The organism is Sulfitobacter sp. (genome assembly GCF_036960155.1).
In the GTDB taxonomy this organism is placed as follows: domain Bacteria; phylum Pseudomonadota; class Alphaproteobacteria; order Rhodobacterales; family Rhodobacteraceae; genus Sulfitobacter.
This window is the reverse complement of sequence record NZ_JBALWB010000002.1, coordinates 455,593-513,263: the sequence shown is the minus strand read 5'-3', so window position 1 is coordinate 513,263 and position 57,671 is coordinate 455,593. Positions and strand designations below refer to the sequence as shown.

Below are 57,671 nucleotides of genomic sequence, written 5' to 3'. Positions count from 1 at the left end.
CCATCGGGCACCGACTTTCTCGGTAACCCAAAGTTCGATGATATCCTGTATGTGAACCAGTTTTTTGGTGAATCGACAGGTGCTTGGATGATTGACTGGGCCGTGCCGCTGGCAATCTTGTTCTCTATCCCCGTAATGATCGCCATCGGCTTCATCATGGAGCGTGGCCTGATCAAGCACTTCTATAGCCGCCCCCATGCGGATCAGATCCTTGTGACCTTTGGCCTTGCCATCGTTCTGGGTGAATTGATCAAGTATTTTTACGGTGCCAACCCTTACCCAACGCCAGCCCCTGCGGCCTTTGCAGGCTCGTTTGATTTTGGCGCGATGCTTGGGTTTGATCCAAATACAATCATCTACCCCTACTGGCGTCTCATCTACTTCTGCTTTGCTGCGGTTGTGATTGGTGCAATCTTTGCCTTCTTGCAATTCACCACATTCGGCATGGTTGTGCGTGCAGGTATGGCAGATCGCGAAACGGTTGGCCTGCTGGGCATCAACATCGACAAACGCTTTACCATTATGTTCGGCATTGCTGCGGCGGTGACGGGAATGGCTGGTGTAATGTATGCCCCTATCAACTCCCCCAACTATAACATGGGCATGGATTTTCTGGTTCTCAGCTTTGTTGTTGTTGTTGTCGGCGGCATGGGTTCATTGCCCGGCGCGGTTCTGGCGGGTTTCCTACTGGGTGTCGTTGAGAGCTTTGCCTCGATGGCTGTGGTTCTGGAAGTCATTCCAGGCATCAACCAAATCATCATCTACCTTGTTGCGATCATCATTTTGCTGACACGTCCCCGTGGCCTACTAGGCCGTGCCGGCGTGATGGAGGACTAACCCAATGCTTGGACTCACAAAACGCGATACAGGTCTGCTGATCATCGTAGCCATCCTGTGCATCTTTGCACCGTTCATCCTCAACCCCTTCCCTGAAGGCTCTGCTATGGCGCAGTTCAACGCGGGCTATCCCGATTTGATGCAACGTCTGGCGATCTTTGGCATCTTCGCCATTGGCTTTAACATCTTGTTTGGCCTCACAGGCTATCTCAGCTTTGGTCACGCCGCATTCTTGGGTGTGGGATCGTATGCTGCCATCTGGATGATGAAGTTGCTCACCATGAATGTGGTGCCAGCGATCATCATCTCGGTCATTGTCGCGGGCTTGTTCTCGCTGCTGGTCGGGTGGATTTCACTGCGCCGCTCAGGGATTTACTTTTCGATCCTGACGCTGGCCTTTGCCCAGATGTCTTATGCGCTGGCCTATTCGGTTCTGACACCAATCACGGGCGGCGAAACGGGCCTTCAGCCCAAAGTTTCTGATCCACGCATCCTTGATAGTGCGCTGGAACTGGGCCAATCACCGCGTGCCAACTTGTTTGGTCTGGATATGAAAGCCAGCGCAGAGTTGGTACTGGGCAACTGGGTCTTTACCTTCAACGCAGGTTATTACATCGCGGCCGCCGTTATGCTGCTTGCCTTTTACCTGTCCATCCGCATCTTCCGCTCCCCGTTTGGCATGATGCTGCGTGCGGTTAAATCCAACCAGCAGCGGATGAACTACACTGGCCTGAACTCCAAGCCCTACACACTGGCGGCATTTGTCATCTCTGGCATGTATGCGGGTCTTGCGGGTGGTTTGCTGGTTGCGATGGACACACAAGTGGGTGCGGAACGCATGTTCTGGACCGCTTCGGGTGAAATTGTTGTGATGACGATACTTGGTGGTGCGGGTACTTTGATTGGTCCCGTACTGGGTGCCGGTCTCATTAAATACATGGAAAACATTGTCTCCAAGATCAACAAAACCGTTCTGGAACAGTGGTTCGCATTCCTACCTGACGGCCTCGAAGACCTGCTGATCACCCTGATCTATCCTTTCGTAGGCAAAGGCTGGCACCTTACCCTTGGACTTATGTTCATGCTGGTTGTGATCTTCCTGCCCGGTGGTTTGGTTGAAGGTGGTCAACGCATTAGCAAACTGTTCCGCCGCAAAAAGACTGATCCAAACACGCCATCCGGCAAAACCACACCTGCTGAATAAGGAGCGCATGACATGGGTATTCTCGAAGTCAAAAACGTAAACAAGCGCTTCGGCGGTCTGCAAGCACTGGGGGATGTGAACCTCAGCATTGCAGAAAACACAGTCCACGCAATTATCGGCCCAAACGGGGCCGGTAAATCTACCCTTCTTAACTGCCTAGTGGGTAAGCTGATTCCTGATACGGGTTCTGTCATGTTTGACGGGCAATCTGTTTTGGGTCGCAAACCATTTGAGATCAACCAAATGGGCATTTCGCGCGTTTTCCAAACGCCTGAGATTTTTGGTGATCTGAACGTGATGGAAAACATGTTGATCCCCTGCTTTGCCAAACGTGACGGCGGGTTCAGCATGCATGCCATCGGCAGCGTCGACAGTGAGACAGACGTTGTCGAAAAGGCAAAGAAGATGCTGAACGACATGAACCTCTATGATAAACGTGAGATGCACGCATCCTCGATGTCACGTGGTGACAAGCGTCGCCTTGAGATCGCCATGTGCCTGTCCCAAGAACCTCGCCTGCTGCTGCTGGACGAACCAACAGCAGGTATGGCGCGTGCAGATACCAACAACACTATCGACCTGCTCAAGCAGATCAAAGAAGAACGCGACATCACAATCGCCATCATCGAGCATGACATGCACGTTGTATTCTCTTTGGCTGAGCGGATCACAGTGTTGGCACAAGGTTCACCGCTGGTTGAGGACACGCCTGACAACATCAAGGGCCATCCAAAAGTTAAAGAAGCCTATCTGGGCGAGACACAGACCGTTTAACGCGGTCCTCCCCTCTCCCATCTAAAGGACATAGTTATGACAACCCAAACACAAAACAATAACGCGAACCGCGCGGCTTCGGCTCCGGCCTTTCTATCGGTCTGGGACATCCACGCGTCCTACGGCGAAAGCTACATCGTTCAAGGCGTCAGCTTTAACGTACACGAGGGCGAGATCCTCGCGCTTTTGGGACGTAACGGCGCGGGCAAAACATCGACACTGCGCACCATCGCGCAAATCGGTGATCCGCAGCTGACACACGGCGAAGTTTGGCTAGACCATCAGCCACTCCACAAGATGAAAAGCTATGAGGCATCTGCCGCTGGCCTTGCACTGGTCCCCGAAGACCGCCGCATCATTGCAGGCCTCACAGTTGAGGAAAACCTCAAGCTTGCTCAGATCGCCCCGCCTGTTGGCTGGTCGCTTGAGCGCGTCTACGAGCTGTTCCCACGTCTGGGTGAGCGCAAGAAGCAAGAAGGCATTACGCTTTCCGGTGGTGAGCAACAGATGCTGGCAATCGCCCGCGCCCTGTGCCGCGACATCAAGGTGTTGCTGTTGGATGAACCATACGAGGGTCTGGCCCCTGTTATTGTCGACGAAATCGAAAAAACACTGCGCATCATTAAGGCGCAAGGCATCACAACCATTCTGGTTGAGCAGAACGCAGTACGCGCCCTGCAACTGGCTGACCGCGCGGTGATCCTTGATACAGGTGGTGTGGTGTTTGATGGCAGCGCCCAAGAGGTTCTAGAGAACGAAGCGCTGCGCGCCGAGTATCTCGCAATTTGATTCGAAATATCCGAATTTATGAGACTGAATTGCCCCGCTTCTGCGGGGCTTTTCATGTGCATACCCTCTAGGATAGTCAATTACCTCCTATTGTTCCTAACTTAGAAACAACAACAGTTTTAACTATGTGAACGGTCAAATGTGGCGTAAATGTGTCAGAGCTTTTCTGGGGATACATATGCCAATTACATTTGACGATGACAGCGATTCATTTGAGGGTGCCAACCTCGCGGGGGAAACCCTTGCGGGGTTCGATTTTTCCGTATTTGGCGGGATTATCACTAACAATGGAACCATTGAGGGTCCTGTATCCGCAATCGCCGATGTCGGCATTGAAATCACCAACACCATCGGAGGTGTCATTACCAAAGCCACCGGTAGCCCTTATGCAGTTGATCTGCTTGGCAATGGCGGGCGTAACTTTTTCAATGACGGTTCAATCGTCGGCGTTGTTCGTTTTGGCAATGGCTGGGATAGCATGCAAAACAGCGGCCTAATCCAAGGCCAAATAGACATGGGCAATGGCAATGATCGTCTGGTGAACCAGATTATCCCCGGCATTGATGGTGGCGAAACTGTTGGTACAATTACTGGCAGGGTCAATATGGGCCAAGGCGACGATACCATTCTCAACTTAGGCACTATGAATGATGTCAATCTAGGCAGTGGGAATGACAGTTATTCTGTAACCGATCTATTCAGCGGTGATCTGTCCACCCCCTCCGGCTCCGCAGGCAATGTCAACGGCGCTTCGGGAAACGATGAGCTGACGGGCGGCACGCATGCCGACAAATTCTACGGCGCCAACGGCGATGACACGCTCACTGGCAATGGCGGCAAGGACCAGCTGTTTGGAAACAACGGCGATGATGTGATCTCTGGCGGTGACGGTAACGACAAAATCAATGGCGGCTCAGGTTCCGATACCATTGACGGCGGCAACAACAATGATCAAATCACTGGCGGTGGCGATGACGATTTTATTCTTGCAGGTCGTGGCAATGACAAAGTGACCGGAGGCCGAGGTGACGACTATATCAGCGGCGGGCAAGGCAATGATCGGCTTGCTGGAAATGACGGCGATGATACAATTGATGGCGGTATTGGTCATGACCTCCTGATCGGCAGATCTGGAGCAGATGTGTTCGTATTTTCGGGAAATTCGGGCTATGATAGGATCGTTGATTTCAGTGGCGATGATCAGATTGAACTGATCTTGGCGTCTGATAACTCTGTCACCTACAGCGACATAATCGCCAACACCGTGTTTGAAAGTGGCAACGCCATCATCAATCTCAGCGGTGCAATTAATGCCGGCGGCCCAGGTGGCATCATCGACCGCGGCTCGGTTTTGACCCTCAACAATGTCGCCCTTGAAGATCTTGATGCATCCGCATTCATTCTTCACAACGATATTTTGATCGCGACTTGATCCTACTGCCACCTGCCCATTTTGTGGCGGGTGGCACGTCTTTCCCTGCAGTTAAATCGCGCAGTGTACAGCTCTTGGCAGCTGCCAAACGAATCACGTTATGGTTGTACCGCCTCCACTCATGCCTGCATTGTGGCGCTCAAGTTGCACGGATGTGGCAGCCATGTGGCGCATTGTACTCCGATCCTCCAACAGTCGTAGATGAAGTTCCTGATTGCACTCCTTTTTCGAAACGAAAAAATTTTTACTTAGTTAAATCAAATGTCTAGGCGTAGATATTGCATCAAATTTTGATGGAGCTAAATCGATGCCAATTATTTTCAACACCGAGACTAATTCATTTGAGGGTGAAAACCTTATTGGGACCTACCTACCCGGTTTCGATTTTTCGGTCTTCGGCGGGCTGATCACCAACAACGGAAACATTGTCGGACCTTTAGCCGCAAACTCCGAACACAATATCGAAATCGCCAACGGCGAAAACGGCACAATCACACGCGTTGCAGGCAACCCGTTTGCGGTAGATCTGCTGGGCAGTGATGCGCGGATATTCACCAACGAAGGCGTCATTACTGGCAATGCCCGCTTTGGCAGCGGAGCTGACAGCTTTCATAACGATGGGGCGCTAAACGGTCGTCTCGCCATGGGCGCGGGCAACGATGTTTTGATCAACCGAATTGTTGCAGGCGGTGGTGCAGACGGTGTTGATACGACAGGCACAATCACAGGCACCGTAGATATGGGTGATGGCGATGACTTGGTCGGAAATACCGGCCTGCTCGGTAATGTCCTTTTAGGGGACGGAAACGACGTCTATTACGGGGTGGGGTTTACTGCGGTCGAAGGTACTTTACACGGCCAATCCGGCGACGTTCGCGGTGGTAGCGGAAATGATACCATCGAAGGCAGCGCTGCTGATGACAAGTTCTATGGCGGCGATGATAATGACCAGATGTTAGGTTTTGCAGGTCGGGATCAACTGTTTGGTGACAATGGCGATGACTTTATCTCGGGCGGCGACGGCAACGACAAAATCTGGGGTGGTGCTGGAAAAGATACGATCCGGGGAGACGCCAACAACGACAAGATTTACGGCGGCAATGGTGACGACTTGATCTATGCTGGCACAGGCAATGACATCATCGAAGGTGGAGATGGCTTTGACCGCCTTGCAGGTGTCGCAGGCAATAACCGCATCTCTGGTGGAGCCGGCCGTGACTGGATCGATTCAGGATCAGGGCGCGACACCATGACAGGGGGCGATGGCGCAGATTCTTTCCAATTCAGGGGCGATAAGGGGCGGGATGTGATCACCGATTTCAGTGCCGAAGACGAAATCCTGTTATTGTTGCCCGTTTATGAACTCTTTGGGTTTGATGATATCCTAGCACATACTGAATTTACGGGTGGGAATGCAGTTATCGATCTTAGCGGCTTGTTGGACGCATTCAGTGTCTACGGCCCCAACCCCGAAAGCGGCTCAGTGTTGACTATAAATAACGTATCTGAGGGTGACCTAACGCAAGCAAGCTTTAGCATGATCGACGATGTGATAACGTTTAAGGACGACATTCTCACATCACTCTGAATGACTACGCCACCGCCCGTCCCATTTGGAACGGGCGGATAGCGTTCCTTTTTACCGCAAAACATGTGTGGTCACAGGATGGCGCATAAGCTGCATCAATTGGCTGGCAGCCTTCTTCATTTAGCGCAATGTTCAAGCCAAGTGGGAACTCGGTACCCGTGAGAAATCCTCACAGAAAGCGCCGACTATGTAGCGCGCACCCGTTTCACCTGTTTGTTACGTAAGGCCTAAAAGAGAAAGCAATACCTATGCTGTGCATGGGCCCCACTTTGGCTAGGCGACGCCTTGCTTAGCATTTCTCCCTCCAAAGAGCGGGCATGAGAAAGGCGAGACTAAGCAATATTGAGATGCTCAAACAGGGCCTTGTGGCACAAATGATTAAATTCCACCTGCCGACCGACAAGTGTGCCACCACTTCGCAGCTTCGTGAACTGCTGACCAATGGTAAAGTCGCATCTTTCCATGCTCCTATCCATACCATATAAGCGCTGTCAAAGGGCTGGATGGTACCGCCCCCTTCGCAACGGTCGAGGAACCTTATGACAAAGAACACACATGACGGCGATGTCGCATTTATCCGCGCTTTGGCTGAACTTCTGAATGAAAATGATCTGACAGAGCTGCAGGTAAAACGCGAATACGCTGAGGACGACAGCCTAAACGTGCGCGTTTCTCGCAAGCCGCCACAGCAGATTATGGCCCAACAGCCTATGCAGGCCGCACCCGCAGCAATGCCCGTTACCGCAACAGCCACCGCGGCACCAGAAGCGGCCGCCGGTACAGACCCCTCATCTGATCCAGGCGCTGTCAGCTCTCCTATGGTTGGCACTGTCTATACCTCACCCGAGCCGGGCGCGCCTGCGTTCATCACAGTTGGTGCACAAATCGCTGAAGGCGATACCCTGTTGATCGTGGAAGCCATGAAAACCATGAACCACATCCCTGCCCCGCGCTCTGGCACAATCAAACGTATTTTGGTCGAAGACGGGGCCGCCGTCGAGTTTGGCGCTCCGCTTGTGATCCTCGAATAAGGAGGTTCACCCATGTTCAAAAAAATCCTTGTTGCCAATCGGGGTGAGATTGCGCTGCGCGTCATCCGCGCCGCGCGCGAAATGGGCATTGCGTCCGTTGCCGTCCACTCGACCGCTGATAGCGATGCGATGCACGTGCGCATGGCTGATGAGAGCGTCTGCATCGGGCCGCCATCCTCACAGCAGTCCTATCTGTCGATCCCCGCGATCATTGCAGCCTGCGAAATCACAGGCGCCGAGGCCATCCACCCCGGCTATGGCTTTCTGTCTGAAAACGCAGGCTTTGTTCAAATCATCGAAGACCATGGCCTGACCTTCATTGGCCCTACAGCCGAACACATCCGCATCATGGGGGATAAGATCTCCGCAAAAGACACGATGAAGGCGCTTGGCGTTCCTTGTGTGCCCGGTTCTGCTGGCGGCGTTCCAACGCTGGAAGATGCACAGCGCATCGGCGAAGAAGTCGGCTATCCTGTGATCATCAAAGCCACTGCAGGCGGCGGCGGTAAGGGCATGAAAGTTGCCCAAACAGCCAAGGACATGGAAAAAGCCTATCAGACAGCGCGTGCTGAGGGTAAATCCAACTTTGGCAACGACGAAGTCTACATCGAGAAATACCTCACCACGCCGCGCCACATCGAAATTCAGGTGTTTGGCGATGGTAAAGGCAAAGCTGTGCATTTGGGCGAACGCGACTGCTCGCTTCAGCGCCGCCACCAGAAGGTTTTTGAAGAGGCCCCCGGCCCGACGATTACTCCAGAAGAACGTGCCCGCATCGGTAAGGTCTGTGCGGATGCCTGCGCCAACATCAACTACATCGGTGCTGGCACAATCGAGTTCCTCTATGAGAATGGTGACTTCTATTTCATCGAGATGAACACCCGTTTGCAGGTGGAACACCCTGTAACTGAAGCGATCTTCGGTGTTGATCTGGTGCGTGAGCAAATCCGCGTGGCGGATGGACTGCCGATGTCATTCTCTCAGGATGATCTGCAAATCAACGGCCACTCCATTGAGGTTCGTATTAACGCAGAAAAACTACCAAACTTTTCGCCCTGCCCCGGCAAAATCACGCAATACCATGCCCCTGGTGGCTTGGGTGTGCGGATGGATAGTGCCCTGTATGACGGGTATTCAATTCCACCCTATTACGACAGCTTGATCGGTAAGTTGATTGTGCATGGCCGCGACCGCCCTGAGGCGCTTGCGCGTCTTAACCGCGCGTTGGGTGAGCTGATCGTCGACGGCGTTGAAACAACTATACCGTTGTTTCATGCGCTACTGCAGGAAGAAGACATCCATTCAGGTGGTTACAACATCCACTGGCTGGAACATTGGCTGGAAACGAACTTTGGGACTGCCTGAAGGCCATGAGCGTGCTCACACCGGAGCTATTGTTACACGGCTATAGTGTCGGCATCTTTCCGATGAGTGAATCTAGGGACGACCCGGAAATTTTCTGGGTCGACCCCCGCAAGCGGGGCATCCTGCCACTGGATGGCTTTCACATTTCGCGCTCGCTGGCGCGTACCATGCGGCGCAGCACGTGGACCATCACCATTGATCAAGACTTTGAAGCTGTTCTAGAGGGCTGTGCAGACCGCGACGACACGTGGATTAACGCTGAAATACATGCGCTTTATTGTGCACTGCATCAACGTTCACAAGCGCATTCCTTGGAGGTTTGGGAGGGTGATACGCTGGTCGGCGGTGTTTATGGCGTTGTCTTGGGCGCTGCATTCTTTGGTGAAAGCATGTTCTCACGACGTACAAACGCATCAAAAGTCGCACTCGCCTGCCTTGTCGATCGCCTAAATCAGGGTGGATTTACCTTGTTTGATACACAGTTCATCACAAGCCATCTCGCATCATTAGGCGGATTTGAGATCAGCCGTGCAAAATATCATGCAAGATTAGCCGACGCCAAAGACACGCGTGCGTCTTTTACTGCGGCAGGGCCAGCAAGCCCTCAGGATGTGATACAGCGCATAACCCAGACGTCATAACGCGAGTGCTCCATCGCATTCAACGCGGGCGATGATGCAATCATCCAACCGGAAAAAACCGTACCGACACGTCCGGTTTCAGAGACTTCCATCGAAACATAGCCGTTCCCAGATGGGTTACCCACCGGATAGCGGCATTCATTCACAACAATCTTCAATCGGCCAATCTCGGCGATCTGCCCATTTGGAACATTCAGATCGATTGTGGTGCCTGATGTTTTATCCAGTGCGCGCAGGATTGCTCCCTGCCCGTTACTGGTTTGCTCCGCCCCTACAGAGGAAGCGCAGAGCGCCATCATCAAAGCAAGTTTGCGTATCACTCGGGGCTCCACGCCTCGTAGTCACCACGGTCCGCAGGCTGTTCGCGGCGGATGGATCCCGCTGGTGCATACGCCAACATGGTGCCTGTCAGGTTTTCCTGATGTGGCTTTTCCCATTCTTTGTGAACCAAAGGTTTGTCTGTTGGCGGCTCATCATATGTGCGGTGCATCCAGCCATGCCAATCCGGATCGATCCGGGTTGCCTCGATCTCGCCATTGAAAATGACCCAGCGTTTGCTGTCATCAGCATTGCGGTAATAGATATTCCCTTGTGGGTCCTCGCCTACTTTTTCACCCTTACGCCATGTGAATAGCTGGGTGTTGAGCGTTTGACCGTTCCACCATGTAAAGGCCTTGAGCAAGCTGTTGATGAGTCCCATGGAAGCGTTCCTTGTTCAGTTGTCCCTGATATGGCGTATTAGCGCGCTCAGGTCCAGTGACCAGAGGCGCAAATTGAGGGGTATCTTGCCTAGTTGCACGGCCTAGATGCACCGTTTGGACGCTGAGCCTGACGGTTTCTGTCCATCCATCGCGCCAACCGCAGCAACATATCAAGCAGATCAAGACCTTGTTAGGTTTTATGCAACCGCGGTGACTTCAATCTCGATCCGAAATTTGGGGTCAATCAAACCGCATTCAATCATTGTGGCTGCGGGTGGGTGATCGCCAAATGTTTCGGCAAGGATAGCGTGGCAGGGTTCAAACTCCATGCGGTCGGGCAGCATATAGGTGACACGCACAACTTTCTCCATGCTGCTACCTGCAGTCGTCAGCGCCTCTTTGATGATACGCAGCGCATCATGGCATTGGGCTACAACATCGTCGCCCTGCCCTACAGTACCAGCCACATGTACAAAGCCACCTGCAACAACAGCGCGGCAATAACCGATTTTCTTTTCAAACTCACCACCAGATGAAATGCGTTTCATGTCGTCTCCTAAATTGAAAAAGGGAAAACCCAAAAAAAAGGGCAGACCCGTAAGGCCTGCCCAATGTATTACTAAACTAGCTCACAGGTTACCCTGCAGTAGCTGGTTCTTTTTCCGTTTCGGCGTGAATCATCAACGGATTAGCATCAGAATTCACCGCTTCTTCGTTCACGACAACTTCGGTTACGGTGTCCATTCCGGGCAGATCAAACATTGTATCCAGCAGAATTTCTTCAAGGATAGAACGAAGGCCACGTGCACCCGTTTTGCGCGTGATCGCACGTTTTGCAATCGCGCTCAGCGCATCCTCGGTAAAGGAAAGCTGCGTATCCTCTAGCTCAAACAAGCGTTGGTATTGCTTCACAAGCGCATTCTTGGGCTGCGTCAGAATCGTAACCAACGCGTCTTCGTCTAGGTCCTCAAGCGTCGCAAGAACAGGCAAACGGCCAACAAATTCCGGAATGAGGCCAAACTTCAGCAAATCTTCTGGCTCAAGCTCGGTAAGGATTTCACCAATACCGCGTGCATCATCATCCCGTACATCCGCACCAAAGCCCATTGCAGAGCCTTTGCCGCGTGCTGCGATGATCTTGTCCAGGCCAGCAAACGCGCCGCCACAGATGAACAAGATGTTCGTCGTGTCCACCTGCAGGAATTCCTGCTGTGGGTGCTTGCGCCCGCCTTGCGGTGGAACAGAAGCAACTGTGCCCTCCATCAGCTTCAGCAATGCCTGCTGAACGCCCTCACCCGAAACGTCGCGGGTGATGGATGGGTTTTCAGATTTACGCGTAATTTTATCTACTTCGTCGATGTAAACGATACCACGCTGCGCGCGTTCAACGTTGTATTCAGATGACTGAAGCAGCTTGAGGATGATGTTTTCAACATCTTCGCCCACGTAACCTGCTTCGGTCAGCGTGGTTGCATCAGCCATCGTAAACGGCACATCAAGAATCCGCGCCAGCGTTTGAGCAAGCAACGTCTTACCACAGCCAGTCGGCCCCATCAGCAAGATGTTAGATTTCGCCAGTTCGATATCACCGCCTTTTTGGGCGTGATTAAGACGTTTGTAGTGATTGTGCACAGCAACAGACAGGACACGTTTGGCCATTGCCTGTCCGATCACATAGTCATCCAGCACGTCACAGATGTCTTTTGGCGTTGGCACGCCATCCGTGGCTTTTAGGCCGGATGCCTTTGTTTCTTCACGGATAATATCCATGCACAACTCGACACACTCGTCACAAATAAACACGGTTGGTCCCGCGATCAGCTTACGCACCTCGTGCTGGCTCTTTCCACAAAAGCTGCAGTAGAGGGTGTTTTTGCTGTCGCCGGTTGTTGAATTGGCCATGTGAGCCCTTTCAGGTCTAAAGCTTGGTAATGTGCCCTAAATTACAGGCGACACCATTTGATTTGGCCTTAAGTCTAAGTCACGCTCCCCGCTCCTGCAATCGAGAAAACGGGGGCGCGTGACGTTGTGACTTACTTACCCTTTTTGCCCTTAGGCGCGTCTTTGTCATCTTGCTTGCCGCGGCTTTCGACGATTTCGTCGATGTGACCCCAGTCTTTTGCCTCTTCAGGCGTCATCCATGTGTCACGATCCATAGATTTTTGGACCGTTTCATATTCCTGCCCTGAGTGTTTGACATACAGCTGGTACATCCGCTCGCGGGTTTTTTCGATGTGACGTGCCGAAATCAAGATATCAGAGGCCATCCCCTGCGATCCACCTGAAGGCTGGTGCACCATGATTTCAGAGTTTGGCAACGCAAACCGCATACCTTTTTCGCCGCCAATCGCAATAACAGACCCCATTGATGCCGCCATACCGCAGATCAATGTGGACACTTTCGGACGGATATATTGCATCGTGTCATAGATCGACAGGCCAGCAGACACTTCACCACCGGGTGAGTTGATGTACATGCTGATTTCTTTTGACGGGTTTTCCGCCTCGAGGTGCAACAGCTGCGCAACAATAAGGTGGCTCATCCCACTATGGATTGGGCCGTTGATGAAAATAATGCGTTCTTTCAGCAGGCGTGAGAAAATATCATATGCGCGTTCACCGCGGCTTGTCTGCTCAACAACCATGGGAACGAGATTCATGTATGTTGCGACTGGATCTTGCATGTGCGTCTGCCTTCAATGGGGGTTGCGCGGGACCATACCCGAACAAGCGTTTACACAAGATTAGTCGCGGCGTTGGGGAGCTTCAAGGGGGCTAGCACAGATCATCCGCTCAGATGAGGTGCGACAGCTCTCAGCTATGCTATCGGATCAAAAACTTTGTGATCATACTTGACGTCACTGAGTGCGTCGGTAAGTTCCGACTGCAACTCAGGGTAGTCATATGTCACTAGAAATTTTTCCCGCTGATACAACTGCCCCAGATGTCCGCCACTTGATTGAAGCACATCTGGAATTTGGCCATACGTCCTATCCAAATGAAAGCTGCCATCACCTGACACTTGAGCAGTACCAAACAGACGATCTTTTGCTTTTTGCCGCGCGTGAGGGCGAGGTTTGCCTTGGGATATTGGGATTGATGAGGCTCGATGCAACCTCAGCTGAAGTAAAGTCCATGCATGTGCACGACCGCGCGCGGGGCCGTGGCATTGGGATGGCTTTGGTGGCTTATATTATCAAACATGCAGAACAAACAGAAATTGAAACGCTGTATTTAGGAACAGGAAGCCGTGACGCGTCTGCTCCTGCCCGCAGATTGTATGAGCGCGCAGGCTTTTCCAGATGCGCGCCATTTGGCACGCATGCTTCAAGCCCAGAAAGCGTATTTATGTCACTGGAAATTCGGATAACTGAGTAACTCCATTTCGCCGCAATTCTTATCGATCTCAGTCTTTTCCAAGTAAAACTGTTACAGAATCGATCTAAACAAAGCGCAAACCTCAAACACGCCGGAGCCCGCATGACACGCAAAAACATCCTGCAAGATCAATCCATCGGTAATAAAGCTGAAGCATATGAAGCATTTGACGACATCCCAACGAACCCCAACCTAAGCCGCACAATTGGCGAAGTCGTCGCGGCCCGTTATTCACGTCGGGATATGTTTAGGGGCGCGCTTGCGGTCACGGCCACCACTGCTATTTTTGGAACATCCGCAATGGTTGCACCCAAGCAAGCTGCCGCCAAAGGCACATCGCGCTATAACTTTACGGAATTGCAGTGGGGCAATGACACGCAGCACCACGTTGCAGAAGGATATGACGCGAACATCCTTCTGCGGTGGGGCGATCCGATCACGGCAGATGCTCCTGAATTTGACGTGATGAACCAGACCGCAGAGGCTCAGCTGCAGCAGTTTGGCTATAACAACGACTATGTAGGCTTCACGGCCCTGAACGCCGCTGGCACGCGCGGCTTGCTCTGTGTGAATCACGAGTACACCAACGAAGAGATGATGTTCCCCCGCCTTGGCCGACAGGACCGTGCGGCGTTTTCCGGCATGACACCCGAGCTCATCGACATCGAGATGGCAGCACATGGTGGATCGGTGGTTGAGATCGAAAAGGAAACCACGGGGGAATGGCGCGTTGATCGTAACGGCAAATACAACCGCCGCATCACGCCCCTGAATACTAGGATGGCCATCGACGGACCTGCCGCGGGTCATGAACGCATGAAAACCAACGCCGACCCTGACGGCATGACCATCATTGGCACGCTCAACAACTGCGCGGGCGGCATGACACCTTGGGGCACCTACCTGATGTCCGAAGAGAATTTTCATGGGTATTTCTGGACCAACAGGTTGGACAGCGACAATAAACCCGACCTGAGCGCCCTGCCCGAAAAAGATGCAAAACGCCACAAACGCTATGGTGTGCCCGGCATGTGGTATGCTTGGGGCAACAGCCACGACCGCTTTGACATCGACAAAGAACCCAACGAGCCGAACCGATTTGGCTGGATTGTTGAGGTTGATCCCCGCGCGCCTGACGCTATGCCCGTCAAACACACGGCCCTTGGGCGTTTTCGCCATGAAGGGTGTGAAACAACGCAAGCGGCAGATGGCCGTCTTGTTGTTTACTCGGGCGACGACAACCGTTTTGACTACCAATATAAATACGTTTCAATGGGTGTTGTCGGTGAAGACAAAGCTGCAAATTCCAAGCTTTTGTCAGACGGCACGTTATATGTCGCCCGATTTGACGAAGATGGCACGGTCACATGGTTGCCTTTGGTGCATGGCACGGGCCCGCTCACCGCTGAAAACGGGTTTGAAGACCAAGGTGATGTGATGATAGACACCCGCCTTGCCGCTGACCTGCAGGGGGCAACTCCGATGGACCGCCCCGAAGATGCACAGCCGCGCGGTGACGGCACGGTATATTTGATGCTCACCAACAACTCCAAGCGCAAGCCAGATGCCGTTGATGCCGCCAACCCGCGTGCAAAAAGTTCCTTTGGTCATATCATCGAGATCAAAGAAGACGGCGGAGATCACGGCGCGGTCAAGGGCAATTGGTCGATCCTTGTGCAATGCGGTGATCCCGCGATCGCCGAAGTGGGCGCTGTGTGGAACCCTGAGACATCCCAAAGCGGTTGGTTTGGTTCCCCAGACAATGCTGCCATTGATTCAGATGGTCGTCTGTGGGTTTCGACTGACCAAGGCAAAAAATGGGGAAAAACGGGCAAGTCCGACGGGCTTTACGGTGTTGAAACCGAAGGCGAAGCGCGCGGCACCTCAAAGCTGTTTTTCCGCTGCCCCGTGGGCGGCGAGATGTGCGGCCCCTATTTTACCGACGATCAGGAAACGCTGTTTGTGGCGGTGCAGCACCCCGGAACGGATGGCACAAAAGAGCTTGCCGGATTTGAGCGGGACTCAACATTTGAAGACCCTGCCACCCGCTGGCCCGACTTTGATCCGGCTATGCCTCCGCGCCCCTCCGTGGTGGTGATCACCAAACAAGGTGGTGGTAAGATCGCAGTGTAACCCTGAATTTGAAAAAGACATTTTTAGAAACATCTAAGGCTCCACCTCAAAAAAGGTGGAGCCTTATTTTCTATCACAATACGGGTAATAGATCCGCAATCAACCTCATCCAATGAATACGCGTTGTGCGGCAAGTAACTGATAAATCAAGTTACTTTTGATTTCACCTTATACTTCTCTTCATCCCACAAATTATTGTTCATCACATCCGCAATGATCGCAGCTGCGGCGCTGACATCACCGCTATCCAGATACATCGGTGTAAAACCAAAACGCATGATGTCTGGCGCGCGGAAATCACCAATCACACCGCGATCAATCACAGCCTGCATTGCCGCGTAACCCTCATGGAAACGGAAAGACACCTGAGAGCCACGCACCGCGCTATCTCGCGGGCTGGCCAATGTCAGGCTTGGCACGTCACGTTCGATCTCAAAGATGAACTGTTCTTGCAACGCAATGGAGGCCGCACGCAGTTCTGCCATGTCCACATCCGCCCAAAGGTCCATCGCGACCTCAAGTGCTGTCAGCTGGATCACAGGCGGCGTGCCAACGCGCATCCGTTCGATCCCTGCCCCTGCCTTATAGTTCAGATCAAAGGCAAACGGCTGGCGGTGCCCCAACCAGCCGCTCAGCGCGGGCTGGATCGTATCTGTTAGGTCAGGACGCACATAGATGAAAGCAGGCGCGCCAGGGCCGCCGTTGAGGTATTTATAGGTGCAGCCAATTGCGAATTCGCAATTTGATCCAGCCAGATCAACTTCAACCGCGCCAGCAGAGTGCGCCAGATCCCACAGCATTACAGCGCCATGTTCATGTGCCGCTTTGGTCATTGTATTCATGTCGTGCATGCGACCCGTGCGGTAATCAACCTGCGTCAGCATGACAACTGCGATGCTGTCATCCACTGCATCCGCGACTTCTTCGGGAGCTACAGCGCGCAGCTCGTATCCCTGCTCTAGCAACCCCACGAGGCCTTCAGCCATATAAAGATCGGAGGGGAAATTGCCTGTGTCGCTTAGGATCACGCGCCGCTCAGGGTTCATCTTGATAGCGGCTGCCAACGCTTGGAACACTTTCAACGACAGCGTATCGCCCATCACAACTGACCCCGCTTGCGCGCCAATAATGCGGGCAACCTGTTCGCCCACGCGGGAGGGTTGATCCATCCAGCCAGCTGTATTCCAGCCGCGGATCAACATCTCACCCCATTCATCCTGCAACATGCTCTGCACACGGGCGGCAACGGCCTTTGGCATCGGACCAAGGGAGTTCCCATCAAGGTAAATCACCCCTTCGGGCAGGATAAACGCGTCTTTCTTCAGGATATTGGACACTACAGTGCTCCTCTAACATTCCACAATTCGGGAAACAGCTCTACTTCAAGCATTTTGCGCAAGTAAGAGACCCCAGCCGTACCGCCAGTTCCCCGTTTGAAACCAATGATCCGCTCAACTGTTGTTACATGGTTAAAGCGCCAGCGGCGAAAATAATCTTCGAGATCAACCAGTTTTTCGGCCAGCTCATACAGATCCCAATGCGCACGCGGATCTTCATAGACGCGCTGCCACAGATCTTGAATTGCGTCTTTGGCCTTCCAATCTGTTGTACCGGGTTCTCCGGCCAAATCAGGTTGGTCAAAACGCGTGCACAGCAGCGAGATCGCAACCTGATAGATGCTGTGTTGGGCCAGCTCCCCTTCCAATCGCGCGTAGGCGTCTGAATGGTGCTTGTGCAGCTTCATCAAGGCACTGTTGCGGTTACCTAGAATAAATTCGACCAATCGGTATTGGTGCGATTGAAACCCCGATGAGTTCCCCAAACTGGGCCGGAACGCTGTGTATTCGCTGGGCGTCATTGTGCGCAACACGTCCCATGCGGAGTTAAGTTGTTCGAAAATACGCGAAACCCGAGCCAACATTTTGAAGGCAGTTTGTTGCTCCCCGCTCAACAGCGCCGCACGTGCGGCCTCCAGTTCATGGATTGCCAATCGCATCCACAACTCAGAAGTCTGGTGCTGGACGATGAACAACATCTCATCATGTGCTTCAGATAACGGATGCTGGGCATTCAGGATCGGCTCAAGCCCAAGGTAGTCCCCGTAGGACATGTCCTCTGAGAAATCCATTTTTGCGCCTTTAGACGCTTTGTCAAATTCGCTCACTTATCGACCCTCCTAACTGCGGTCAGGAGAGCCGTATCATATTGGCGAATGTCAAAACAACAACTATATTGCACGCATACAACATTTTGAAATATTGTCGCGCCTCAAGCCATCAAGACACGCACGCCCTGCATCTCAGTGATCGCTGCAACATCCGCATCATAAATGTCGCTCATCTCATCCACCAACCCGTCGGTCCAGCCGGGCATGTCCAACTCTTCCTCAACTTCGTCATCAAGCGCGTATTTGTCTAAAAATGCTGCAATGGCGCGGCGCTTTTGATGTTCGGTCATAACGGGATGGTCTTTGAGATAGGACCGAAAGCGCTTCATTCCTTCGCCGCTCATGATCGAGCTCAACAGGTCAAAGCCGCCGATAATCCTCTCATCATCCGCCAGCCCCGCCATTTGACGAATGATATGCGCCCACAACAGCGGCGTGTCCTCATTACACCATACGGTAATCGGCACGTTTGGAACAGATTGGCGCAAAAGATCGATTGTATCCGACCATACAACATCACGCGGGTCACGCCCGCCCCAGAATGCAGCCGGATCCTTATTATCAGATTTGCCGTACAGAATCGGTAACAATGTCGCTGGGTTTCGGATGCCGATGAATATCTCAACATCGTCGCGTTCAAAGATTTGCGCCATCCGCATCATTCGCACAGGAGCCGCAGGATAAAACATCCCCTCTTGGACCGCCGTTTTGGGAGTACGGAAGAAATTGGCGTCCGAAAGGATCACCCGCTCCGCATCCCCCTCATCCAGAATCGCATCCATTAAGACGTCACGCGCCATATCTGAAGGCGGTGCACTCGCCATCGCATTCAGAGTTTCCCGCAAGATCCCCCGATACTTACTGTGACCGGGCACAACGACCCCCCGTGACGCAAAGTCATCAGCGTTGCGCAGCAGACACTTCATCAGCCGATCTTCTTCTGTAAAATGCACGCCTGCATGTAGGACCAGTTTCATTCGGTATCGCCCATTTGTTTCTTTTTTCTCTACCAGTACCTATCAGAGAGATAAAACCTGCAAAAGGATGTTAAAAGGCTCTTGCACGCCCTGAAAATTGACTTTAAACGACCGCCAAGTGCCCCTATAGCTCAGCTGGTAGAGCAATTGATTTGTAATCAATAGGTCCGCGGTTCGAGTCCGTGTGGGGGCACCATTTTTCCTTAAATATGAATAAGTTAAACGGAACCTATCGGTGCAATAGATTGCAGGGTATTGCTAGGACGTGTATAGGACGCCCAAGCTTTTTAAGCGGGAAATCCTAAAATTTGATGCGCTAGACCTACAGAGACCTCTTACTTACCCTTCAATGGTGTACTTTTAACTAGATGCTCTCTTAAGTTGATTCTACAAAAATCATGTCACTTCTAAGGAGCCCGCCCGCATTGCTTTCACCGATAGATACCTCCGCGCTTACTGATCGAGGTTACCAAGTCGACTTTCACTTCCACGCAGCTGCGATTCTGTTCATCGACTTCCCAGAAGCATGGGATGAAATTTGCTGCAGCCTCCTCAGCTTTGACATCCCCATGAGCGAACTAATTGGTTCCAGCGGAGGCGAAGCAAAGGGAACTCAGCGACTTAGAAGATCACTCTAATCAGCTTGGCTGGGTCAAAACAAACTTTACCATTGAAAAGACAATAAATGGGGTAAAGCGTGAGTCAGTATCCCATGAGGTGGATCACGTTAAGAGCTTCGGCGAATCTGGTTTGGTTGCCCTTGAGATTGAATGGAACAACAAGGACCCATTTTTTGACAGGGACTTAGAAAACTACAAGCGATTGCACGCTGAAGGCGCTATCGATGTAGGGATCATAATCACCCGTGGGAGTAGCTTGCAGGCTGGCTTGCCAAATATGGTAACTCGCTACTTAGTCGAAAACAGCATTGATAGCTTTGATGATCTTATTGAGCATGGCTATATCCCTACGCGTAAATGCCACGAGGCGATTGCCGCCAGTGATGCCCATGCGGTAATCCCACCACGCAAGAATGCAAAGCCTTGGAGGCCTACGAGCGCCGGAGCAATTGCCCGCAACGATGCAGTCAATGCGCAACGATATCTGGGCCGCACCCTGTGGCGGCGGTGGAGCGGATATCACCGCCGAAGCCGCGTCGAAACGAAACCTCTAGGGATCATGCTGCGCATAACCCTGACGGTCAGTGGATGCATTGTATGAAACTGCTTGGCCAATCGTTGATGGCGCGGGACTTCGATCGCCAGGTTGCCGAGATCCAAATCCGTATTGCTGTCCTCAACCGTTACACCGCTCTTGTCATACCTGTCACAGTGCCAGTAGCCTAAGCCCGTCTGGGGAAAGGGGGAGAACGCCCTTCATCCGATTTGTGCAACAAAGCCAGGCATTTCTCCGTGGAACCCCACTCATCTACCAGATCGAAAAGCAGCACATCGAAACCGCAGGGCGTAATACCCAAATCAAACCTCAGATTCGACATTTATCTCGTGCCAAACGGTACGTCGCCATCAATAAATTGCTCAATGAAAATTGCCATGTTCTCTGCTATGCCTGTGGAGAGTTTCGCGCTTCCTAGAGAGCCTCAGTATCCTCGTGGGTCAGCAAATGCACAAATCATGATGGTTGCTTGCCCACCTGCCTGCGCGTGGGCAGCCGTTTCATTCCCGCTTCTGCAATGGTCGAGGTGAATGGCGCCGATTAAGCCTTAGAGGCTGCCAAGGCTGTCGTACGCGCGGCGGCTGCAATCTTGTCCGCGATCGCAGGGTCTGCAACGGCACGCGACAACGTCAAACCACCGATCAGCGTGCTCAACATCGCCCACGCCCGAGCGTGCCGCGCCTCTTTTGCGTCCCCTTCCAACCCATCCGCAATCAGATCCACAATACGGTTCATTTTCGCTTCATAGGCCATGTGCACTTCGGGGTCTGCCCGCGCCACTTCGGGGGACAGGGTTGTCATCGCGCATCCGCACGCAAGATCATTGCGGTGCGCTTCGCCCAGATAATAGTCGGCAAAGGCGCTCACCCAATCAGAGCCAAAATCTGTTCGAAACTTTGGAATGCTCACAATCACCTCGTCCATCCCTGTCGCGAGTGCCGCTTCGAATGCGCCATCCTTTGAACCGAAATGAGCGTAAAACGCGCCCGAGGTCACGCCCGCAGCCTTTGCAATACCATCAACGCCAGTCCCTGCATAACCGCTGCTTCTGAAGCTCTTGCTTGCAGCATCCAAGATCCGCGTGCGCGTCTGTTCTTTCTTTGTGGGTGATTGGGCCATCTCATGTCCTTTCAATATTTATATAGCGATCGCTATTTTTATGTTGACGATATAACGATCACTATATAAACAAATTATAGTGATCGTTATATATCGAAACACACCGCCCCGCAACCATAGAGGCGGATGTCGCTGCACCTCAGGAGAATCCAATGAAACGTCCCTCGACGCTGCAAATTGAAAACATGGTCAGTCGCCGCAAAATCCTAGCGGGCGCGGTTGCCGCTGTAACGACAACAAACCTCATACTTGGCGGCAAATTGGCGATCGCCGATACGGCCCTAAACACCGGAGAACAACACATGACCCCCAAAGCTTTCGTTTACACCGAATTGCAAATTTCCACGCCCTTCGACACCGTGCCGTGGCAGGAATTGAATGACCAAATCGCCAATGAACCCGGTTTCCTGAACAAAACGTGGTTCTCGGGTGCTGGTAACAACTCTGTTGGTGGCATCTATAGCTTCGACAGTGTCGAAACTGCGCAGCACTATTGCACCCGTTTTTTCCCCGCAGTTGCCAAGGAATTTGGCGTCGCCCAGACAACCCGCGTATTTGATGCAACCATCGTTTCAGATGCCAGTCGCGACATCGGTTCACCCCATTTCGGGGCCACCCCGACGCAGACCCCCGGCGCGTTTGTCTATACCGAAGTCCAAATCAACGTCCCCTTTGAAAAAGCCCCATGGCAGGCGCGTAATCCTGTCTTGAAACAACAAAAAGGGTTGATTTCCAAGCTATGGTTAAGCGGCCTGAACACCAACACACTTGGCGGCGTTGATGCCTTCGACACGATCGAAAACGCGCGTGCCTTTGCGGTTGATGATTTCCCGAAAACCGCCGCGAACCTGAACGCAGCATTTTACACCCGAGTGTTTGACGCAACCGTCACTGAGGCGGCCAGCCGAGGCCTCTCTTCACCCTACTATTCCTAACCAAACCTAAGAAAGGAAAAATCCTGTGCCACTCTTGTCCCTGAATTTGGCCGTATCGTTGACGACATCGTCGGCTCATGCGTCAACCAGCTGAACCACAGCGGCATGTCGCACAGAGTAACGGATCGCGGCTGGGCAGGCTCGGAACGAATTTTTCGCCCTAGTTACATCCCAAAAATCATAGATATCGCGGCCATCTAAGGCACAAATTTTCTACAATACCTAAGTTAAAACAAACCGTTGACCAAAAATACCTGGTCAGCGAACGGGTGCTTGCACCCAAACGAAACCATCGCATCTAAACCCAACTTTTCTGAAGGAAATAACATGATTAAACTATCTCTCGTCGCACTGGCGCTTGCCTCAGGTCTCTCTCTTTCTGGCGTGTCCGGCGCATCAGCAGCCCCTGCCGTATGTGCACCGATCGGTGGCGTCGCAATTCCCCATTTCTTCGCAGAAGGTGAAGGCAATCCCATCATCATCTCAGCTGCATTGACGGGCACAGTGCAAAACGCCGCAGGCAAAATCACTGGTCAACGTGAAACAGCCACAGGCCTCGAAATGGATATGGAGCACTACTTTGGCCGTGACGATGGCGGCGCGTTCCAAACCAAAGATCTAGGCATTTTGACTGCTGTTCCCGGCAAACCCGGTCGCTTCATGATCGAAATTACCTATGACATCCAAGACGGCACCGCACGCGGCACGATGGAAGGCGCGCACGGAACATTCAACAGCTACGGCCTTGTCGATTTGCGCGATCCAAACAACATGCAAGGCTTGGTCCGTTATAACGGCGAAGTTTGCCAATAAGCGTCAACTGACGCCTTCCGCCGACAAGCCTCGCGATTTGGCTTGTCGGCCCCTTCCCTCCTCTCGCAAGGATCCTTCGAATGACCGACCGCACCAGTTTTCCCACTCGCATTCTTTATACGATGATCCGCGTCGGTGACCTTGACCGATCCACCGCATTTTACGCCGATGCGTTGGGCATGCACGAGATACGCCGCGAAACATTTCCCGAAGGCCGCTTTACGCTTGTGTTTATGGGATACGGCAACGACCCATCGACCCCTACCGTGGAACTGACCTGGAACTGGGACGAAACCGCCTATGAACATGGCACAAGTTTCGGCCATATCGCGCTTGGCGTTACAGATATCTATGCGGCCTGCGATCACCTGACAAAGATTGGTGTCGAAATAAAACGACCCGCTGGCCCGATGCAGTTTGCGCCCACCGAGACAGGCAAAAAAGAAGTCATCGCATTTCTGAACGATCCCGACGGATACAGCATTGAGTTGATTGAAGTGAAAAACAGCACACAAAACAGGCGATTTAACGCAGGATGAAAGGCGAAACTAATGACTTCTCCAGACAAATCATCACATGAGAAAATCAAAGGCGGATGCCTGTGCGGCGCCGTTTCATTCGAGGTCAATAACACGTTTGAAAAGTTGTTTTTGTGCAGCTGTGCTCAGTGCCGCCAAATCACTGGATCAGCGTTTGCATCTAACCTTTTTGTGGGCATTGGCGGGTTCGAATGGAAGTCTGGCGCGGCGGAAATCGTCAACTATCAAATGCCGGAACGCGATATTTCCAAGGCGTTCTGCCGAACCTGCGGGTCTGGTGTGCCGTGGAGAAATGGCGCCGGAACCCTCATGATAGTCCCCGCCGGTTCCATAAACGCACCAATAAATGTTGCAGAACGGTTCAGAATATTCACGGCAGAACAACCCGGATGGGCGTCTGATTTGGAACAAATTGCTTCACATGCGGCGTTCCCCTAGGTTCGGGGTTTATGGATAAGACCGCCCTCCTGCTGCCCCCAATCTCGACTGGAAAGACGATGATAACCTGCCACCTGACTTACAAAATTGACCCTGCCAAAATCGCAAATTTCGAGGCCTATGCAAAGGCATGGATTCCTCTGGTTGCGCGATTTGGTGGAACGCATCACGGATATTTTTTGCCGCACGAGGGTCCAAATGACCTTGCGTTTGCGGCATTTTCATTCTCGTCTTTGGCCGATTACGAGGTTTACCGGACAAAAAGTGCGACCGATCCTGATTGCATCGCGGCGTATGATTTTGCCGTAAAAACCAAGTGTATCCTGCGCTACGATAGATATTTCCTACGACCTGTTCTGGATGGGGATCTGTCGGGCATCCGCGATCAGCAGCCTTAATGCGGCGCCTGCCCCAACAAGCAGTGGTGCTGATCCTCTCAATCGCCTCAGGAAAATTCGACAACCCATCAATGGAATAACTAACTTGTTGAACGCCAAAGCCTTCTCTCAACGGTAGATTGTCACTGCAACACTTTCGCTGCTCGGGGTGGTCTCAGTTTCCAACGCCGAAACGCCAGTTTTGCTCGACTGACAACAATCTGTCCTAGAATTTTCCGACTGGTAAAACGAACGGATATGCTACGCTATCTTCGCCAGTTGTTCCCAGATTGAGTGCGCAACAATACCTGCATCTTTGTCGCGTTTTCGCATTTGAAATAGATCCGATTGGCGTTTTTGATAACCTTCGACATTTAGAGCAACGAGCTCGCCTCGCGCCAATTCATCCTCAATCATATGTGTCGGGATGCCGCCCCACCCCAGCTTCGCCAGCAAAATTTCCTTTTTCGCTGCAAAGTCCGAAACGGTCCAACGCAAGCCGCCTGGCAGCAGATCCCTGCTTTGAGCAAACGCGCCACTACTGCTGTCGGCAACGACAACTTGCGTATAGCTTTGCATCTCGCTGATGGTCTTCATGTGTGAACTTCGCGCGGGCTCAAAATCTGGATGCGCGACTGGTACAATTGTGACCTGCGCAAAGGCCAGTGCCTCTACCTGATCCACTGGAACGCCATCCATAGTTGCAATGATGATGTCAGCGTCATTGCGTAACAGTCGCTCGATGGGTCCTCCCATGCTTTCGCGTGACAAACGTATATGAGTGGCTGGATATTTATCCCGGATCGTTCCGATGATTTCGAGAACTGGCTTCAATGGGAACGTGGCGGTCACAGCCAAAAATACTTCTGGTTCCTGCTTGGCGTTCAGGTTTTTTGCAACAATACTCAGCTCTTTCATCTGCTGCATGACGCGTGTTGCTTGTCGGTAAAACACCTCTCCCGCTGGGGTGAGTGTTGGCCTGTATTCTTCACGCGATAGCAGAACGATATCGATCTGGGTCTCTAGTTTTTTGAGCATGTGGCTAATGGTAGATTGGGATTTGTTTAGCCGCTCGGCTGCGCCTCGAAAAGTTCCTTCTGTGACGATGGCGTGCAGCACGACCAATTGTTCGTATGTTATCACGCAACCCGACCCTCCACTATAATGATCGTATATTTAAATCATTATGATGATTATTAAATGTTATTATCGAAACATGTCTCTTGGTACCTTTTCTTCAGTCACGTAGCCAAACCTCTGAAAGGGAACTTCATTATAAACCCGGTGCATGCTCAATGGCATTGCACATCATCCTGAATGAACTTGGCATGTCCTTCGAACTGGACAAGACAGATACCGATGCGGGCAAGACCGAAGCTGGCGACAATTTTCTCAAAATCAGCCCGAATGGGTATGTTCCGGCTCTGATCACCGACGAAGGTGAGATCATCACAGAAAATCCCGCCGTTCTGCAGTATTTGGCCGATCAGTCACCTGAAGCCGGACTTGCGCCCCCAAATGATACGCCGGCGCGCACGCGGCTTCAGGAAACCCTCAACTTCGTATCGTCTGAGCTGCATAAATCCTTCAGCCCATTTTTTTCAGGTAAGGACCTCGTTGGCGCGGAAAGACAAAAAGCCGAAGCTGGCGTTAGACGTCGCGCTGCGTATATCGAACAACGGCTCGATGACGGTCGCTCTTTCCTTCTTGGTGAGACTTTCTCCGTCGCGGACGCCTATGCGTTTGTGGTGCTTAACTGGGCAGGTTTTGTCGGCATAAGTCTTGCCGCGTATCCAAAAACTCAAAACTACGTGGCGCGTGTTGCGGCACGTCCAGCTTCTATCAAAGCGATGGTTGCTGAGGGTCTTATGGAGCAAGCAACATGACTGAATTTGCTGCAATAACTGGTGTGGTGGAGGCCTATTTCGATGGTCTCTATCACGCCGACATTGAATTACTGGGAAGCGTGTTTCACCCAAAAGCGATCTATGCAACCGCGGACGAAACGCCGCTTCTTTATCGAACGATGGATGAGTATTTTCCGGTGGTGGCAAAGCGCGTTTCACCAGCATCGCGCGATGAACCTCGCCGTGACGTGATTGAGGGGATACAATTTGCGGGCGAGAACACCGCCGTTGCCCGTCTGCGGTGTTCCATCGGCACAAAGGATTTCATCGACTTCCTGACGATTGTGCGAACCGATGGCGAATGGAAGATCATGGCGAAGATTTTCCATATGAAAGAACGCGAAAGCTGAGAGGAACTGATATGCCCTTTGTAAACATCAAGGTAACCCGTGAAGGCGTCACCTCGGATCAGAAAGCCGAGGTGATCAGCGGTGTTACCGACCTGTTGGTCCGGATTCTCGACAAATCCCCTGCGACCACTTTCGTCGTTATCGACGAAGTTGAACTTGAAGATTGGGGAGTCGGCGGACTGCCAGTTGAACAGTACAGGCGCAACGCGGCGCGTTGACATAGATGGCTATTTGCACATCTCAGAGCGATTTTTTGGACTTTGAACATCCTGTTCTCTTGGCTCCGACGGAGGGTCAGATCCTTGATTGGGTACTTGCCCCAGAAAATCGTTCTGGTTCAGCGTTCTGCCATGGTCGGCCATCAATTTATTCATGGAAATAATCGCGTTCGAGGGCAACATAGTCAGAACGCAGCGTTCCGTCGCCTAGATGATATGTTGGTGCTGTCAAATCCTGTATGCGAATGATCGAGTGAATTGCGCACAGATGATACCCGTCCAAGAAAACAGGTGTACGGTTTGGCCTTGGGTATGAGATGACTTGAGTGGACTTTGACGTTGAGGGCGCGTAACGGAAAACAATCCCAGCACGAGATCGACATGACACAATCAAACTATCCAAGCCCAGTATTACCACACCGCCGCGCGGATCAGGCCGTTCACCTTTTTGGCCTAATCATGATCCTGACAGCAGGAACAATTGTCGTCTCAAAGGCCGTCGGGCTTCTTGATGCCCGCCTGGTTATTGCTTTAGTCGCCTATGTTTTGGCTGCACTAGCCTCTAATCTGGCATCCATCGCCTACCATTTTTCACCCTGGCACGCACACCGCAAGCTTTTGCGCCGTATTGATCACGCCGCAATTTATCCAAGTATTTCAGGAACATTCACACCATTCTTTGTGGTGGCTGATACGCCATGGACAGTATTTTTATTGTGTGTTTGCTGGGCGCTCACGGTGCTTGCCATCTGGAACAAGATCACCAATGAGACTGTAAAATCAAAATGGTCTACCGCGTCTTATCTAGCATTGGGTGCCATTGGCCTTCTTGCCTTGCCCGACCTTACCCACGTACCTATCGCAACGCTCTGGTTCATTATCGCGGGGTCAGTCAGCTATGTCATTGGAACTGCGTTTTATGCGCGCAAGACAATGCCCTTTCGGTATTCGATTTGGCACACCTGTGTGAACATCGGCGGCATGCTCATGTTTGCTGGCATCTGGGTTGCCCTGTTCTGATCCAAGCCTAAGCCCTCCAGTGCACCATAAAAAATGGCGTCCCCACATATGTAGGGACGCCATCTTAGATTTGTATTCCCTGCGTATTAGGCAGAGTGGTCTAGATCAAAGCGGTCAAGCTCCATCACTTTGACCCAAGCATTGACGAACTGATTGATGAACAATGCCTCGCCATCATCAGAAGCATAAACTTCGGCCAATGCACGCAACTGGCTGTTGGAGCCAAACACCAGATCAACACGTGTCCCTGTGCGTTTCACATCACCAGTATTGGCGTCACGCGCCTCATACACATCTGCGGTGTCTGTTGCGGATTTCCATGTCACGCCCATATCCATAAGCGTGCGGAAGAAATCACTGCTCAGCGTGCCGGGCTTATCCGTCCAAACGCCGTGTGATGTGCCGCCATAGTTGGCCCCCAACACACGCAGACCGCCAACCAGTACAGTCATTTCTGGCGCTGTCAGCGTCAACAGTTGCGCGCGATCTACCAGCAGCTCTTCGGCGGAGATGCTGAAATCACGGGACTGGTAGTTGCGGAAACCGTCAACTGACGGCTGGAGCATATCCACACTTTCTACATCGGTCTGATCTTGCGTCGCGTCACCACGACCAGGCGTAAACGCAACCGACACATCATGACCGCCAGCTTTTGCCGCTGCTTCAACAGCTGCAGACCCTGCCAGAACAATCGTATCCGCCATCGAGATGTTTGTGCCAGATGCCGCACGGATTTCCTCCAGCTTACCCAATACTTTGGACAGCTGTGCAGGCTGGTTCACTTCCCAATCTTTCATCGGAGCCAAACGGATACGCGCACCGTTAGCGCCGCCGCGTTTGTCAGACCCGCGGAACGTGGACGCAGACGCCCAAGCCGTTGAGACCAACTCGGAGGTGCTGAGACCGGAAGACAAGATCTTCGCCTTTAGGTCCGCAATAGCTGCATCACTAATTGTCGACGCATCTGCCGCAGGGATCGGATCCTGCCAGACCAACACTTCGCTTGGGACTTCTTTGCCCAGATAACGGGATGTTGGTCCCATATCGCGGTGTGTCAGCTTGAACCACGCACGTGCAAAGGCATCTGCGAATTCCTCAGGATTGGCATGGAAACGCTTGGAGATTGCCAAATAGGCCGGATCTTCGCGCATCGCCATGTCAGCGGTTGTCATCATAGGCGCATGTTTACGCTCATCATGCGCATCAGGAACCGCATCCGCCATGGCGCCGCCTGCGGGTTGCCACTGCTGTGCGCCCGCTGGGGATTTCGTCAGCTCCCATTCATTGCCGAGCAGAGTGTCAAAAAAGGACATGTCCCAAGTTGTTGGTGTTGGGGTCCAAGCGCCTTCAATACCCGAACTGATGGCATCAACGCCTTTGCCGCTTTTGTAAGTTGATACCCAGCCAAAGCCTTGCGCTTCAAGTGGCGCAGCTTCGGGTTCCGGGCCTACCAATGCGGCATCGCCTGCCCCGTGCGCTTTACCAAAGGTGTGTCCACCTGCGGTCAATGCAACGGTTTCTTCGTCATTCATTGCCATGCGGGCAAATGTATCGCGGATGTCACGACCTGAGGCAAGCGGATCAGGGTTCCCGTCTGGGCCTTCGGGGTTCACATAGATCAGGCCCATCTGAACAGCAGCCAACGGGTTTTCCAGATCACGTTCGCCGGAATAGCGGCTGTTCTTGCCGCCAGCTTCTTCCAGCCAGATTTCTTCGGACCCCCAATAAATGTCTTCCTCGGGTTCCCAGATGTCTTCACGACCACCAGCAAAGCCAAATGTCTTAAAGCCCATATCCTCAAGCGCACAGTTGCCTGTCAGGATCATCAAATCAGCCCAAGAAATCTTGTTGCCGTACTTCATCTTGATAGGCGTCAACAAGCGGCGGGCCTTATCAAGGTTGACGTTGTCAGGCCATGAGTTCAGAGGCGCAAAACGTTGGGAACCAGAGCTGGAGCCACCGCGACCGTCGGCCGTGCGGTAAGTACCCGCAGAGTGCCACGCCATGCGGACAAAGAACGGGCCATAGTGACCATAATCAGCAGGCCACCAGTCTTGGCTGTCTGTCATCAACGCATAAAGGTCGGCCTTTAGCGCATCCAGATCAAGCGATTTGAAAGCCTCTGCATAGTTAAACGCTTCACCCGTTGGGGCAATTGCTGGTTGGTTCTGATGCAGCATTTTGAGATTGAGCTGGTTTGGCCACCAATCGCTGTTCGAGCGACCGCTGTTATTGGTCTGCTTGTTTGCGCCAAAACCCATGGGGCAGCCGCCCTTATCGCCGTTATCTGATCCGTCCATTGCTCTCTCCAATAGCTGTGTATCTTGCGGGGATTCGCATCCCTCTGGAATGGTTCTAACAAACCTAATCAATATCTTTAAGTTGGATTTTCTAATGAGTGTGATAGGTTTCTCTTATGATCAACTTTACACTCAAACAACTTAGATATTTTGAGGCTCTTGCCCAACATGGGCACTTTGGCCGTGCAGCGGAAACTTGCGCAATCTCGCAACCAGCCCTGTCCGCGCAAATCGCCACACTGGAATCCGCACTTGGATTGCAACTGTTTGAACGCAGCGCGCGGCAAGTTCGCCTGACGACGTTTGGGGAACAGTTTGAAGAACGCGCCCGCGAAATATTGCGCAGCGCCGAGGCCCTCGCCGATATGGCCCGCAGTGCAGGAAAAACTGCACTGACACGGCTGCGCATCGGCGTGATCCCCACAATCGCCCCCTACCTGCTACCATCCGTCATTGGCCACATCACTGCAGCCCACCCCGAGATCGATCTGCTGGTCCGTGAAACAATGACCCATAAACTGATCGATGAATTGGGAGCAGGTAAGCTAGATTGTGCCATCGTCGCCCTGCCCGTCTCTGAACCCACCCTCACCGAAGTGGCCCTGTTTGACGAGGCTATGGTGTTGGTGCGCCCCGAGAAAGACGCAGACCGTCCTGTGCCAGACATGGAAACATTGGGCCAGATGAAGCTGTTGTTGCTGGAAGAAGGCCATTGTTTTCGCGACCAGGCGTTGTCGTTTTGCGCCATGCGAAATTCTTTGCCCCGTGAAGGGCTGGATGGATCGTCCCTGACGACGTTGGTGCAAATGGTAGGTGCAGGGATTGGTGTCACGCTTATTCCCGAAATGGCCGTTCCGGTTGAGACACGTTCTGCCGCTGTATGCGTAGCGTCCTTGGGGGCACCGCACCCTAAACGCACTGTCGGTATGGTTTGGCGTCGGACATCTGCCCTTGCGCATCAGTTAGAAGAAATCGCCGGACTGGTGCGCGACGCCGCTGCCGCGCACCCTGCTATTGGATCATTCAAACAGCCTAAATTGTGATCATCTCAAACTCGGCTTTAGCTGTCAGCAATTACCATGGAAACGGCCTAGTTTCTCTTCATAAAGCTGTTGTTCACCTCACCTTTGAAACAGCGGGGGTAAAATGGGTAAGTATCTGTTGCAAAATAAGTGTACGTGCCGTTCACCACCCCGCCATTGCATTCATCAAGCGTCCCGCTTCGGGCGCGGTATTCAAAATCTTCTTCATAGGTGCCATCATACACCTCCCCCGGAGGTGTCGGGCGCACGCCTGATTTTAACTGCCATGATGACGTAGCTGCTGATGGGCTATACTTTATCTCAAACCCATCCGGTGCGTATCCAATCAGCGTGCTGTCCTGTGATGCCAATAAATCGCCCGACACGCCGTGGTAGTGATACAATCCTGATTTATCTACATGGGCATTTTGATCGTCCATGCCCAATTTACGAGGGTTGTGCATGGCCTGCTGGCGCCAACCGCTTGATGGATCGCGGCTGATCCCCCGCCGTCCGTTTGGATCATAATATCCAGCAGTGTAGGGCCGAATTGGAACGCCTGTGACTGATACTCCAACCGTCATCAACCCTTGCGTAACATTCTTGGCTAAGCGAGGATTTGTTGGAAAACAAAAGGTCAAATTTTGCTCCCGAAATGCGTTGGGGTTGGCCTTGTTGGGAAACCGCCCCATATCATGATTGGGTGCGCCGTTTGATGAAATACACGTCATATCGCCTTTGCGGTTTATGCTGACCTCGTTGTCATGGGCAAATGCCCCTGTTGCAGTGAACATAATCAGCAAAGCTGCGATTTTATGGTGAGACATGGTCTTCTTCCGGTGAACGTTTCGTATTTCAAACGAGCTCCCCATTGGTTTCCGTCGAAAAAATGCGCTGCATTTTCTGAGGAAACGCGCGCCACTCACATTTCCAGGTCATCGAGAACCAAACACGCCCGATTTCCTTAAGGCTCACACAAAATAGCGCCACGTGTTGCCACGCGGCGCTATTTTTTTTAAACGCGATTATGCGCTTAGCAAGATTTTGCCATGGGCATCGCGCAGCTTGTTTTTCTGAACTTTGCCTGTTGAGCCGATAGGCAGCTCATCCACAAAAATCGCACGGTCCGGGATCTGCCAGCTTTCGACTTTGCCCTTGTAGAACGCCAACAGCTCCGCCTCGGTTATGTCACCAGATTTGATCGCTACCAGAACAGGGCGTTCATCCCATTTCTCATGCAAGGCCGCGATCGCCGCCGCGTTTGCGATAGCTGGGTGCGAAATTGCGATGTTCTCTAGGGTCACGGTTGAAATCCATTCACCGCCCGATTTGATGATATCTTTGGAGCGGTCACGGATGATCATGAAACCTTCTTCATCAATTGTGGCCACATCACCTGTGTCAAACCAGCCGTCCGCCGTAAGTGCGGGGGCGTCTTTGCCAAAGTATGTATCTACAATCCAAGGACCGCGAATTTGCAGATCGCCCTGCGCAACGCCGTCATGGGGCATCTCATTGCCTTCTTCATCCAGTACACGCAGATCAACGCCAAACGGAGGACGCCCCTGCCCCAGACGAATTTCCGCCTGCTCTTCTGGTGACAGCTTGGTGTGGCGCTGCAAGATTTGGTTTATCGATCCAAGTGGAGAAGTTTCTGTCATGCCCCATGCGTGCACCAGATCAACGCCGTATTTTGCGAATTTCGGGATCATGGAGGGCGGAAGCGCCGAACCACCAACAACAGTACGTGTCAGGCTAGGAATCTTTGAGCCAGTCTCATCCAATGCCGCCAGCAAGCCCATCCAGATCGTAGGCACGCCCAGCGCCAAGGTGGTTTCGGTGCTGTCGATCAGGTTCACAAGGCTCACACCATCAAGGTTTGGACCCGGAAGCACCAATTTACAGCCTGTTATCGCCGCAATATAGGGCACCCCCCATGCGTTAACGTGGAACATCGGGACAACAGGTAAAACCGTATCTTTTGCAGAAATATTCAAACCATCCGGCTGGTTGCCCGCAAGCGTGTGCAGCACGGTGGAGCGGTGGGAATACAGCACGCCCTTTGGATCGCCTGTGGTGCCAGATGTGTAGCACAGGCTTGAGGCTGCGTTCTCGTCCAATTCCGGCCATGGCTCGGATGCGTCACCTGTTTCCAGCAATTCGTCAAAGAACAACAAGCCGGGCACAACCTTTGCAGCGTCTTCGTCGCGAGGGCCCAGCATAACGATGTGTTTGGTGTGCTTTAGCGCTGGGGCCAATTGACCTGCAGCAGGAACAAATGTGGCGTCTACAAACAGCACCTGATCTTCGGCGTGGTTGATCACATAAACCATCTGCTCTGGGCCCATACGCGGGTTGATCGTATGGCAGACAAATCCGCCCCCAGCGACACCAAAATAGATTTCCAAATGACGGCGGTTGTTCCATGCAATGGTGCCACAGCGCGCGCCCTCAGGCAGGCCCAATTTACGCAATGCCGAGGCAAGGCGATGCGCGTTGGCGCCAACCTCACCCCATGTTGTGTTCTCAACCCCACCAGTTGTTTTAACAGATACGATTTCGCCTTTGGTATGGAACCGTGCGGCGTGGTCGATCAAGCTGCCAACAGTCAGTGGCATTTGCATCATTTGTCCGAGCATTAAGTTTATCTCCTCATTCACTTGCTATTATTACGCGGTGACCGGCGTTGCCGCATCCGCTTTGATTAAGTCTGCTGCGCGCTCGGCAATCATGATTGTCGGCGCATTTGTATTTCCGCTGGTGATTGTCGGCATTACCGATGCATCCACCACCCTTAGCCCTTGCATCCCGTGTACACGCAGTTGCGGGTCCACCACGGCCATTTCATCGGTGCCCATCTTACAGGTGCCAACAGGATGATAGATTGTGTCTGAACGATTGCGAATGATCTCTTCCCAGTCACTGTCGTTCATCCCGTCACGTATGCCAAACAGCTCTTTATGCTCGTATGCGGCCAAAGGCGGTGTTTTCATGATCTCACGAGACATCTTTGCGCCTTTTATCAACGTGTGCAGATCGGTGTCTTTATCCAGATAGTTGGGATCAATCGCTGGCGCAGCAAACGGATCAGCAGAGGCAAGTGTAACACTCCCCCTAGATTCAGGGCGCAACGCACAGACATGACAACTATAGCCGTATCCCGGATGCAGCTTGCGCGCATGATCATCTACAACCGAGATGACAAAGTGGATTTGAATATCAGCACGCTCAATACTGGGATCAGTTTTAAGAAACGCGGCCCCTTCGGCGTAGGGCGTGGCGATCATGCCCTTACCCGTCTTGCGCCATTCAAGAATGTGCTTGACCAGATTGATGGTTCCCCTGACGCCAATGCCAAAGTTATCCGTGTCCTTGGATTTATAGCCCAGCGTGAAATCCAGATGATCAGACAGGTTCTGCCCCACCCCTTGCAGGTCATGCGCCATCTCAATGCCATGTGGTGTGATATCTTGGGGGCGGCCAATGCCAGACAATTGCAACAATTGTGGTGAGTTAAACGCACCCCCACACAGGATCACCTCGCGGTTCGCTTTAACGTGTTTGTCTTGCTTGCCTTGACGGTAATGCACACCCGTGGCGCGCTTTCCTTCTAAGGACAGGCGCGTTGCATGTGCGCGGGTAATCACCGTCAGGTTGGGGCGGTCCATAACCGGGTGCAAATACCCTGCCGCAACCGAGCACCGCTCGCCACTGCGCGCACCATCATGGAACTGGGTGACCTGATAATAGCCGACGCCTTCATTATCCCCTGTATTGAAATCAGCAATTTCGCGGTGCTGTAGACGTTTTGCAGCTTCAACAAATGCCTTCGCGATCGGACGCGGTGATTTCTGGTGGGAAACTTGCAAAGGCCCAGAACCGCCGTGCATCTCTACCTCGCCGTCCTCATGACCCTCGGATTTAAGGAAATAGGGCAGTACACTGTCCCAGTCCCAGCCCTCACATCCCTGATCAGCCCAACCGTCATAGTCCTCGCGTTGGCCGCGCACATAGAGCATTGCGTTGATCGCGCTGGACCCGCCCAGCGCCTTGCCCCGTGGCTGATACCCCAGACGACCGTTTAATCCCTTTTGGGGAACCGTCTTGAACGCCCAATTGGATATCTTTCCCCAGCCGGGCAGCATGGCAACAGCCCCTGCAGGTGCGCGGATCAGCATATGCCTGCCCTCTCCCCCTGCCTCTAGGAGACAAACCGTGGTTTTTGGGTCTTCGCTAAGGCGCGCAGCCAACGTAGCCCCACCGGACCCGCCGCCAACAATCACGTAATCATATGCCATGTGAATTCCCCTTGCGTAAAATGCGCTATCGCACCCCTCGCGTTTGTCGAAAATAAGCCAAAGTTCGCGGATGGTGTCTATCCGTATAATCAGCAACATCCCGATCTATCACGCAGCGTAATACCCTATTCTGCCGCAAAAATCACCTATGCGTTATTGCCGGGTATCAAGTGTAACCCTGCCCCCTCATCTGCCTCGACGCCCAGCGCCCATCCCGTTAGGCTGCTAACCAGCTACAAGGCCCGCCTAACGCGCGCGTTTAACGAATGACTAAGGACCGATCTGCAATGGCCAACACATTAAAAGAGCTGCCGCAAATCCAGTCTCTGCTTGCTTACCCCTCCCTTCATGACGTCGTGCAGCAAACATCGCACACAGAAACGGTTACCGCCCTGCGCAAGATCATCTCTCAGTTGCGCAGCGCAATTTTAGCAGATGAACCTTGTCACTTCCCTGATTTCGCCAGTGCCCGCTTTGCGGCAGACGTTCTAGGCGCGATTGAAGCGACCCGCCGCCCAGCGCTGCGTTCGGTGATCAACGCCACGGGGATCATCATTCACACCAATCTCGGGCGTGCGCGCATGGCCCCCAGCGCTATTGCGGCAATGCAGTCAGCGGGTGCAAACGCAACCAATCTTGAGCTTGATCTGGAAACAGGCAAACGCGGCTCGCGCCATGACCACGTGCAAGACCTCATCTGTGAGCTTACGGGTGCGCAAGCCGCCGTGGTTGTGAACAATTGCGCTGCTGCCGTGCTGCTAAGCCTGATCGCCACGGCGTCAGGGCGCACTGTTGTCGCCTCACGCGGCGAGCTGATAGAAATTGGCGGATCATTCCGCCTGCCCGATGTCATTGCCCAAAGTGGTGCAGCCCTGCGCGAGGTTGGCGCTACGAATAAAACAAGGTTCAGCGACTATGAGAATGCCATAGACCCGCAGACTGCCGTACTCCTCAAAAGCCATACAAGTAACTTCAAGATCATCGGCTTCACCTCTTCACCCAAACGCGAAGACCTTGCCAAGCTGGCCGCTGAGCGTGAGGTCATCTTGATGGAAGACCTTGGAAGCGGTGTCTTGGTTGATCTCTCTCCCTACGGGTTAAGCGATGAACCCGTGGTGTCAGACATCCTGAAGGCGGGCGTCGATCTGGTCATGTTTTCGGGCGACAAACTGCTGGGCGGTCCACAGGCAGGCATCATCGCAGGCAACCGCGATTTGATTGCCCGCCTCAAGGCGCATCCGCTTATGCGCGCCGTGCGCATCGACAAGCTGTCGTTGGCAGCGCTTGAGGCGACCTTGCGCCTCTACCGTGCGCCTTATGACCCCATGATAGAGATACCCGTTCTAAACATGCTGTCCCAACCTACAGACATCGTCAAAAAACGCGCGCAGGATTTATCCCTAGCGCTAAAGGGCATTGGCCTTACGGATGTAGAGGTAGAGCAGACCATCGCCCATGTCGGTGCAGGCTCAGTGCCTGAACAGGATCTTGTCAGCTTTGCTGTTACCCTACGCATTGCAGGCCTAACACCAGACGCGTTGACCGCCGCTCTAAGGCAAAGCACGCCGCCTGTGATCGGCCGGATCGAAAAAGATCGCGTTGTTTTAGACTTGCGTACCGTGTCTGAGGACGAAGTATCCCCGATTGTTCAGGCCTTGGACGTGATAGCAAACCGATGAACACCCGCTGCATTGTTGTCATCGGCCATGTGGATCACGGCAAAACCTCCCTTGTCCGCGCCCTTACCGGGATAGAAACGGACCGCACTGCTGAGGAAAAGGCACGCGGGCTGTCCATTGTGCCGGGCTTTGCCCATAAGGCGTATCCTGACGGCACGCTTGATTTCATTGATGCACCGGGCCACGAGGATTTCATTCAGGCGATGGTCTCTGGCACGTCTGGCGCGCAGGCCGCATTGTTGGTTGTTTCCGCAACCGAAGGGGTTGGTGCACAAACACTTGAACACCTCAACATCGCGAGCCTCCTTGGCATCACTCAGGGCGTGATCGCAGTCACCAAGTCTGACCTGCTTTCCCCCTTAGAACATGATGTCTGCCTCAACACGCTCAAAGCGGCCCTTTCCGACACACCCCTAGCAGATGCGCCCATGATCATGTGCTCTGCAAGAACCAGTGACGGGTTAGACGCCTTACACGAAACCCTACAATCGCTGTTGTTGTGTCCTCCCCCTACAGATGCCCCTCTCCACAGCATGCTGCCAATTGACCGCGTGTTTTCACTGGCAGGACATGGGACAGTTGTGACTGGCACGCTGTTAGGTCAGGACCTGAACGTGGGCGAACAAGCCGTTGTGCACCCGTCAGGTCTGCCTGTCACCCTAAGAGGACTGCAAAGCCGCGGCCAAGAGCGCACCAAAGTGCACGCCGGTGAGCGGGTTGCCGTTAACCTGCGCGGCGCTGCGGTGGCGGATATCCCCCGTGGTTCCGTGCTATGCCTCCCCGACACAATGCAACCTTCGGAGTGTATCGACGCCGTGGTCCAACTAGGCCCGACAATCTCCCCTCTCAAACACATGGAAAAGGTGCGGGTTCTTTTTGGCACCACAAATGCGGTGGCCACTGTGCGTCTGTTTGGCGGCCGGCAGCTTCATGGCAGTAAAAGCGGGTTAGTACAGTTGCGGTTTGGCAAAGAGGTCCTTGGTTTTGCAGGCCAGCGCGCCATTTTACGCTGCCTCTCCCCTGCGCAGACTTTGGGCGGCGCCGTATTTTTAGACCCACAGGCAACAGCAACCCGTAGCGGCGATGCTTCGCGTAGTGCGATCTTAAGCGCTACGCTAACTGGCTCCCCTGACAAGACCGCAACAGCACTATGCACAGCCCAGCGCGGTGCTGCGCGATTAACCGATATTGCGCGCCTTTTGCGGATGCATCCCGCAGAAACAGCCGCTGCTCTGGTAAGTAGCTTTACCGATTTGGGTGAAGGGTGGCTCGCCACAACGCAAGATGTTGAAGATCGCAAGACTGACATGTTGCAGGCCCTGAGCGCATATCACGCGACCCATCCCTTGCGCATGAGCGCCCCGCAAAGCGTGACCGCGCTTAAGGTTACCTCCTCGCGCCTCCTCAAATACGTAGAAGGCGCGCTATTTAGCGATCAGCACATTCGTCGCTTTGGCAACACCCTTGCGCTGACCACCCATGATCCGATCGCCCTACTTAGCGATGAACACAAGCAGCGTTTGGATGATCTGGAGGCAGATTTTCGTAATGCGGGTGTAACCTCCGCGTCTCAAGCGACCGAGTATCAAGGCATAGACGCGGATCTCATCGCGCTTTTGGTACAGGCTGGCACAGTAGTTTCCCTCAACAACGTCTCGCTAAAGCAGACCCTGCTGTTTCACACTGGTGCGTTAAATGCCGCAGCCAATGCGCTGAGGCTCTCCTTTCCCGCACCGACGCCTTTCACCACATCCCAAGCGCGTAGCGCCCTTGGCACCAGCCGCAGGATCATAGTGCCTGTGTTAGAACACTTCGACACATCCGGCATCACCACAGCTGGCGACGACCTCCGCCAAGTCACTGCTGCTTTACCTGTTTCCCCTATCCTCCCAACTTGATACCCATTGCCCATGCGGAGGTGACTGGAGTCTGGTGGCTTCCCTGGTCTTCAACACCATGGACGCGTCCAATGGGCGTGTGGTGGGTTCGATTCCCATCCACCTCCGCCATACTTCCTTCATTTGGCTGGACATTTATCCCCTCGCCTTTGCAAGATGCCCCCAGCATCGGGGAGAAACCACATGAGCCAACCGCAACCGCCGTTTTCACTGAATGATCTGACAGGAAAACCGCACAGCTATCCCCGTACGCGGCCCAGCCTCATCTGTTTTGTCAAAGAAGACTGTGAGACCTGCAATACCGCTGCCCCCGTATTGGAGGCATTTCATACGGCCTATGGCAGTGAGGTCGATGTTCTACTCATCTCGCAATCTGGCGATGCGAATAAGATCTTTGCCCAGCGCTATGCCCTGACCATGCCTGTTCTCGATGACCGCACCTGCAAGTCAGCGTTTGAATGGGACATCGAAAGCGTCCCCTCTGTCTTTTGGATAGACGATGCTGGCAAGGTGACATCGCAGTTTGAAGGCTTCATTCGCGCCGATTGGGAAGCCTTAAGCGCAGACATCGCCGCACAAAGCAATCTGGCCGCCGCGCAAATCGACTGGCAAAGCCTGCCCGCATGGCGCCCTGGATGTGGGTCAAAACATTTAGACCCTACAGTTTATGACAAATTGCGTGCAGATGCCGATGGCAGCCCGATCCGTGCGCGCCGCATTGAAGTCGCCCCCAGCGATGACGTGGCCGAGTTCATGTTTGATCAAGGGTTCTCTGACGGGTTACCTTTGGTGCCGCCAACGCCTGAGCGCGTCATGCGCATGCTGGGCGGCACACACCGTGATCCCCAAGATGTGATCGCGACGGTTCCGCCAAACATGGGGATTGCGACAGTTGAAAAGATCGCAATCAATGCCGTGATGGCGGGATGCAAACCCGAATACCTGCCCGTGATCATTGCCGCCGTTGAGGCCGTCTGCACGGATGAGTTCAACATCCACGGCGTCACCGCCACAACCATGGGCGCGGCCCCCGTGATGATCATCAACGGCCCGATCCGTGAAAAGATCGGGATGAACATGAAGCTGGGCGCATTGGGTGCTGGCAACCGCGCCAATGCCACCATCGGGCGCGCGCTGCGCCTTGTTGTGCGCAATGTCGGCGGCGCAACAACGGGCGGGGTTGAACGTTCGACCCTTGGCAATCCCATGAAGTTCACAATGTGCTTTGCCGAGTGGGAGGAACGTTCCCCTTGGCCCGCGCTGCATGTTGAACGTGGATTTAAGCCTGAAGATTCCGTGGTGACCATCTTTGCCATGACAGGTGGACCTGTGCACATCGTTGACCAGACCTCGCGCGCGCCGGATCAGATTGCCGGTTCCCTTGGCCTAGGCCTTGAAGGGGTGTTCCTGCCCAAACTGCGCAACTTGCCCGTTGATGCGCTGTTGGTCGTCTGCCCTGAGCACATTGATACCCTCACCCGTGAGGGAGACTATTCAAAAGACCGCCTAAGGGATCAAATCCAAAAGGTGACCACCCGCCCCTTGACCGAAATGTTGATGGATGAGGACAGCGGCGCAGGCATTTCACCCGAGATGGCAGAAAAAATGGGGCCTGAGGCGATGGCAAAATCCGTGCCAAAATTCGCCAATACCGATTTCATTCACATCGTTGTGGCAGGATCAGACGCGGGCAAATTCTCATCAGCGTTCCACGGCTGGGCCACCGGTGCCGTCGGGTCGCAATCAGTTTCCAAAAAGATCGACTTGGGCTAGGCTAAGGATAGTAGGGAGAAATCTATGGTTACAATTCTCGACCCAACGGACGAACGCGTGCCCGTTGAACGCCAAATCACCAAGCGCTCAGGCACATTGTCTGGGACGATTGGCCTTTTGGATATCAGCAAACCGCGCGGCAATGTCATGCTGGATGAGCTGGAAAAGCTGCTAAAGCAAAAAGCGCCTGATGTGGCAGTTCGCCGTTACACCAAGCCGACATTTGCCAAACCTTGTCCTGACGCGCTGAGGCATGAAATTCGCGATGAATGCGATTTCCTGATCGAAGCGTTGGCCGACTGAGGATCCTGTACGACGTGCAGTATGCACGACAATTTCTGGTTTGAAACCCAGCGGATCCCTGCAGTAGCCATCGCCTCAAGCGAGTTCGGTGACGCCGCCATCAGCCAGCGCACTGCGCTGGGTATGAACGATGCACGTTACGTTTTGGTGCCACATCCTATTCAGGATGCAACCGACGACGAAATGCGCCTGAAAGCGACACAAGCGTTAGAGCAAATAATTGCGGCGCTCACCATAAACTGAGCAACGCTAATAATTACCCCTCGCGATATGATCGCGGGGGCTTACCCTCCTCTCACTACGTCTTCACATTTTGGAATATAAACGGTTCAGTCTTGGACATTTGGGTCGTCAGCGGGCAAAACGGCCGTGATAACGTCACCTATAGCGATAGAGCCCCAAAATGCTGAGCACCGTTCCCTTTACACGCGATCTTGTTCTCATTGGCGGCGGACATGCCCATGCACTGGTTTTGCGCAAATGGGGCATGAGCCCCCTACCCGGTGCGCGCCTTACCGTGATCAACCCAGCACCAACAGCACCCTACACGGGTATGTTGCCCGGTCACATCGCTGGTCATTATGATCGCGACACGCTTGAGATCGATCTGGTCCGCCTTGCCCGTTTCGCCGGCGCCCGACTGATCCTGAGCCATGCAACCGGGATCAACCGAACAGCCAAGATGATCGAGGTCGAAGGCCGCGGCCCTATCGCCTATGACACCGCCTCGATCGATATCGGAATTACCGCACGCATGGACATCGCCGGATTTGGTGAAAATGCCGTTGGAGCCAAACCGCTGGACATCTACGCAAGCAAATGGCGTGCCTTTCTGGAGGCTGTCAGGGGCGGAGAAAAAGAACCGACCGTTGCCGTCATTGGCGGCGGCGTTGCAGGATGTGAACTGGCGATGGCAATGGCCCATGCCTTGCGCGGCATTGGCGTAGTGCCACAGGTGACCGTCATAGAAGCTGGCCCTGAGATATCCGGCGTTGGCCCATCTGCGCGCGCCAAACTGCACCACAGCATGGCGAAACTGGGCGTAACCTTCCAACCAAATGCCCAGATTGAGCGGATAGACGCGGGCAGCGTTGTGCTAACGCACCATCCCGTCATTCCGGCCGCGCTATGTGTGGGGGCTGCTGGTGCATTCCCGCATTCGTGGATCGCGAAGACTGATCTGCCATTGCGCAAGGGGTTCATCACCATTGATCCTGATCTGCGTGTTCAGGGTGATCCAAACCTGTTTGCGGTAGGCGATTGCGCCCATATGCCGTTTGCGCCGCGCCCCAAGGCAGGTGTATTTGCTGTGCGTGCAGCACCTATCCTGTATCACAACATGCGCGCGGCACTGGCAGGCGGATCGTTCAAGACATTCAAACCCCAACGCTCTTACCTCAAGCTGATCTCGTTGGGTGGTAAATCGGCAATGGCGGAAAAATACGGCTTTGCCCCTGCTGGCCCGTTGCTATGGCGCTGGAAAGACCGGATTGACCGCGCCTTTATGGACCAGTTGGAAAACTTGCCCGTGATGCAGCCCCTTTCCCAACCCAGCTATATCGCCAAAGGCGCGGATACTACTGAACTCCCCCTATGCGGCGGGTGCGGCGCAAAAGTAGGCGGCGCGGTTCTAAAACGTGCCATCGGGACAGAGCACGATAACGAAGGCACGGATATCATTGCCGGCCCCGGAGATGACGCCGCGATCCTACGCCAAGCGGGCGGCGGCTTTCAGGTTCTGAGCACCGATCACCTGCGCGCCTTTATTGAAGACCCCGTGCAAATGACGCGTATTGCTGCTGTGCATGCGCTTGGCGATATCTGGGCAATGGGGGCCGCGCCACAAACCGCGCTCTCCACCATCATCTTGCCCCGCATGTCAGCCGCCCTTCAGGAACGGACTTTGCGTGAAATCAATGATGCCGCGCAGAGTGTGTTTGCAGCGGCGGGTGCCACTATTGTCGGCGGGCACACTACGATGGGCGCGGAAATGACCATTGGGTTTACCGTGACCGGACTGCGCCAAGACATGCCAATTACTGTTTCGGGTGCCCAAGACGGCGATGCGCTTGTGCTCACGCGGCCAACCGGTTCCGGCGTGATCCTTGCCGCGCATATGGCTGGCACTGCGCCTGCTGATGTTGTGTCTCAGGCTTTGGCCATGATGGAGCAGCCCCAAGCCGTAGCCGCGCAAGTTCTAAGCGATGCTCATGCGATGACAGATACCACCGGCTTTGGCCTTGCCGGACATGTACAAGCGATTTGTGAAGCCTCTGGTGTGCAAGCTGAAATCTGGCGCGACAAGGTTCCGCTGTATCGCGGTGCGCGTGCGTTGTCGGATGGGGGCATCCGATCCTCCCTGCTGCAGGACAATATCGAAAATGCGCCCACGGTCGGAATCTCTGACCCGCTGATGCACGATCCCCAGACAGCGGGTGGATTGCTAGCCGCCCTGCCCCTAGAGGACGCATTGCGGGCAGTAGCCACATTGCAGGCGCAAGGTCAGCAAGCTTGCATCATTGGTCAACTCGCACAGGGCCACGGCCCCATCATCATCAGTTAAACTCAGCGATCAACTGGCGCGCTGTGTCTGACAGGCTTTGGTGATCAAGCGCGGCCAAGGCCATTTGTTCTGGCCTCTGGACCGCGCGCGCCTGTGATTTCGCGTAGCGCGGATCGTAATGTTCGACCATCAGCTGTTTGGCCAAGCTCTGCCAATCGCCCACTGTGGCCAGCCCTTGCCAATCAAGGATCGTATCCTTCGCGTGGTAGTGCCTCAGCCGATGGATCAGGCCAATGAACGTTTCTGTGTCATGGGTCAGGTCGGCGTAAGCTGTAGCCAAAAACGCTGCACGCGCGGCGATGGGCGCGGTTATTTCAATCCTTGGCGCAGCGCCCATGCGGGCCCAAACCGAGGGAGGGATCACACGTGCCCCGATTTTGCTGCTCTCGCCCTCAACCCATGTTAGTTTATTTGGATCAAGTATTTGTAATGCACTGGCAAGTTGCGTTTCAAACATCTTCTGCGAAGGCTGTCCGTCCTTCTGCGCCCCAAACAGCGATCCGCGATGCCCCGCGAGGTTTTCAAGGTCAAGGATTTGCGCCCCCTGATCACGCAAATGATGCAGCAGTGCAGTTTTGCCTGTCCCTGTGTGACCATCAACTATCATCAACCGATGCGCCAAAGGCGTATCATACAACATTTGGCTCACGGTTTTGCGGTAACTGCGGTATCCACCCTCAATCAAATGCACCCGCCATCCGACCTGATCAAGGATGGTCGCAAATGATCCTGATCGTTGCCCGCCGCGCCAGCAATAGACCAGCGGCTGCCAATCCCCCAGCAAATCAGCCAATGGCCCCCGCAAATGACGCGCCGCATTGGCCGCAACCATCGCGGCACCAACCTTGCGGGCTAGAAACGGACTTTGCTGGCTGTAAATTGTACCAACCTCAACCCGCTCAGCATCCGATAACACAGGCAGGTTTACCGCCCCCGGCACATGGTCATGTGCAAATTCTGAAGGGGCACGCACATCAATGATCATATCCGCGTCAATTTCAGCGATGGATGACAAAGACGTAAGGGTCTGGCGGATCATCAAAAAGTTCCTTTTGTCGTATTTCCAGATACCCGGCCTGATTGGCTTAAAAACCCTACCTCTTCTCTGTCAGGACCTAATCAAGGTCAACACACTTCCTTGTCTGAGGATCCCAAACATTCGATTTCAATCTTCAGAGTTTCGAGACCTACTTCAGCACAACTACTACTGTAAACTATCAAGGGGAAGTAGTGGCGCGGCGGATAGCAATCGAAAAATCATCCCCATCTGATGACCCTGTTTTTTCTGTGATACTTGCATGCTGAACGCGTTGTTCAATTGGAATATCACCATCAAACCCACCTAAAGCATCAACATAACTAGGTAGGTGACCCGACAAGAGTAGCCGCCAATCGAGGTTCATGTCAGGCTTGATCACCTGCGCCAATCCGTAGACGGTTGTCGTACAATTTGCAGTCACAGTGTTGTAAAAAACGGCCTTTGATTGCATATTTTGGGCCAAATCAACATAGGACATGAACAGATCGCGTCGCTGCTCAGTGTTCAGCTTGACCGGGTACAACCGGACATCTTCCTGCCGGTGGTTGGTCCTTAGCTTAATGATATCCTCTTCGGTCGCCGCAATGAGGACAAGTTCAAACTGGCGAAAGAACCCGCCCTTCAGATTGAAGTCCTCGTGACTTTCCTTGCGGGTCTCAACCGAGAAAACCACTCTTTGATCATCGGCAAAACCAAAGCTGATCAAAATGTGCGCAATGTCCGGACTGTCCCAAACGGAGGTCAGCATATCAACGGTTTGCAACTTGTTCAGATCGACGGTGCGGGTTTCCCATAACTGGTCAGCTTGAGACGCATTTTTCCATGTAAAGTTACGTACGTTTGACAGCGTCACCAATTCACCATCCACCTGCGCACCAACGCCGTGGGCGACGTCAAACGCCCAGTCGCGATCCAGCGCGGGAGTGATGCCTTGATACCAAATGCCAATGATAGCAGCGATTGCGGCCAAACCTAACCAGCCCATACGACGCGCCCGAAACCGCAAGGCGACAGCAATTATTACAGCAATAGCAAGGCCCGCGATAGTCGCGTAAAGCACGGTGCCAGACAGATGGACCGACATCGCGCCCAAGGTCCACAAAAAACCCGCAAGAGCGACAATATAGAACAACACGTGTCCGAGGAAGCGTCCAACGGACGCTACTGTGATGGTGGGAAATGTCATGGAAACTCCTGATGCGCCGAAGAAATGGGTGTTCCAAATGGGTGGCCCGATGGCCTGAACCACCCAAGATGTCTTAATTCGATTCAGGGCCGCTGACTTCGGCCAACATCCGTTCTGTGCGAGCGTCTTCCAATTTGTTGTGTAGACGCTTGCTTTCTTCGGTGTCGCGGACCGCTTTGGTAATACCCGCGGTAGAACTGACCAGCATGATCGCAGCCATCGAATAGAACCCTTTCGCAGCAAAGCTCGCTTCGAGAAAGTAGATGCCACCAGCCATCATAGAGCTGGCAATGATGAATTGGGCGTAGGTGAACATGTTCCACGCGTGTGAGGGTTTATCAATATAGGCGTTCATTGGGTCGACCTTTCGAGTCATACTGTTTTGATGTAATTTATTATTCTAGTTATAGTTGTTATTTGTTATAGGGATAACTGCTTCAAGCGCCCTTTTTTTTGAGCCGGTCCAACACGTCCGTGGCTGCGGTCTTTTTAGGGGCACCAAATCCGGCAGCCGCCATACGGTCGCTCAATGCATCAGCTGAGGTCCCTGCTGACAATTCCGCCATCGCTGCCATTGTTGCGTCATTGTGTTGTTGTCGTTCCTGAAGCCGTTTGAGGGTTTCTGAGGCATCAGCCAAATCGCTTTGCGTCCAAGATGGCGTATCGCCGCGCAATCCCTGCGTCTTGCTGGTGGCTTCTGCGATCCTTTGGCCACGCTTAAGTTCGTTCAGTAGGGCCTCATTTTGAGCAAGCGTCTGGCGCAAGTGCACAACTTCAGACGAATAGGTTGCGATTGTCCGGCGTGTCGCATCGCGCTCTGCTTCCAAATTTGCAATCGCGGTTGCAGCCTCAAGTGCGATATCATTCTCGCCCTTTTCAAGAGCCGCACAGGTGCGCGCTTCCAGGTCTGAGATCTGTTCTTCTATTGCGGCAAGAGACGTTTTTTCCCGTTCAGCATAGGCCATAACAACGGCAACTGCCTTACGTGTTTTCTGGACCCCGCCCGCTGCTTCGCGCAGTTGCTGGCGCAGAAGGGAAATCGCATTGGCATCAAGAAATGTTTGTGAAGCGTCAGCCGTTTGGCCGCGGACCAGAGTAAGAAGTTGTCTTAACATTATCGTCTCCAAATATTTTGAACATCGTTCATACTTTTAACATACAGATATTGAACGCCGTTCAACAAAAACGTGAACAACGTTCAAAATAGATGGCCTGAGCGGAGATGTCGTGGAAATAAACATAGGATCACGGCTCGGCGCTCCAACTCATGGTGTACTAAATAGAGTAAATCCTAAACTTCGGCAGCAAAGTGTCTGATAGGAGTTTTTATTGTTTAATAACAGATATCTGCATAGTGAATACTGCAGTCATCCGCATAACTAGTCCGCGCATTCTCCCCGTTTTATGACGCCGGAAAACTCTTGCAGGACAAGGTCAATAGCACGCCGTAATGTATGGTGCTTGCAGACACATGAGTGGAAACAATCATTTGACACAGCGGGTATTTTTGCTAAATGAACGACGTTCAAGTTCATTAACCCTGCCACAGTGAGACTGCCTGACGTAGAATCACAGGGCCCTGCACTCTTTTGGAGAACCAGATGGCAACCAAAACGGAAAAGAAGCGTGAAGACCTACGCAAACGCCTGGTCGACGCCGCCGAACTGGCAATCGCCGAAGGCGGGCTGCGTGGGTTGAAGGCGCGGGATGTAACGACAAAGGCCGGATGTGCCTTGGGAGCACTTTATAATGCTGTCGAAGACCTTGACCAACTTGTTATGCTGGTCAACTCTCGGACCTTGGCGTCTCTTGGCGAAAACCTTCGCATGTCTGTTGCCCAAGACGCGCCCCCAACGCAAGCAATGCAGGCCCTGGCCGGGGCTTATGTTGATTTTGCCTTGGACAACACCTCTCTTTGGTCCGCCATCTTCAACCATAAGATGGCAATAGGTGCAGAAGTGCCTGACTGGCACAAAGCCGAATACCCCGTTTTAATCGCAGAGATCATCGCCCCCCTTGGCCAACTTCGACCGGATTTACCACCAGAAGCACTTACGCTCCGCGCTCAAACGTTGTTTGCATCGGTGCACGGTGTTGTGCAGCTCGCTATTCACGGGCGATTTGTTGGCGTCCCAGTGTCATCGCTTAAGTCCGAGGTCGCAGCCCTTGTCGATGCGATGACGCGGGGCATTCATTTGGTATAGCCATGGGTTACGGGGCACGCTGGTGACCATACCAAGGGGTAGTTTTCGGCACGAGGCATCATCGTATTACAAATGGTCCTTCACGGCCCCTATATTCCCTGTGACTAAGGAAGATCATCAAGGAACGTCGCCCCTGTGCAGGTGTCGATAAGAAGCTATCCTTTTGCCCACCAAAACAACTCAACCTGGTGTGTACAACAATGTCATAAATTCTATCGCGTAGGCCACGTTGCACAAAACGCAAAACATCTAAGTAATGCTCAACCTTCTGATAGTTCTCTTTTCTGGACGTCCCTACCGACGCACGCACAGTGGTCAATGCCGACTATAAGCTCAAATTGACATCCGCCCTCAAACATTAAATGTTCATTTTGACCAAATGAAAGGCCTCAACGGGATGTTATTAGAGATAAATCTACCGCTAATCCTCATCGCGGCTCTGGTAGCAAGCGCTAGCCCAGGTCCTGCAACACTCGCTATTGCTGGAACGTCAATGGCTTCAGACAGAGCGTCAGGATTATCGTTAGCTTTGGGGATAACAACTGGATCGCTGATATGGTCGGTTTCAGCAGCACTTGGTTTAGGCGCGATCATGCTTGCAAACGCATGGATATTCGAAGTTATACGTTACTTTGGTGCCGCCTATTTGATGTACCTCGCCTACAAATCTGCGCGTTCGGCTATTTCCTCTAAGGAAATCAACGTTAAGTCGATGACTGGAAACAAGCGGACCCTATTTACAAAGGGGCTCCTGCTGCATGTCACTAACCCAAAGGCCATTTTGTTTTTTGGGTCACTATACTCTCTGGGGGTTCCTGCCGGATCATCGTTTCAAGATCTTGTCATTGTCATCTCTGCTGTTGGCATCCAGAGCTTTTTAATCTTCCATGGGTATGCTCTCTTGTTCTCCTCAAAGGCCATGACCCGCCTTTACCTTCGTTTACGCCGCTGGTTCGAAGGCGCGTTTGCCATTGGGTTTGGTGCAGCTAGTTTCAAAATCCTTACGGCTCGGCTTCAGTCGTAGTCTATGTTGCTGCCAATTGTCTCTGACAACGAAACAAGGCAAGGCAACTAGAACAAGGGAGGTGCCCAATAAACTAAGCACACCTCCCTCCTCTCAAAGTACCAAACATCAGACTTCCAAAGCAATTTTATTGTCTAATTCAAATCAATAAGACGTAAAGCTAACGGAGTGCCTTTGCGCAGAAACGGTCGTTTCAAAGGCGACCCATTCCAATGAACAATTGCCGGTCTTGATCCTTAATCGCGCGGCGGCCATGCATGACGCGCGTGTTATCGATCACTGCAACATCACCATCCTGCCAGTTGATCTCAACGGTGCAAGTCTCGGCAATACCCCTCAGTTCTTCGATTTCCTCAGACGTTACAATTACGCCGTCATCCAAGGTATAAACCGGAGGTTCGTAGTTATGGGATGGGCCCAGAATTGCGTTTGCAAAAGCCTGCCCATTTGACAAAGACGATGGGCGCACAGGCGATACCTTAATGCGGTACTCAAGGGAACCATCATCGTTCAACGTGAAATCCTGATCTGGAATTGACGCTTTGAATTGCATGATATGCTCTTGGGTCACCTCTTCGGGTTCGCTTATCGCTGGGTGCTCATTTGCAAGGTACCGTTTCCACAGGGCCTCGGGCAGTGTCCTTGTGACCATCATACGCTGCGACCAACGCGCCTTTTGGGCATCCGAGAGAGCCTCAAAAACACGGCGCCCATCACAAATTGTGGTTTGAGACCCCTCAAAAGCCGCCTTTGTGCTGTAGAATGCCACGATGTCGGGGCAAACAGGCGTATTGCCGTTCTCGATATGAAGGCCAATTGGGCCAAGGCCCGCATCCACTTTTTGCGTGCTCTTATCCGTATTCTCACGGGCTGGATCAAAAGTGATTGTTTTGCATAGCTGCGATGTGATGGCGCTGAACGATGGCATATCCATATCAAAGCCACGTAGCAGTGCCCAACCGTCGGATTTCAGGTGGTCCTTGATGTTGGAAAGTACAGCTGGGGTAACAGAAGCATCACCAGCGTCGGAGGCGCGAATTACATTATAGCTCATATCATGTGTCCTATAGGTTTTGATGTTTTTGAATTAAGATTGGAGTGAGGCGTTAAGGGCGGCCAGGGTTTTTGGATCGCGCGCTTGCGCACCCACTGATTTGTCGATGAGTGTGGGAAACAGGCGCTGTACTTTGACAAACAACCGCTCTTTGCCTTTGGGAAAGCTTTCGCGTTTGCCCTTTAGGATCGCATCCCAAGCTTGCACCGCGACAATTTCGGCAGTGTCGAGCGTCATCTCCAAAGGCTCAATCAAGGCGCTAAAGGCGCTTTCGGTCGCAGTGCGCGTTGCGCGGGGCGCGATGTAGGTCACGCCAATATCGCCGCCTGAAAGTTCTCGGCGCATGGCATCTGAGAAACCGCGCAGGCCAAATTTAGTAGCGGAATAACCTGCAAAAAATGGATAGGCGATATCGCCGAATACCGACCCAATGTTAACAATACGACCCTTTGACGTGCGCAACGCAGGCAACAGATCGCGGGTCAATGCCATTGGAGCGACAAGGTTGGTGGTAGTCATCCGCTCTAGATCGGCATCAGCCATATCTGCGAGATGCCCAACGCTCAATACACCCGCATTGTTGATGAGAATATCCAGTGATCCGTCAACTGCGTCAACGATCAGTGCCCGCCCCTCAGCGCTTGTTACATCTGCAACGATGCACCGGGCATTTGGGGTGTGATACTTAGAGCGCGTTTCCTCCAACGTGCTGGACGTGCGACCAACGAGGATCAGATCATACCCTTTTTGCGCAGCTTCAATGGACAATGCTCTACCGATGCCGGTCCCTGCCCCGGTTATGAGAACCTTTTTAGTGTTAATCATGATGCGATGCTTTCTGCTGTGATGTTTAGAGGCTGCGCTGTACGCGCATTGATCAAGGATGCGGCCACTGTTCGGTTGGGTGTTCCGACGGGGAACAAAAGGCCTGCCTCGGATGGGTCGGTGATGATCAACGCGGTTGGCTGGGCGTATATCGGCAAGTCCGCAAGGTAATTCTCAACCTCTCTGGGCGACACGGGGGCCATTGCCACCACGATCAAGACCAGCGCGCCATCAGATTGCCGAAGACCCAAGGCCGAACTGATAATGCGCGGATCAGCATTTACTCGCTGCTCAACCCATTCCGGTGAAATATTGCGCCCAGCGCCGGTAATCAGCAACGCGTCTTTGCGGCCCTCAACGATCAGTCTGTCGCCGTCAAAATGGCCCAAGTCCCCTGTGTGCCAAACATCGGGTGCTGGATCGCCATTCAAGTACCCTTGCATGACAGTCGGGCCTGAAACGACGATCTCGCCGTTCTCAAGAGACACATTCAAGCCATCCAATACGGGACCTACTGTACCGGGGTGATTGTCGCCGGGGCGGTTCATTGCGACAACGGCGCAACATTCGGACAGCCCATATCCCTCATGAACAGGGATACCGATATCCCGTGCTGCATTGATTAAAGACGGTGAACTAGACGCCCCACCAACAGCGACAAAACGAAGACCAGCCGGCGCTTTGTCGGCCCCAAGTGCCGTGACCCAGCGGCCTAGAATGGCGGGTGCCAGTAGGCTTGTTGTTGGGCGTATCGTTTCGAATGCTTCGACCAGTGGCTCAATCGGGGCACCGAACAATGATTTGGTGGCCTCAAACCGGAAAACCGTCTTCGCGCCTGCCACGATAGGCAGGAATATCCCACAAATCTGTTCCAAAAGCTGCGCAAGCGGAAGAATAGATAGATGCGTATCTGATGCATCCGCAGCGATGACGCGGCTAAGGGCGCTGATGGAGGCTTCTAATTGGCGATCACCAAGAACCACACCTTTGGGGTTACCCGAAGATCCTGACGTGTAAATGATCCGCTCCGCACCACCAGTATAGGGGCGAAGCACGCAAGCTTCATTTGGCAGGGCCAAGGGATTGATAAGTTTTAGGTGTGGTAGCGCAGAAAACAAATCTGGATTGCTTGTGATGACAGCACCTACTTTGGCATCCATCAAAATATGCGCGTTCTGCGGTGTGCTAAAAAAGAACGGCAATGGTACTTGTCGCTTCCCGCTGAGCGTCAAAGCCAAATCAGCCACGACATAATCAATGCCACCAGCAAGACCGATACCAATGGTGCCATCAACTGCGTCCAACGCGCAGGCAAGGCGTTCAACGCGCATGGCCAGCGCGCGCCAACTGATCCGATGTGTATCATCCTCAAACGCGATGTCGTCTGGACGGGTTTCTGAGTGGTGCTTGAGGGCTTCAAAGACCTGTTTCATCAGGACACCTCCCCTGCAATTTTTGCGGCACAAGCGCGTGGAGACAAAAGGACAGGTTGAGACAGAACCTCACTAAAGGCGCACACCTTTGGGTCGGTGTCGTAATACGATCCCCAAGCGTTGGGATTTGGCACCTGAGATATGTCCGCTGACGCCAATTCCACATAACTTAAAGACGTTCTTTTCAACAGGCGGCGCAGCGGTTTGGTTGCTGTGAACACACCGCACGTCATCGCATTGTCGCGACCCCACTCAATCATTTTATCCAGCATTGGCAGGACCGGGAAAGGCGTCGTTGAGGCGAGGGAAACAACTTCCATTATTTCCGAAGATGGGACATCAATGTCCGCAACCTGTTGTAAGGTTAATGAAAAATCGGACTTCAGATAGGTCTCAGAAAAGAAACCATCTTTGGCTGTCCGGATACCCGCCGCACAAAGAATTGCCCCATCATCGCGTTTGGCCACAACCAACAGCGGCGCAAATTCAGCTAACTTCGCGCCGTAAGCGTGATGATAAACACCCTTGATGTGATCTTGGGCTTCTTGGTGTCCGGGGCAGTCCCCGCTTAAAAATTCAATTTTCATATCCAACCTCAACGTGCCTTTTCATGACGTGTTGAGGGTGTTTTCACTGACCTGGCTTACAAGAGACTTACAACGTTCAGCGTAACCAAAAAAATGCCATTAATAGTTGTTGAAAGTGAATGAGAAAATACTCCCGCCGCCATCGCGGTCTTGGATTGTGACAATCGCGTTGTGGGAATCTGCGACGGATTTAACAATCGCTAGGCCAATTCCCGATCCTTTAGTGTCCATGTGCGCTTGAGTGCCGCGATTGAACCGCTCAAACAGGGCTGTCTTGAGCGCATCAGGCACACCAGCCCCACGGTCAAGAACCCGCCATCCCTTTGGGTTAGACAATATCTCTATTTCAATTTCGCTGTTCTCAGGAGAGTATTGCATAGCATTTCGCACGACATTGCCCAGTGCGACTTCCAACAGGCCTGCATTCCCACGAACCAGCGCTTCTGCTTCTCCGGTCACAGACAATCTGCGACCAGAGCGCAAGGCGACCGGCGCTAAATCAGTTGCGACCGCAACAGACAGATTTCGTAAATCCACACGCTCAAAACCCGACTGCAAAGCGGCATCCGCGCGGGACAGATCGATAAGTTGACCAAAAATACGGTCCAGTTGTTTTGCATCTTGCGACAAGGTTTGTTTCAATGTGGGATCATCGATCCGATCAATACTGGATCGAAGTACGGCAATAGGCGTGCGAATTTCGTGCGCCACATTTGACGCAAAATCCCGTTGCGCTTTGTACCCTTGCTCTAACCGGTCAAACGCCTTGTTCACATCAGCAATCAATGGGGCAATTTCGGTGGGAACCCGATCAGTTGTGAGCCGCCGATTTGCAGCAGTTGGCCCAATCTGATCTGCTTGATCTGATAACTTTTTCAAGGGCGAAAGCGCGCGGCGGGTCGCAAACAACGCGGAAACCAGCACCATCAGAACACCCAGAACAGCCCACCAAACCCCCTCCTCCATCTCGTGCAAAAGTTTATCAAATTTCGTCTCGTCTTTCCCTTTCGGGTATGTAGACACCAATACAAATACGTCTTGATCAACAATTCGAGCCCTTAGCCCGACGCCTTGCCGATCGCCCAGAAGGTTGATGAATTTCGGATCGCCTAATTTGATCTGCGAGAGCTGCTGCCAGATCGCATCAGACCTTTCTCCGCCCGCAACAATGCTGCCCGTTTCATCAAAAACAGTGTATCGATATGTTCCCTCAATGCCCTGAAATCGCAATGAATCTGAAGCAAGCCCATACTGCGCAGCACTCAGATCGATTTGACCAATGATCTCGATGGCTTCAGCTGCCATCGCGTCTTCGAGGTTATCTTCCAGATGTTCGTAGAACTCACTGATCAACACCCCACCCGCCAAGAGAACGCAAAGACTTAACGTGGCTATAATGTTGAGCAGTAGGTTACGTTTTAAGGACCTGCGCGGGCCAATTAGAAAGTTCGAGATGTTCACCCTGAGTTTTCCTGTAGGACGTATCCGATCCCACGCAAATTATGGATTTCGATACTGGCCCCCTTATCGATAAGTTTTTTCCTCAACCTGTGGGTCAATACTTCAATGGCATTTGGTGTCGCGGCCTCATCAAAACTGTATAGTGCATTCTCAATGACATCTTTTGACACAACCCTGTCCGCCCTGCGTAAAAACAGCTCTAATAGGTCAAGTTCGCGCTTGGAGAACCGCGTCACAATGTCGTCTATTGCCACAGATCGATCAACCGTCTCGTATTTCACATTGCCCAACGTGAGTGTCATCCCAAGCGCACCGCCTGGCCGCCGCAAAACAGCATTTATACGTGCGATCAGTTCCGAGACATCAAATGGTTTTACAAGGTAATCATCAGACCCGGTATTCAAACCTCTGACCCGGTCATCTAATCCGTCACGGGCAGTGCATATGATAATTGGCGTTTGTGGTTTTAACATTTTTATCTTTGGTAAAATGTCCAAACCGTCTTGATCCGGCAGACCGAGATCAAGGATAACCACATCATATTCAAAGCTTTTCACAGAATGCAGCGCATCCTCGGCAGTATGGACAACATCCACCACAAACCCCGCATCACGCAAACTGGCGCTCGTATTGAGCGCCAGTTTTTCGTTGTCTTCAATATAAAGTAGCCGCATTCAGCGCATCATCCTATTTCCGGACATACATCACAGTTGAGCCATCATCGGCCTTGAACATCACTTGTGCAAGGTTGCCATTCCCATCATACCAAACGTCCCGCGCCAACCCACCTGATAGCCGATAATGATGCGCAGAAACATTGCCTTGCTTTGTCTTTACTGTTTCTGAGCCAAGATCCGCGACACGTACCTTCATGATCTTGCCATCAATCGTGTTCATCAATTTGCCGCTACGTACGATGTCATCGTTCCACAGGCTGGCAGGCAGTGTGCCTTTGCTTGCGGTTTTCAGCTGATGTGGTTCGCCGTCATCATTTGTGGATGAGCTGAGTTGTTGCAATTTACCACCCTTCCAGCTCTCCACACTTTTGTGTTTGAAACTGTAGGCCGTTGTCCGGATCAAAGGTACTTTAACAATGATATCCGTTGCCACCTTAACTGTGAAAGCAGCGCTCTTGCCTGAAAAACTGTAGCTGTGATCACCAATATCTTTGCCCTTCCGCACCACATCAAAACTTAACTTACCGTTTGAAGGTATCGAGAGGGCATTCACAGGGGCCGCAAGTGCGACAGCAACACCAAGGGCCATTCCAAATAGACGCATTTCAATCTCCATTATGCTATTAGACTGCCGCGCTAATGAGGGGTGAGACTTACATAAAACTTACAGGATTGAAGTATCTGTACTTTGTATAGCCTACGGTTACTTGATCGTTTATTTCAAAACCGCCAAGTGAGTATGAATGATGAGCAAAGCTCTTTTGCGTTCACTCCGCTTCGTTATAACGGGCGATCTTCTCTATCCAAATTCATTACCGCGCCCTTTGTCATTGGGTTGCCCGTCATGAAGGTAATCTAGGGTCAGAACTCATAACCAGAATATGACGGTTGCTACGAGGGCGATTGCCGAGAGGAATACGGTTGGTAAGCTGCGAACAGATAAGCTCTTCTAGCTCCGGATCATCAGCAAGACCTGCAATCGCATCACGTAAACGCTTCGCAAGCAGGTCATCCACACTGATGCTGGCATAGGACGGGTAGTTTCGTAGCTTTTCGTCTAACTCAAGCCGTTGTTGATAGAGACTTAGGGCAAGCTGATCAGGTGCAAGAGGATAGCGCAACGGCTTAACGCCTTGCCCTAGCTTTCGCTCTGCATCACCAATCTAATTTTGAAGTTGTGCAACTGCACTAGGTAAAAGCTTGAGCGCCTGACGATAATCACCACCCAAAGGAACGCGAAGTTCTGTCTTACCTAAAACCTCTCGCAGGTCTTTAGGCACAACAAGACGTGCATGATATCGCACTGAGCGATTGACGAGATGTCTGATTTATCCGGTCATGCTCCAAATCTCCTTTGTAACCAAAGTTGTAACCTTGAAACGGACTTAGGCCCATGTTTGCAAGGGTTTTCTTTGATATCAAAAGGATAGAGTGGTGCGGGTGAAGGGACTCGAACCCCCACGCCATAGGCGCCAGAACCTAAATCTGGTGCGTCTACCAATTCCGCCACACCCGCATGCCGTCTTCATACTGGCGGCCACAGTGAAGTCAATGGGATCTAGCGCCATTCTGACAAGTCTTTTTAGATCCATGTCATTTTAAGAGGAACGCTGCCCTCCTCCTACTCCGTCACGACCTAGAATTTGACACCGCGAAGCTAGAAACCTCGTCCATCACATCAAAGAACCCCGGTAGGAATCGCACTTGAAGGTCCTGCTTCAGGCAATTGGTTAAAATAAGTTAACATTTATGCCTCAAAGAGGGCACTCTCTCAAAAAGGGCGGGACATTAACTTCTTTTTGTCATATTCTAATGAATAACCTGAGGTAGGTTTAGACAAGAAGAGAGACGCCCATGAAACCGAATACGGTCAGGCGCGTTGGTGGAGAAACTCCGCAAACGGGCCAATACGCGCCTTATGCATCTCGTGATACGGGATTGCTACAAGGTACATCACTGCTGACACTCGAAGGCGAAATGCCTGTCGAATTTGTTAATGTCGGCGACAAAGTAATCACACGTGACAGCGGGATCACCCGCATTGAGCATATCCAGCGCACTACGCGCATGGTGCATACGATTGCACTGGCCGCTGGATCGCTTGGTCACACACGTCCAGAAAGCGACGCAATCCTAGCTGGCGATCAGATGTGTTTGATCCGTGACTGGCGCGCGCAGGCCCTGTTCGGTGCCGACCGCGCATTGGTTGCTGCCCGCACGCTGGTAGATGGTGAGTTCATTTGCGATCTGGGTATGCAAGAACAAACGCTATACCAAATTTTCTGTGACGGGCCTCATATCCTGTATGCAGACGGCCTTGAAATCAGCACAGCTGACGGCGCACGCGCACGTGGGCAGGTTCTGCACGCGGCCTGAATCGGGCGACTTCCGTCTAAACTCAATGCCTCGGATGTGTCCGAGGCATTTTGCGTGTCG

Annotated in this window: 56 protein-coding genes, 3 tRNA genes and 1 pseudogene (1 of these 60 running past the window's edge); 32 read left to right on the top strand and 28 right to left on the bottom strand. The window is 52.8% G+C overall.

Features of this window, described 5'->3' with window-relative positions; translation table 11 throughout:
- From V7775_RS09065 to aat, 9 genes are all read left to right on the top strand, one after another.
- Positions 1 to 837, top strand: the 3' portion of a protein-coding gene (locus V7775_RS09065) for a branched-chain amino acid ABC transporter permease (RefSeq protein WP_335751562.1). The gene continues 195 nt to the left of window position 1, outside the view; 837 of the gene's 1,032 nt are visible here — the last part of the coding sequence; its start codon lies off the left edge, out of view; it ends in the stop codon at positions 835 to 837.
- 4 nt (positions 838 to 841) lie between these two features.
- Positions 842 to 2,041, top strand: a complete 1,200-nt coding sequence (locus V7775_RS09060) for a branched-chain amino acid ABC transporter permease (protein WP_335751561.1) — start codon at positions 842 to 844, stop codon at positions 2,039 to 2,041.
- A gap of 12 nt (positions 2,042 to 2,053) precedes the next feature.
- Complete coding sequence (locus V7775_RS09055) at positions 2,054 to 2,815, top strand: ABC transporter ATP-binding protein (RefSeq protein WP_335751560.1); 762 nt, start codon at positions 2,054 to 2,056, stop codon at positions 2,813 to 2,815.
- Positions 2,816 to 2,851: 36 nt separating this feature from the next.
- Complete coding sequence (locus tag V7775_RS09050) at positions 2,852 to 3,604, top strand: ABC transporter ATP-binding protein (RefSeq protein ID WP_335751559.1); 753 nt, start codon at positions 2,852 to 2,854, stop codon at positions 3,602 to 3,604.
- Positions 3,605 to 3,782: 178 nt separating this feature from the next.
- A complete protein-coding gene (locus tag V7775_RS09045) occupies positions 3,783 to 5,036 on the top strand; it encodes a calcium-binding protein (protein ID WP_335751558.1) in 1,254 nt (417 codons plus the stop codon).
- A gap of 307 nt (positions 5,037 to 5,343) precedes the next feature.
- Positions 5,344 to 6,624: a calcium-binding protein gene (locus V7775_RS09040; RefSeq protein WP_335751557.1), complete on the top strand. Its 1,281-nt coding sequence runs from the start codon at positions 5,344 to 5,346 to the stop codon at positions 6,622 to 6,624.
- A 539-nt stretch (positions 6,625 to 7,163) separates the two neighbouring features.
- Positions 7,164 to 7,655 (top strand): acetyl-CoA carboxylase biotin carboxyl carrier protein, encoded by a 492-nt coding sequence (gene accB / locus V7775_RS09035; protein ID WP_335751556.1) that lies wholly within the window; start codon positions 7,164 to 7,166, stop codon positions 7,653 to 7,655.
- A gap of 12 nt (positions 7,656 to 7,667) precedes the next feature.
- On the top strand, positions 7,668 to 9,020 hold the full coding sequence (accC, locus tag V7775_RS09030; RefSeq protein ID WP_335751555.1) for an acetyl-CoA carboxylase biotin carboxylase subunit: 1,353 nt from the start codon (positions 7,668 to 7,670) through the stop codon (positions 9,018 to 9,020).
- A 5-nt stretch (positions 9,021 to 9,025) separates the two neighbouring features.
- Positions 9,026 to 9,661 (top strand): leucyl/phenylalanyl-tRNA--protein transferase, encoded by a 636-nt coding sequence (aat, locus tag V7775_RS09025; protein ID WP_335751554.1) that lies wholly within the window; start codon positions 9,026 to 9,028, stop codon positions 9,659 to 9,661.
- Here the strand turns inward: aat and V7775_RS09020 are convergent.
- The 5 genes from V7775_RS09020 to V7775_RS09000 form a co-directional block, all read right to left on the bottom strand.
- Entirely contained in the window at positions 9,625 to 9,981 is a 357-nt protein-coding gene (locus V7775_RS09020; protein WP_335751553.1) for a DUF2155 domain-containing protein, read from the bottom strand. The genes aat and V7775_RS09020 overlap by 37 nt on opposite strands.
- Positions 9,978 to 10,361 (bottom strand): NADH:ubiquinone oxidoreductase subunit NDUFA12, encoded by a 384-nt coding sequence (locus V7775_RS09015; protein WP_335751552.1) that lies wholly within the window; start codon positions 10,359 to 10,361, stop codon positions 9,978 to 9,980. The genes V7775_RS09020 and V7775_RS09015 overlap by 4 nt, the downstream gene beginning before the upstream one ends.
- 198 nt (positions 10,362 to 10,559) lie before the next feature.
- The gene (locus V7775_RS09010; protein ID WP_335751551.1) at positions 10,560 to 10,910 is read right to left on the bottom strand and encodes a RidA family protein; all 351 of its coding nucleotides are present in this window, start codon (positions 10,908 to 10,910) and stop codon (positions 10,560 to 10,562) included.
- An 88-nt stretch (positions 10,911 to 10,998) separates the two neighbouring features.
- Complete coding sequence (gene clpX / locus V7775_RS09005; protein WP_335751550.1) at positions 10,999 to 12,264, bottom strand: ATP-dependent Clp protease ATP-binding subunit ClpX; 1,266 nt, start codon at positions 12,262 to 12,264, stop codon at positions 10,999 to 11,001.
- 131 nt (positions 12,265 to 12,395) lie between these two features.
- Entirely contained in the window at positions 12,396 to 13,046 is a 651-nt protein-coding gene (locus V7775_RS09000; RefSeq protein ID WP_335751549.1) for an ATP-dependent Clp protease proteolytic subunit, read from the bottom strand.
- A gap of 220 nt (positions 13,047 to 13,266) precedes the next feature.
- Here V7775_RS09000 and V7775_RS08995 point away from each other — a divergent pair, with 220 nt between their 5' ends.
- Positions 13,267 to 13,740 (top strand): GNAT family N-acetyltransferase, encoded by a 474-nt coding sequence (locus V7775_RS08995; protein WP_335751548.1) that lies wholly within the window; start codon positions 13,267 to 13,269, stop codon positions 13,738 to 13,740.
- Positions 13,741 to 13,842: 102 nt separating this feature from the next.
- Positions 13,843 to 15,873, top strand: coding sequence for a PhoX family protein (locus tag V7775_RS08990; protein WP_335751547.1), 2,031 nt, complete (start codon positions 13,843 to 13,845; stop codon positions 15,871 to 15,873).
- A gap of 146 nt (positions 15,874 to 16,019) precedes the next feature.
- Here the strand turns inward: V7775_RS08990 and kynU are convergent, their stop codons facing one another.
- From kynU to V7775_RS08975, 3 genes are all read right to left on the bottom strand, one after another.
- Positions 16,020 to 17,210, bottom strand: coding sequence for a kynureninase (kynU, locus tag V7775_RS08985; RefSeq protein WP_335751546.1), 1,191 nt, complete (start codon positions 17,208 to 17,210; stop codon positions 16,020 to 16,022).
- Entirely contained in the window at positions 17,210 to 18,037 is an 828-nt protein-coding gene (locus V7775_RS08980) for a tryptophan 2,3-dioxygenase (RefSeq protein WP_335751545.1), read from the bottom strand. The genes kynU and V7775_RS08980 overlap by 1 nt, the downstream gene beginning before the upstream one ends.
- 104 nt (positions 18,038 to 18,141) lie before the next feature.
- Positions 18,142 to 19,017, bottom strand: coding sequence for a hypothetical protein (locus V7775_RS08975; RefSeq protein ID WP_335751544.1), 876 nt, complete (start codon positions 19,015 to 19,017; stop codon positions 18,142 to 18,144).
- A gap of 120 nt (positions 19,018 to 19,137) precedes the next feature.
- Here V7775_RS08975 and V7775_RS08970 point away from each other — a divergent pair.
- Positions 19,138 to 19,213, top strand: a tRNA-Thr gene (locus V7775_RS08970).
- A 521-nt stretch (positions 19,214 to 19,734) separates the two neighbouring features.
- Positions 19,735 to 20,363, top strand: a pseudogene (locus tag V7775_RS24720) (BglII/BstYI family type II restriction endonuclease).
- A gap of 370 nt (positions 20,364 to 20,733) precedes the next feature.
- Here V7775_RS24720 and V7775_RS08955 read toward each other — a convergent pair.
- Positions 20,734 to 21,312 carry a TetR/AcrR family transcriptional regulator gene (locus V7775_RS08955; RefSeq protein WP_335751543.1) on the bottom strand — a complete coding sequence of 193 codons (579 nt, stop codon included), beginning with the start codon at positions 21,310 to 21,312 and terminating at the stop codon, positions 20,734 to 20,736.
- A gap of 152 nt (positions 21,313 to 21,464) precedes the next feature.
- On the opposite strand from V7775_RS08955, the gene V7775_RS08950 reads away from it, so the two are divergent.
- The 5 genes from V7775_RS08950 to V7775_RS08930 all read left to right on the top strand — a co-directional run bounded on the left by V7775_RS08950 (position 21,465) and on the right by V7775_RS08930 (position 24,435).
- Entirely contained in the window at positions 21,465 to 22,247 is a 783-nt protein-coding gene (locus V7775_RS08950) for a YdhR family protein (RefSeq protein ID WP_335751542.1), read from the top strand.
- Positions 22,248 to 22,574: 327 nt separating this feature from the next.
- The gene (locus tag V7775_RS08945) at positions 22,575 to 23,060 is read left to right on the top strand and encodes a hypothetical protein (RefSeq protein WP_335751541.1); all 486 of its coding nucleotides are present in this window, start codon (positions 22,575 to 22,577) and stop codon (positions 23,058 to 23,060) included.
- Between the two features lie 80 nt (positions 23,061 to 23,140).
- Positions 23,141 to 23,599: a lactoylglutathione lyase gene (gene gloA, locus V7775_RS08940; RefSeq protein WP_335751540.1), complete on the top strand. Its 459-nt coding sequence runs from the start codon at positions 23,141 to 23,143 to the stop codon at positions 23,597 to 23,599.
- A gap of 12 nt (positions 23,600 to 23,611) precedes the next feature.
- Positions 23,612 to 24,037 carry a GFA family protein gene (locus tag V7775_RS08935; RefSeq protein WP_335751539.1) on the top strand — a complete coding sequence of 142 codons (426 nt, stop codon included), beginning with the start codon at positions 23,612 to 23,614 and terminating at the stop codon, positions 24,035 to 24,037.
- 11 nt (positions 24,038 to 24,048) lie between these two features.
- Positions 24,049 to 24,435: an NIPSNAP family protein gene (locus V7775_RS08930; RefSeq protein ID WP_335751538.1), complete on the top strand. Its 387-nt coding sequence runs from the start codon at positions 24,049 to 24,051 to the stop codon at positions 24,433 to 24,435.
- Positions 24,436 to 24,675: 240 nt separating this feature from the next.
- Here the strand turns inward: V7775_RS08930 and V7775_RS08925 are convergent, their stop codons facing one another.
- Entirely contained in the window at positions 24,676 to 25,557 is an 882-nt protein-coding gene (locus V7775_RS08925; protein WP_335751537.1) for a LysR family transcriptional regulator, read from the bottom strand.
- Between the two features lie 152 nt (positions 25,558 to 25,709).
- Between V7775_RS08925 and V7775_RS08920 the strand changes: the two genes are divergently transcribed.
- The 4 genes from V7775_RS08920 to trhA all read left to right on the top strand — a co-directional run bounded on the left by V7775_RS08920 (position 25,710) and on the right by trhA (position 27,909).
- Positions 25,710 to 26,300: a glutathione binding-like protein gene (locus V7775_RS08920; RefSeq protein ID WP_335751536.1), complete on the top strand. Its 591-nt coding sequence runs from the start codon at positions 25,710 to 25,712 to the stop codon at positions 26,298 to 26,300.
- Positions 26,297 to 26,671 (top strand): nuclear transport factor 2 family protein, encoded by a 375-nt coding sequence (locus V7775_RS08915; protein WP_335751535.1) that lies wholly within the window; start codon positions 26,297 to 26,299, stop codon positions 26,669 to 26,671. Before V7775_RS08920 ends, V7775_RS08915 begins: the two co-directional genes overlap by 4 nt.
- A gap of 11 nt (positions 26,672 to 26,682) precedes the next feature.
- The gene (locus V7775_RS08910) at positions 26,683 to 26,889 is read left to right on the top strand and encodes a tautomerase family protein (protein ID WP_335751534.1); all 207 of its coding nucleotides are present in this window, start codon (positions 26,683 to 26,685) and stop codon (positions 26,887 to 26,889) included.
- Between the two features lie 381 nt (positions 26,890 to 27,270).
- The gene (trhA, locus tag V7775_RS08905) at positions 27,271 to 27,909 is read left to right on the top strand and encodes a PAQR family membrane homeostasis protein TrhA (RefSeq protein ID WP_335751533.1); all 639 of its coding nucleotides are present in this window, start codon (positions 27,271 to 27,273) and stop codon (positions 27,907 to 27,909) included.
- An 86-nt stretch (positions 27,910 to 27,995) separates the two neighbouring features.
- Here trhA and katG read toward each other — a convergent pair whose 3' ends face one another.
- Positions 27,996 to 30,209: a catalase/peroxidase HPI gene (gene katG / locus V7775_RS08900; RefSeq protein WP_335751532.1), complete on the bottom strand. Its 2,214-nt coding sequence runs from the start codon at positions 30,207 to 30,209 to the stop codon at positions 27,996 to 27,998.
- 116 nt (positions 30,210 to 30,325) lie between these two features.
- On the opposite strand from katG, the gene V7775_RS08895 reads away from it, so the two are divergent.
- Positions 30,326 to 31,252, top strand: a complete 927-nt coding sequence (locus tag V7775_RS08895) for a LysR substrate-binding domain-containing protein (protein WP_335751531.1) — start codon at positions 30,326 to 30,328, stop codon at positions 31,250 to 31,252.
- Positions 31,253 to 31,299: 47 nt separating this feature from the next.
- Here the strand turns inward: V7775_RS08895 and V7775_RS08890 are convergent, their stop codons facing one another.
- The 3 genes from V7775_RS08890 to V7775_RS08880 all read right to left on the bottom strand — a co-directional run bounded on the left by V7775_RS08890 (position 31,300) and on the right by V7775_RS08880 (position 35,529).
- Positions 31,300 to 32,058: a YHYH protein gene (locus V7775_RS08890; RefSeq protein ID WP_335751530.1), complete on the bottom strand. Its 759-nt coding sequence runs from the start codon at positions 32,056 to 32,058 to the stop codon at positions 31,300 to 31,302.
- A 198-nt stretch (positions 32,059 to 32,256) separates the two neighbouring features.
- Entirely contained in the window at positions 32,257 to 33,870 is a 1,614-nt protein-coding gene (locus V7775_RS08885; RefSeq protein ID WP_335751529.1) for a long-chain fatty acid--CoA ligase, read from the bottom strand.
- 30 nt (positions 33,871 to 33,900) lie between these two features.
- Positions 33,901 to 35,529 (bottom strand): GMC family oxidoreductase, encoded by a 1,629-nt coding sequence (locus tag V7775_RS08880; RefSeq protein ID WP_335751528.1) that lies wholly within the window; start codon positions 35,527 to 35,529, stop codon positions 33,901 to 33,903.
- A gap of 287 nt (positions 35,530 to 35,816) precedes the next feature.
- On the opposite strand from V7775_RS08880, the gene selA reads away from it, so the two are divergent.
- The 6 genes from selA (at position 35,817) to selD (ending at position 43,745) form a co-directional block, all read left to right on the top strand.
- On the top strand, positions 35,817 to 37,208 hold the full coding sequence (selA, locus tag V7775_RS08875) for an L-seryl-tRNA(Sec) selenium transferase (RefSeq protein WP_335751527.1): 1,392 nt from the start codon (positions 35,817 to 35,819) through the stop codon (positions 37,206 to 37,208).
- Positions 37,205 to 39,106: a selenocysteine-specific translation elongation factor gene (gene selB / locus V7775_RS08870; protein ID WP_335751526.1), complete on the top strand. Its 1,902-nt coding sequence runs from the start codon at positions 37,205 to 37,207 to the stop codon at positions 39,104 to 39,106. The genes selA and selB overlap by 4 nt, the downstream gene beginning before the upstream one ends.
- A gap of 16 nt (positions 39,107 to 39,122) precedes the next feature.
- Positions 39,123 to 39,217: transfer RNA gene (locus V7775_RS08865), tRNA-Sec, on the top strand.
- Positions 39,218 to 39,289: 72 nt separating this feature from the next.
- Positions 39,290 to 40,879 (top strand): TlpA family protein disulfide reductase, encoded by a 1,590-nt coding sequence (locus V7775_RS08860; protein WP_335751525.1) that lies wholly within the window; start codon positions 39,290 to 39,292, stop codon positions 40,877 to 40,879.
- Positions 40,880 to 40,903: 24 nt separating this feature from the next.
- A complete protein-coding gene (locus V7775_RS08855; RefSeq protein WP_335751524.1) occupies positions 40,904 to 41,425 on the top strand; it encodes a UGSC family (seleno)protein in 522 nt (173 codons plus the stop codon).
- Positions 41,426 to 41,585: 160 nt separating this feature from the next.
- Positions 41,586 to 43,745, top strand: coding sequence for a selenide, water dikinase SelD (gene selD / locus V7775_RS08850; protein WP_335751523.1), 2,160 nt, complete (start codon positions 41,586 to 41,588; stop codon positions 43,743 to 43,745).
- On the opposite strand, the gene mnmH is transcribed toward selD, so the two are convergent.
- The 4 genes from mnmH to V7775_RS08830 all read right to left on the bottom strand — a co-directional run bounded on the left by mnmH (position 43,738) and on the right by V7775_RS08830 (position 47,085).
- Positions 43,738 to 44,784 (bottom strand): tRNA 2-selenouridine(34) synthase MnmH, encoded by a 1,047-nt coding sequence (gene mnmH, locus V7775_RS08845; RefSeq protein WP_335751522.1) that lies wholly within the window; start codon positions 44,782 to 44,784, stop codon positions 43,738 to 43,740. The genes selD and mnmH overlap by 8 nt on opposite strands.
- Before the next feature lie 178 nt (positions 44,785 to 44,962).
- The gene (locus V7775_RS08840) at positions 44,963 to 45,970 is read right to left on the bottom strand and encodes an Lnb N-terminal periplasmic domain-containing protein (RefSeq protein ID WP_335751521.1); all 1,008 of its coding nucleotides are present in this window, start codon (positions 45,968 to 45,970) and stop codon (positions 44,963 to 44,965) included.
- A 73-nt stretch (positions 45,971 to 46,043) separates the two neighbouring features.
- Positions 46,044 to 46,325, bottom strand: a complete 282-nt coding sequence (locus V7775_RS08835) for a YiaA/YiaB family inner membrane protein (protein ID WP_335751520.1) — start codon at positions 46,323 to 46,325, stop codon at positions 46,044 to 46,046.
- An 82-nt stretch (positions 46,326 to 46,407) separates the two neighbouring features.
- Positions 46,408 to 47,085, bottom strand: a complete 678-nt coding sequence (locus V7775_RS08830; protein WP_335751519.1) for a PspA/IM30 family protein — start codon at positions 47,083 to 47,085, stop codon at positions 46,408 to 46,410.
- A 486-nt stretch (positions 47,086 to 47,571) separates the two neighbouring features.
- Between V7775_RS08830 and V7775_RS08825 the strand changes: the two genes are divergently transcribed.
- A complete protein-coding gene (locus tag V7775_RS08825) occupies positions 47,572 to 48,174 on the top strand; it encodes a TetR/AcrR family transcriptional regulator (protein ID WP_335751518.1) in 603 nt (200 codons plus the stop codon).
- 397 nt (positions 48,175 to 48,571) lie between these two features.
- Positions 48,572 to 49,198, top strand: a complete 627-nt coding sequence (locus V7775_RS08820; protein ID WP_335751517.1) for a LysE family translocator — start codon at positions 48,572 to 48,574, stop codon at positions 49,196 to 49,198.
- Between the two features lie 193 nt (positions 49,199 to 49,391).
- Here the strand turns inward: V7775_RS08820 and V7775_RS08815 are convergent, their stop codons facing one another.
- The 10 genes from V7775_RS08815 to V7775_RS08770 form a co-directional block, all read right to left on the bottom strand.
- Positions 49,392 to 50,252, bottom strand: a complete 861-nt coding sequence (locus tag V7775_RS08815; protein ID WP_335751516.1) for a TauD/TfdA family dioxygenase — start codon at positions 50,250 to 50,252, stop codon at positions 49,392 to 49,394.
- Positions 50,253 to 50,285: 33 nt separating this feature from the next.
- The gene (locus tag V7775_RS08810) at positions 50,286 to 51,077 is read right to left on the bottom strand and encodes an SDR family NAD(P)-dependent oxidoreductase (RefSeq protein ID WP_335751515.1); all 792 of its coding nucleotides are present in this window, start codon (positions 51,075 to 51,077) and stop codon (positions 50,286 to 50,288) included.
- Positions 51,074 to 52,510: an AMP-binding protein gene (locus tag V7775_RS08805; RefSeq protein ID WP_335751514.1), complete on the bottom strand. Its 1,437-nt coding sequence runs from the start codon at positions 52,508 to 52,510 to the stop codon at positions 51,074 to 51,076. The genes V7775_RS08810 and V7775_RS08805 overlap by 4 nt, the downstream gene beginning before the upstream one ends.
- Positions 52,510 to 53,097, bottom strand: coding sequence for a thermostable hemolysin (locus tag V7775_RS08800; protein WP_335751513.1), 588 nt, complete (start codon positions 53,095 to 53,097; stop codon positions 52,510 to 52,512). The genes V7775_RS08805 and V7775_RS08800 overlap by 1 nt, the downstream gene beginning before the upstream one ends.
- Positions 53,098 to 53,196: 99 nt before the next feature.
- Entirely contained in the window at positions 53,197 to 54,558 is a 1,362-nt protein-coding gene (locus tag V7775_RS08795) for a HAMP domain-containing sensor histidine kinase (protein ID WP_335751512.1), read from the bottom strand.
- Positions 54,555 to 55,232, bottom strand: a complete 678-nt coding sequence (locus V7775_RS08790) for a response regulator transcription factor (protein WP_335751511.1) — start codon at positions 55,230 to 55,232, stop codon at positions 54,555 to 54,557. The genes V7775_RS08795 and V7775_RS08790 overlap by 4 nt, the downstream gene beginning before the upstream one ends.
- Positions 55,233 to 55,245: 13 nt before the next feature.
- Positions 55,246 to 55,839, bottom strand: a complete 594-nt coding sequence (locus tag V7775_RS08785; RefSeq protein ID WP_335751510.1) for a DUF6134 family protein — start codon at positions 55,837 to 55,839, stop codon at positions 55,246 to 55,248.
- A gap of 238 nt (positions 55,840 to 56,077) precedes the next feature.
- Positions 56,078 to 56,356 (bottom strand): hypothetical protein, encoded by a 279-nt coding sequence (locus tag V7775_RS08780; RefSeq protein WP_335751509.1) that lies wholly within the window; start codon positions 56,354 to 56,356, stop codon positions 56,078 to 56,080.
- Positions 56,357 to 56,398: 42 nt separating this feature from the next.
- Positions 56,399 to 56,563 carry a DUF6538 domain-containing protein gene (locus V7775_RS08775; RefSeq protein ID WP_335751759.1) on the bottom strand — a complete coding sequence of 55 codons (165 nt, stop codon included), beginning with the start codon at positions 56,561 to 56,563 and terminating at the stop codon, positions 56,399 to 56,401.
- Between the two features lie 104 nt (positions 56,564 to 56,667).
- Positions 56,668 to 56,751: transfer RNA gene (locus tag V7775_RS08770), tRNA-Leu, on the bottom strand.
- Positions 56,752 to 57,089: 338 nt separating this feature from the next.
- Here V7775_RS08770 and V7775_RS08765 point away from each other — a divergent pair.
- Entirely contained in the window at positions 57,090 to 57,611 is a 522-nt protein-coding gene (locus tag V7775_RS08765) for a Hint domain-containing protein (RefSeq protein WP_335751508.1), read from the top strand.
- Positions 57,612 to 57,671 lie beyond the last annotated feature (60 nt).

Coding starts and splice junctions, on each gene's coding strand:
- V7775_RS09060 (WP_335751561.1), top strand. CDS start 842: ATGCTTGGACTCACAAAACGCGATACAGGTCTGCTGATCATCGTAGCC.
- V7775_RS09055 (WP_335751560.1), top strand. CDS start 2,054: ATGGGTATTCTCGAAGTCAAAAACGTAAACAAGCGCTTCGGCGGTCTG.
- V7775_RS09050 (WP_335751559.1), top strand. CDS start 2,852: ATGACAACCCAAACACAAAACAATAACGCGAACCGCGCGGCTTCGGCT.
- V7775_RS09045 (WP_335751558.1), top strand. CDS start 3,783: ATGCCAATTACATTTGACGATGACAGCGATTCATTTGAGGGTGCCAAC.
- V7775_RS09040 (WP_335751557.1), top strand. CDS start 5,344: ATGCCAATTATTTTCAACACCGAGACTAATTCATTTGAGGGTGAAAAC.
- accB (WP_335751556.1), top strand. CDS start 7,164: ATGACAAAGAACACACATGACGGCGATGTCGCATTTATCCGCGCTTTG.
- accC (WP_335751555.1), top strand. CDS start 7,668: ATGTTCAAAAAAATCCTTGTTGCCAATCGGGGTGAGATTGCGCTGCGC.
- aat (WP_335751554.1), top strand. CDS start 9,026: ATGAGCGTGCTCACACCGGAGCTATTGTTACACGGCTATAGTGTCGGC.
- V7775_RS09015 (WP_335751552.1), bottom strand. CDS start 10,361: ATGGGACTCATCAACAGCTTGCTCAAGGCCTTTACATGGTGGAACGGT.
- V7775_RS09010 (WP_335751551.1), bottom strand. CDS start 10,910: ATGAAACGCATTTCATCTGGTGGTGAGTTTGAAAAGAAAATCGGTTAT.
- clpX (WP_335751550.1), bottom strand. CDS start 12,264: ATGGCCAATTCAACAACCGGCGACAGCAAAAACACCCTCTACTGCAGC.
- V7775_RS09000 (WP_335751549.1), bottom strand. CDS start 13,046: ATGCAAGATCCAGTCGCAACATACATGAATCTCGTTCCCATGGTTGTT.
- V7775_RS08995 (WP_335751548.1), top strand. CDS start 13,267: ATGTCACTAGAAATTTTTCCCGCTGATACAACTGCCCCAGATGTCCGC.
- V7775_RS08990 (WP_335751547.1), top strand. CDS start 13,843: ATGACACGCAAAAACATCCTGCAAGATCAATCCATCGGTAATAAAGCT.
- V7775_RS08975 (WP_335751544.1), bottom strand. CDS start 19,017: ATGAAACTGGTCCTACATGCAGGCGTGCATTTTACAGAAGAAGATCGG.
- V7775_RS08955 (WP_335751543.1), bottom strand. CDS start 21,312: ATGGCCCAATCACCCACAAAGAAAGAACAGACGCGCACGCGGATCTTG.
- V7775_RS08950 (WP_335751542.1), top strand. CDS start 21,465: ATGAAACGTCCCTCGACGCTGCAAATTGAAAACATGGTCAGTCGCCGC.
- V7775_RS08945 (WP_335751541.1), top strand. CDS start 22,575: ATGATTAAACTATCTCTCGTCGCACTGGCGCTTGCCTCAGGTCTCTCT.
- gloA (WP_335751540.1), top strand. CDS start 23,141: ATGACCGACCGCACCAGTTTTCCCACTCGCATTCTTTATACGATGATC.
- V7775_RS08935 (WP_335751539.1), top strand. CDS start 23,612: ATGACTTCTCCAGACAAATCATCACATGAGAAAATCAAAGGCGGATGC.
- V7775_RS08930 (WP_335751538.1), top strand. CDS start 24,049: ATGGATAAGACCGCCCTCCTGCTGCCCCCAATCTCGACTGGAAAGACG.
- V7775_RS08920 (WP_335751536.1), top strand. CDS start 25,710: ATGGCATTGCACATCATCCTGAATGAACTTGGCATGTCCTTCGAACTG.
- V7775_RS08915 (WP_335751535.1), top strand. CDS start 26,297: ATGACTGAATTTGCTGCAATAACTGGTGTGGTGGAGGCCTATTTCGAT.
- V7775_RS08910 (WP_335751534.1), top strand. CDS start 26,683: ATGCCCTTTGTAAACATCAAGGTAACCCGTGAAGGCGTCACCTCGGAT.
- trhA (WP_335751533.1), top strand. CDS start 27,271: ATGACACAATCAAACTATCCAAGCCCAGTATTACCACACCGCCGCGCG.
- katG (WP_335751532.1), bottom strand. CDS start 30,209: ATGGACGGATCAGATAACGGCGATAAGGGCGGCTGCCCCATGGGTTTT.
- V7775_RS08895 (WP_335751531.1), top strand. CDS start 30,326: ATGATCAACTTTACACTCAAACAACTTAGATATTTTGAGGCTCTTGCC.
- V7775_RS08890 (WP_335751530.1), bottom strand. CDS start 32,058: ATGTCTCACCATAAAATCGCAGCTTTGCTGATTATGTTCACTGCAACA.
- V7775_RS08885 (WP_335751529.1), bottom strand. CDS start 33,870: ATGCTCGGACAAATGATGCAAATGCCACTGACTGTTGGCAGCTTGATC.
- V7775_RS08880 (WP_335751528.1), bottom strand. CDS start 35,529: ATGGCATATGATTACGTGATTGTTGGCGGCGGGTCCGGTGGGGCTACG.
- selA (WP_335751527.1), top strand. CDS start 35,817: ATGGCCAACACATTAAAAGAGCTGCCGCAAATCCAGTCTCTGCTTGCT.
- selB (WP_335751526.1), top strand. CDS start 37,205: ATGAACACCCGCTGCATTGTTGTCATCGGCCATGTGGATCACGGCAAA.
- V7775_RS08860 (WP_335751525.1), top strand. CDS start 39,290: ATGAGCCAACCGCAACCGCCGTTTTCACTGAATGATCTGACAGGAAAA.
- selD (WP_335751523.1), top strand. CDS start 41,586: ATGCTGAGCACCGTTCCCTTTACACGCGATCTTGTTCTCATTGGCGGC.
- mnmH (WP_335751522.1), bottom strand. CDS start 44,784: ATGATCCGCCAGACCCTTACGTCTTTGTCATCCATCGCTGAAATTGAC.
- V7775_RS08840 (WP_335751521.1), bottom strand. CDS start 45,970: ATGACATTTCCCACCATCACAGTAGCGTCCGTTGGACGCTTCCTCGGA.
- V7775_RS08835 (WP_335751520.1), bottom strand. CDS start 46,325: ATGAACGCCTATATTGATAAACCCTCACACGCGTGGAACATGTTCACC.
- V7775_RS08830 (WP_335751519.1), bottom strand. CDS start 47,085: ATGTTAAGACAACTTCTTACTCTGGTCCGCGGCCAAACGGCTGACGCT.
- V7775_RS08825 (WP_335751518.1), top strand. CDS start 47,572: ATGGCAACCAAAACGGAAAAGAAGCGTGAAGACCTACGCAAACGCCTG.
- V7775_RS08820 (WP_335751517.1), top strand. CDS start 48,572: ATGTTATTAGAGATAAATCTACCGCTAATCCTCATCGCGGCTCTGGTA.
- V7775_RS08815 (WP_335751516.1), bottom strand. CDS start 50,252: ATGAGCTATAATGTAATTCGCGCCTCCGACGCTGGTGATGCTTCTGTT.
- V7775_RS08810 (WP_335751515.1), bottom strand. CDS start 51,077: ATGATTAACACTAAAAAGGTTCTCATAACCGGGGCAGGGACCGGCATC.
- V7775_RS08805 (WP_335751514.1), bottom strand. CDS start 52,510: ATGAAACAGGTCTTTGAAGCCCTCAAGCACCACTCAGAAACCCGTCCA.
- V7775_RS08800 (WP_335751513.1), bottom strand. CDS start 53,097: ATGAAAATTGAATTTTTAAGCGGGGACTGCCCCGGACACCAAGAAGCC.
- V7775_RS08790 (WP_335751511.1), bottom strand. CDS start 55,232: ATGCGGCTACTTTATATTGAAGACAACGAAAAACTGGCGCTCAATACG.
- V7775_RS08785 (WP_335751510.1), bottom strand. CDS start 55,839: ATGCGTCTATTTGGAATGGCCCTTGGTGTTGCTGTCGCACTTGCGGCC.
- V7775_RS08765 (WP_335751508.1), top strand. CDS start 57,090: ATGAAACCGAATACGGTCAGGCGCGTTGGTGGAGAAACTCCGCAAACG.